This is a genomic window from Xanthomonas bonasiae, assembly GCF_014836395.1.
GTDB lineage: Bacteria > Pseudomonadota > Gammaproteobacteria > Xanthomonadales > Xanthomonadaceae > Xanthomonas_A > Xanthomonas_A bonasiae.
Window position 1 is genome coordinate 341,626 of the sequence record NZ_JACSQX010000004.1, and the last position, 56,578, is coordinate 398,203.

At 68.9% G+C, this 56,578-nt stretch carries 49 protein-coding genes and 8 tRNA genes (1 of these 57 cut by a window edge); 20 read left to right on the forward strand and 37 right to left on the reverse strand.

Annotated features, from left to right (window positions below; genetic code table 11):
* From H9658_RS08425 to H9658_RS08470, 10 genes are all read right to left on the reverse strand, one after another.
* Positions 1–71, reverse strand: a tRNA-Asp gene (locus tag H9658_RS08425).
* Positions 72–188: 117 nt separating this feature from the next.
* Positions 189–265 (reverse strand) — tRNA-Asp (locus H9658_RS08430).
* Positions 266–292: 27 nt separating this feature from the next.
* A tRNA-Val gene (locus H9658_RS08435) sits at positions 293–367 on the reverse strand.
* Between the two features lie 11 nt (positions 368–378).
* Entirely contained in the window at positions 379–696 is a 318-nt protein-coding gene (locus tag H9658_RS08440) for an HU family DNA-binding protein (protein WP_228320647.1), read from the reverse strand.
* A gap of 183 nt (positions 697–879) precedes the next feature.
* Positions 880–3,354 carry an endopeptidase La gene (gene lon / locus H9658_RS08445; RefSeq protein WP_179570634.1) on the reverse strand — a complete coding sequence of 825 codons (2,475 nt, stop codon included), beginning with the start codon at positions 3,352–3,354 and terminating at the stop codon, positions 880–882.
* A gap of 175 nt (positions 3,355–3,529) precedes the next feature.
* A complete protein-coding gene (gene clpX / locus H9658_RS08450; protein ID WP_003468538.1) occupies positions 3,530–4,816 on the reverse strand; it encodes an ATP-dependent Clp protease ATP-binding subunit ClpX in 1,287 nt (428 codons plus the stop codon).
* A 128-nt stretch (positions 4,817–4,944) separates the two neighbouring features.
* A complete protein-coding gene (gene clpP, locus H9658_RS08455; protein ID WP_179570633.1) occupies positions 4,945–5,571 on the reverse strand; it encodes an ATP-dependent Clp endopeptidase proteolytic subunit ClpP in 627 nt (208 codons plus the stop codon).
* 136 nt (positions 5,572–5,707) lie between these two features.
* Entirely contained in the window at positions 5,708–7,003 is a 1,296-nt protein-coding gene (tig, locus tag H9658_RS08460; protein ID WP_191825036.1) for a trigger factor, read from the reverse strand.
* Between the two features lie 214 nt (positions 7,004–7,217).
* Positions 7,218–7,302: transfer RNA gene (locus H9658_RS08465), tRNA-Leu, on the reverse strand.
* 268 nt (positions 7,303–7,570) lie between these two features.
* Positions 7,571–8,233 carry a winged helix-turn-helix domain-containing protein gene (locus tag H9658_RS08470; protein WP_225209828.1) on the reverse strand — a complete coding sequence of 221 codons (663 nt, stop codon included), beginning with the start codon at positions 8,231–8,233 and terminating at the stop codon, positions 7,571–7,573.
* Here H9658_RS08470 and H9658_RS08475 point away from each other — a divergent pair.
* Both H9658_RS08475 and H9658_RS08480 read left to right on the forward strand, forming a co-directional pair.
* Positions 8,232–8,789, forward strand: a complete 558-nt coding sequence (locus tag H9658_RS08475) for a hypothetical protein (RefSeq protein WP_191825037.1) — start codon at positions 8,232–8,234, stop codon at positions 8,787–8,789. The genes H9658_RS08470 and H9658_RS08475 overlap by 2 nt on opposite strands.
* Positions 8,790–8,963: 174 nt before the next feature.
* The gene (locus tag H9658_RS08480; protein ID WP_225209850.1) at positions 8,964–9,593 is read left to right on the forward strand and encodes a S41 family peptidase; all 630 of its coding nucleotides are present in this window, start codon (positions 8,964–8,966) and stop codon (positions 9,591–9,593) included.
* Between the two features lie 99 nt (positions 9,594–9,692).
* On the opposite strand, the gene H9658_RS08485 is transcribed toward H9658_RS08480, so the two are convergent.
* The 4 genes from H9658_RS08485 to H9658_RS08500 all read right to left on the reverse strand — a co-directional run bounded on the left by H9658_RS08485 (position 9,693) and on the right by H9658_RS08500 (position 10,156).
* Positions 9,693–9,768: transfer RNA gene (locus H9658_RS08485), tRNA-Lys, on the reverse strand.
* A gap of 76 nt (positions 9,769–9,844) precedes the next feature.
* Positions 9,845–9,921 (reverse strand) — tRNA-His (locus H9658_RS08490).
* A gap of 36 nt (positions 9,922–9,957) precedes the next feature.
* Positions 9,958–10,034, reverse strand: a tRNA-Arg gene (locus H9658_RS08495).
* A 45-nt stretch (positions 10,035–10,079) separates the two neighbouring features.
* Positions 10,080–10,156 (reverse strand) — tRNA-Pro (locus H9658_RS08500).
* Between the two features lie 154 nt (positions 10,157–10,310).
* Between H9658_RS08500 and H9658_RS08505 the strand changes: the two genes are divergently transcribed.
* Complete coding sequence (locus H9658_RS08505; RefSeq protein ID WP_225209829.1) at positions 10,311–11,087, forward strand: Bax inhibitor-1/YccA family protein; 777 nt, start codon at positions 10,311–10,313, stop codon at positions 11,085–11,087.
* A 126-nt stretch (positions 11,088–11,213) separates the two neighbouring features.
* On the opposite strand, the gene H9658_RS08510 is transcribed toward H9658_RS08505, so the two are convergent.
* From H9658_RS08510 to grxC, 3 genes are all read right to left on the reverse strand, one after another.
* Positions 11,214–12,221, reverse strand: coding sequence for an isocitrate dehydrogenase (locus tag H9658_RS08510; protein ID WP_179570629.1), 1,008 nt, complete (start codon positions 12,219–12,221; stop codon positions 11,214–11,216).
* Between the two features lie 174 nt (positions 12,222–12,395).
* Entirely contained in the window at positions 12,396–12,809 is a 414-nt protein-coding gene (locus H9658_RS08515) for a carboxymuconolactone decarboxylase family protein (RefSeq protein WP_191825039.1), read from the reverse strand.
* On the reverse strand, positions 12,806–13,117 hold the full coding sequence (gene grxC / locus H9658_RS08520) for a glutaredoxin 3 (protein ID WP_179570627.1): 312 nt from the start codon (positions 13,115–13,117) through the stop codon (positions 12,806–12,808). Before grxC ends, H9658_RS08515 begins: the two co-directional genes overlap by 4 nt.
* 155 nt (positions 13,118–13,272) lie before the next feature.
* Here grxC and H9658_RS08525 point away from each other — a divergent pair, with 155 nt between their 5' ends.
* The 8 genes from H9658_RS08525 to lpxH all read left to right on the forward strand — a co-directional run bounded on the left by H9658_RS08525 (position 13,273) and on the right by lpxH (position 23,460).
* Positions 13,273–14,916, forward strand: coding sequence for a M48 family metalloprotease (locus H9658_RS08525; protein WP_179570626.1), 1,644 nt, complete (start codon positions 13,273–13,275; stop codon positions 14,914–14,916).
* Positions 14,917–14,998: 82 nt separating this feature from the next.
* Positions 14,999–15,688 carry a phosphate regulon transcriptional regulator PhoB gene (phoB, locus tag H9658_RS08530; RefSeq protein ID WP_003468516.1) on the forward strand — a complete coding sequence of 230 codons (690 nt, stop codon included), beginning with the start codon at positions 14,999–15,001 and terminating at the stop codon, positions 15,686–15,688.
* A gap of 67 nt (positions 15,689–15,755) precedes the next feature.
* Complete coding sequence (gene phoR, locus H9658_RS08535) at positions 15,756–17,081, forward strand: phosphate regulon sensor histidine kinase PhoR (protein WP_179570625.1); 1,326 nt, start codon at positions 15,756–15,758, stop codon at positions 17,079–17,081.
* Positions 17,082–17,092: 11 nt separating this feature from the next.
* A complete protein-coding gene (ppk1, locus tag H9658_RS08540) occupies positions 17,093–19,189 on the forward strand; it encodes a polyphosphate kinase 1 (protein ID WP_191825040.1) in 2,097 nt (698 codons plus the stop codon).
* A gap of 59 nt (positions 19,190–19,248) precedes the next feature.
* Positions 19,249–20,772 carry an exopolyphosphatase gene (ppx, locus tag H9658_RS08545; protein WP_179570623.1) on the forward strand — a complete coding sequence of 508 codons (1,524 nt, stop codon included), beginning with the start codon at positions 19,249–19,251 and terminating at the stop codon, positions 20,770–20,772.
* A 208-nt stretch (positions 20,773–20,980) separates the two neighbouring features.
* Positions 20,981–22,114 carry a glycosyltransferase family 4 protein gene (locus H9658_RS08550; protein ID WP_191825041.1) on the forward strand — a complete coding sequence of 378 codons (1,134 nt, stop codon included), beginning with the start codon at positions 20,981–20,983 and terminating at the stop codon, positions 22,112–22,114.
* A complete protein-coding gene (locus H9658_RS08555) occupies positions 22,098–22,622 on the forward strand; it encodes a phosphatase PAP2 family protein (RefSeq protein ID WP_191825042.1) in 525 nt (174 codons plus the stop codon). The genes H9658_RS08550 and H9658_RS08555 overlap by 17 nt, the downstream gene beginning before the upstream one ends.
* 100 nt (positions 22,623–22,722) lie before the next feature.
* Entirely contained in the window at positions 22,723–23,460 is a 738-nt protein-coding gene (gene lpxH, locus H9658_RS08560; protein WP_179570620.1) for a UDP-2,3-diacylglucosamine diphosphatase, read from the forward strand.
* A 40-nt stretch (positions 23,461–23,500) separates the two neighbouring features.
* On the opposite strand, the gene H9658_RS08565 is transcribed toward lpxH, so the two are convergent.
* The 9 genes from H9658_RS08565 to H9658_RS08605 all read right to left on the reverse strand — a co-directional run bounded on the left by H9658_RS08565 (position 23,501) and on the right by H9658_RS08605 (position 34,666).
* Positions 23,501–24,016: a hypothetical protein gene (locus H9658_RS08565; protein WP_191825043.1), complete on the reverse strand. Its 516-nt coding sequence runs from the start codon at positions 24,014–24,016 to the stop codon at positions 23,501–23,503.
* Positions 24,017–24,190: 174 nt separating this feature from the next.
* Positions 24,191–25,435 carry a zinc-dependent metalloprotease gene (locus H9658_RS08570; protein ID WP_179570618.1) on the reverse strand — a complete coding sequence of 415 codons (1,245 nt, stop codon included), beginning with the start codon at positions 25,433–25,435 and terminating at the stop codon, positions 24,191–24,193.
* A 311-nt stretch (positions 25,436–25,746) separates the two neighbouring features.
* A complete protein-coding gene (locus H9658_RS08575; RefSeq protein WP_179570617.1) occupies positions 25,747–26,568 on the reverse strand; it encodes a ferritin-like domain-containing protein in 822 nt (273 codons plus the stop codon).
* A 22-nt stretch (positions 26,569–26,590) separates the two neighbouring features.
* A complete protein-coding gene (purF, locus tag H9658_RS08580) occupies positions 26,591–28,057 on the reverse strand; it encodes an amidophosphoribosyltransferase (protein ID WP_179570616.1) in 1,467 nt (488 codons plus the stop codon).
* A 28-nt stretch (positions 28,058–28,085) separates the two neighbouring features.
* Positions 28,086–28,853 (reverse strand): CvpA family protein, encoded by a 768-nt coding sequence (locus H9658_RS08585; protein WP_191825044.1) that lies wholly within the window; start codon positions 28,851–28,853, stop codon positions 28,086–28,088.
* A 97-nt stretch (positions 28,854–28,950) separates the two neighbouring features.
* Positions 28,951–29,994: an SPOR domain-containing protein gene (locus H9658_RS08590; protein WP_191825045.1), complete on the reverse strand. Its 1,044-nt coding sequence runs from the start codon at positions 29,992–29,994 to the stop codon at positions 28,951–28,953.
* A gap of 68 nt (positions 29,995–30,062) precedes the next feature.
* The gene (gene folC, locus H9658_RS08595) at positions 30,063–31,322 is read right to left on the reverse strand and encodes a bifunctional tetrahydrofolate synthase/dihydrofolate synthase (protein ID WP_191825046.1); all 1,260 of its coding nucleotides are present in this window, start codon (positions 31,320–31,322) and stop codon (positions 30,063–30,065) included.
* 366 nt (positions 31,323–31,688) lie between these two features.
* Positions 31,689–32,333, reverse strand: a complete 645-nt coding sequence (locus tag H9658_RS08600; protein WP_191825047.1) for a histidine phosphatase family protein — start codon at positions 32,331–32,333, stop codon at positions 31,689–31,691.
* Positions 32,334–32,512: 179 nt separating this feature from the next.
* Positions 32,513–34,666, reverse strand: a complete 2,154-nt coding sequence (locus tag H9658_RS08605) for a S46 family peptidase (RefSeq protein WP_191825048.1) — start codon at positions 34,664–34,666, stop codon at positions 32,513–32,515.
* A 163-nt stretch (positions 34,667–34,829) separates the two neighbouring features.
* Here H9658_RS08605 and tdh point away from each other — a divergent pair, with 163 nt between their 5' ends.
* Positions 34,830–35,861, forward strand: a complete 1,032-nt coding sequence (gene tdh / locus H9658_RS08610) for an L-threonine 3-dehydrogenase (protein WP_179570610.1) — start codon at positions 34,830–34,832, stop codon at positions 35,859–35,861.
* Between the two features lie 124 nt (positions 35,862–35,985).
* On the opposite strand, the gene H9658_RS08615 is transcribed toward tdh, so the two are convergent.
* From H9658_RS08615 to H9658_RS08635, 5 genes are all read right to left on the reverse strand, one after another.
* Positions 35,986–36,693: a TorF family putative porin gene (locus H9658_RS08615; protein WP_191825049.1), complete on the reverse strand. Its 708-nt coding sequence runs from the start codon at positions 36,691–36,693 to the stop codon at positions 35,986–35,988.
* Between the two features lie 385 nt (positions 36,694–37,078).
* The gene (locus H9658_RS08620) at positions 37,079–38,125 is read right to left on the reverse strand and encodes a sulfate/molybdate ABC transporter ATP-binding protein (protein WP_179570608.1); all 1,047 of its coding nucleotides are present in this window, start codon (positions 38,123–38,125) and stop codon (positions 37,079–37,081) included.
* A gap of 7 nt (positions 38,126–38,132) precedes the next feature.
* The gene (cysW, locus tag H9658_RS08625) at positions 38,133–39,095 is read right to left on the reverse strand and encodes a sulfate ABC transporter permease subunit CysW (protein WP_225209830.1); all 963 of its coding nucleotides are present in this window, start codon (positions 39,093–39,095) and stop codon (positions 38,133–38,135) included.
* A gap of 1 nt (position 39,096) precedes the next feature.
* The gene (cysT, locus tag H9658_RS08630) at positions 39,097–39,957 is read right to left on the reverse strand and encodes a sulfate ABC transporter permease subunit CysT (protein ID WP_179570607.1); all 861 of its coding nucleotides are present in this window, start codon (positions 39,955–39,957) and stop codon (positions 39,097–39,099) included.
* A 4-nt stretch (positions 39,958–39,961) separates the two neighbouring features.
* Positions 39,962–40,984, reverse strand: coding sequence for a sulfate ABC transporter substrate-binding protein (locus tag H9658_RS08635; protein WP_225209831.1), 1,023 nt, complete (start codon positions 40,982–40,984; stop codon positions 39,962–39,964).
* 198 nt (positions 40,985–41,182) lie between these two features.
* Here H9658_RS08635 and kbl point away from each other — a divergent pair, with 198 nt between their 5' ends.
* Together kbl and H9658_RS08645 are read left to right on the forward strand one after the other, a co-directional pair.
* On the forward strand, positions 41,183–42,385 hold the full coding sequence (kbl, locus tag H9658_RS08640) for a glycine C-acetyltransferase (RefSeq protein WP_179570606.1): 1,203 nt from the start codon (positions 41,183–41,185) through the stop codon (positions 42,383–42,385).
* 2 nt (positions 42,386–42,387) lie between these two features.
* Positions 42,388–42,780 (forward strand): HNH endonuclease, encoded by a 393-nt coding sequence (locus H9658_RS08645; RefSeq protein ID WP_191825050.1) that lies wholly within the window; start codon positions 42,388–42,390, stop codon positions 42,778–42,780.
* Here the strand turns inward: H9658_RS08645 and H9658_RS08650 are convergent.
* From H9658_RS08650 to H9658_RS08665, 4 genes are all read right to left on the reverse strand, one after another.
* The gene (locus tag H9658_RS08650; protein ID WP_191825096.1) at positions 42,731–43,522 is read right to left on the reverse strand and encodes a pseudouridine synthase; all 792 of its coding nucleotides are present in this window, start codon (positions 43,520–43,522) and stop codon (positions 42,731–42,733) included. The genes H9658_RS08645 and H9658_RS08650 overlap by 50 nt on opposite strands.
* Before the next feature lie 91 nt (positions 43,523–43,613).
* Entirely contained in the window at positions 43,614–44,120 is a 507-nt protein-coding gene (locus H9658_RS08655) for a hypothetical protein (protein ID WP_179570604.1), read from the reverse strand.
* Positions 44,121–44,412: 292 nt separating this feature from the next.
* Positions 44,413–45,507 carry an OmpA family protein gene (locus H9658_RS08660; RefSeq protein WP_145701647.1) on the reverse strand — a complete coding sequence of 365 codons (1,095 nt, stop codon included), beginning with the start codon at positions 45,505–45,507 and terminating at the stop codon, positions 44,413–44,415.
* A 275-nt stretch (positions 45,508–45,782) separates the two neighbouring features.
* Positions 45,783–46,694: a LysR family transcriptional regulator gene (locus H9658_RS08665; protein ID WP_179570602.1), complete on the reverse strand. Its 912-nt coding sequence runs from the start codon at positions 46,692–46,694 to the stop codon at positions 45,783–45,785.
* 95 nt (positions 46,695–46,789) lie between these two features.
* Here H9658_RS08665 and H9658_RS08670 point away from each other — a divergent pair, with 95 nt between their 5' ends.
* From H9658_RS08670 to H9658_RS08685, 4 genes are read left to right on the forward strand one after another with little or no spacing between them, the layout of a single operon-like run.
* The gene (locus H9658_RS08670; protein ID WP_191825051.1) at positions 46,790–48,025 is read left to right on the forward strand and encodes an MFS transporter; all 1,236 of its coding nucleotides are present in this window, start codon (positions 46,790–46,792) and stop codon (positions 48,023–48,025) included.
* Entirely contained in the window at positions 48,022–49,296 is a 1,275-nt protein-coding gene (locus H9658_RS08675; RefSeq protein ID WP_191825052.1) for an SGNH/GDSL hydrolase family protein, read from the forward strand. Before H9658_RS08670 ends, H9658_RS08675 begins: the two co-directional genes overlap by 4 nt.
* Positions 49,297–49,336: 40 nt before the next feature.
* Positions 49,337–50,371, forward strand: coding sequence for an aldo/keto reductase (locus tag H9658_RS08680; protein WP_191825053.1), 1,035 nt, complete (start codon positions 49,337–49,339; stop codon positions 50,369–50,371).
* Between the two features lie 50 nt (positions 50,372–50,421).
* Positions 50,422–51,447: a zinc-binding alcohol dehydrogenase family protein gene (locus H9658_RS08685; protein ID WP_191825054.1), complete on the forward strand. Its 1,026-nt coding sequence runs from the start codon at positions 50,422–50,424 to the stop codon at positions 51,445–51,447.
* A gap of 187 nt (positions 51,448–51,634) precedes the next feature.
* Here H9658_RS08685 and H9658_RS08690 read toward each other — a convergent pair whose 3' ends face one another.
* Positions 51,635–52,687 (reverse strand): PA5033 family protein, encoded by a 1,053-nt coding sequence (locus H9658_RS08690; protein ID WP_191825055.1) that lies wholly within the window; start codon positions 52,685–52,687, stop codon positions 51,635–51,637.
* Between the two features lie 262 nt (positions 52,688–52,949).
* Between H9658_RS08690 and H9658_RS08695 the strand changes: the two genes are divergently transcribed.
* The gene (locus H9658_RS08695) at positions 52,950–54,998 is read left to right on the forward strand and encodes an NADPH-dependent 2,4-dienoyl-CoA reductase (protein ID WP_191825056.1); all 2,049 of its coding nucleotides are present in this window, start codon (positions 52,950–52,952) and stop codon (positions 54,996–54,998) included.
* A 6-nt stretch (positions 54,999–55,004) separates the two neighbouring features.
* Here H9658_RS08695 and H9658_RS08700 read toward each other — a convergent pair whose 3' ends face one another.
* A complete protein-coding gene (locus H9658_RS08700) occupies positions 55,005–55,409 on the reverse strand; it encodes a Rap1a/Tai family immunity protein (protein ID WP_191825057.1) in 405 nt (134 codons plus the stop codon).
* A 103-nt stretch (positions 55,410–55,512) separates the two neighbouring features.
* On the opposite strand from H9658_RS08700, the gene H9658_RS08705 reads away from it, so the two are divergent.
* Positions 55,513–56,578: the 5' portion of an MFS transporter gene (locus tag H9658_RS08705; protein ID WP_191825058.1), read on the forward strand. Its footprint extends 242 nt past the window's final position; the window shows 1,066 of its 1,308 coding nt (coding positions 1–1,066); it begins with the start codon at positions 55,513–55,515; the stop codon falls past the right edge of the window.

Here is a 56,578-nt window from a genome sequence, read left to right on the forward strand (position 1 = left end):
AGTGGACGGGACTCGAACCCGCGACCTCCGGCGTGACAGGCCAGCATTCTAACCGACTGAACTACCACTCCGCTTTTTGAACGGAGGCAGGCACGAGGCCCGCAATCTCTGCGGCATCTGCGCAGCGCAGGGCGCGGCGGATGCTTCGAGAAACGAAACCCCCGATTTCTCAGGGGCTTCGGTGCAACTGGCGGAGTGGACGGGACTCGAACCCGCGACCTCCGGCGTGACAGGCCAGCATTCTAACCGACTGAACTACCACTCCGCTTTTGAAACTTGTCGCTCGGTGCTCTGGTGGGTGCTGAGGGTTTCGAACCCCCGACCCTCTCCGTGTAAAGGAGACGCTCTACCGCTGAGCTAAGCACCCTAGCGAGTCGATTAGTTTACGGCATCCTTCAGCGCTTTGCCAGCCTTGAAGGTCGGATTCTTCGACGCGGCGATCTTGATCGAGTCGCCGGTCTTCGGGTTGCGGCCGGTGCGCTCGGCACGGTCGCGCACCTGGAAGGTGCCGAAGCCAACGAGGGTCACGCTGTCGCCCTTCTTGAGCGCCTTGGTGACTTCGGACACGAAGGCGTCGACGGCGCGACCGGCTTCGGCCTTGGAGATATCCGCAGCGGCGGCGATAGCGTCGTTCAGTTCGGCTTTATTCATTTCTTGATGACTCCATGTGCGGCAGAAAACCGCGGAATTGAGGATCGGGTGTCGGCGTGGCCTGCCTCGTCTGCGACGAGGCCCCGATTGATTTTTTCACTACCAAGCACGCGCGTTCGCAGTGCTCGCAAGTCGTGCATTTATACCAGCGGCCTCCCACCCGCGCAAGCCGAAAAGCCAGCAACGGCGCGGGTTTGAGCCACTTGGGCGGGCGCGGTTCAGCGCCCTTCAGTGCTTGACGCGGGCGTTCGAGGATGCTTTCGGCTTGGGCTTGCGCCGCACCGGCTCGCCCTCGGCGGCGGCCGCGACCTTCGGCTTCAGCGGCGTCTCCAGCGCCAGGTCGAGCACTTCGTCGATCCACTTGACCGGCACGATCTTCAGGTCGCGGGTGACGTTCTCCGGAATGTCGGCCAGGTCCTTGCGGTTCTCCTCCGGGATGATCACCGTGTGGATGCCGCCGCGCAGCGCCGCCAGCAGCTTCTCCTTGAGTCCGCCGATCGCCGAGACGCGGCCGCGCAAGGTGATCTCGCCGGTCATCGCCACATCGGCCTTGACCGGCACCTTGGTCAGCATCGACACCAGCGAGGTCACCATCGCGATGCCGGCGCTGGGGCCGTCCTTCGGCGTGGCGCCATCGGGCACGTGCAGATGCACGTCGTGCTTCTGCAGGAAGTCGACCTCGATGCCGAGCCGCTCGGCGCGCGAACGCACCACCGACAGCGCCGCCGAGGCGGATTCCTTCATCACGTCGCCGAGCTGGCCGGTCAGGATCACCGCGCCCTTGCCCGGGACCAGGGTCGATTCGATCTGCAGCAGGTCGCCGCCGACTTCGGTCCAGGCCAGGCCGGTGACCAGGCCGACTTCGTTCTGCTCCTCGGCGCGGCCGAAATCGAAGCGGCGCACGCCCAGGTACTTGTCCAGGTTCTTGGAGCCGACGCTGACCCGCGCCTTGTCCTTGCGCACCGCCGCGCCCTTCTTCGCCGGCGCCTTCTTGGCCACCGCCGGCTGCGGACCGGCCAGCGCGATTTCCTTGACCACCTTGCGGCAGATCTTGGCGACTTCGCGCTCGAGGTTGCGCACGCCGGATTCGCGCGTGTAGTAGCGCACGATGTCGCGGATCGCGTCGGCGGCGATCTCCAGCTCATCGCCCTTCAGGCCGTTGGCCTTCAGCTGCTTGGGCACCAGGTAGCGCATGGCGATGGCGAGCTTCTCGTCCTCGGTGTAGCCGGGGATGCGGATCACCTCCATGCGGTCGAGCAGCGGGCCGGGGATGTTCAGCGAGTTGGAGGTCGCCACGAACATCACTTCGGACAGGTCCAGGTCCACTTCCAGGTAGTGGTCGTTGAAGGCGTTGTTCTGCTCGGGATCGAGCACTTCCAGCAACGCCGAGGACGGATCGCCGCGGAAGTCCATCGACATCTTGTCGATCTCGTCGAGCACGAACAGCGGATTCTTGCTGCTGACCTTGTTGAGGTTCTGCACGATGCGGCCCGGCATCGAGCCGACGTAGGTGCGCCGATGCCCACGGATCTCCGCCTCGTCGCGCACGCCGCCCAGCGACATGCGCACGAACTTGCGGTTGGTCGCCTTGGCGATGGACTGGCCGAGCGAGGTCTTGCCGACGCCGGGCGGACCGACCAGGCACAGGATCGGGCCCTTCATCTGCTTCACCCGCGACTGCACCGCCAGATATTCCAGGATGCGGTCCTTGACCTTCTCCAGGCCGTAGTGGTCGGCGTCCAGCGTTTCCTGCGCGACCTTCAGGTCCTTGCGCACCTTGCTGCGCTTCTTCCACGGCACGCCCAGCAGCCAGTCGAGATAGTTGCGCACGACCGCGGCCTCGGCCGACATCGGCGACATCTGCTTGAGCTTGTTGAGCTCGGCCTTGGCCTTGGTTTCCACCGGCTTGGGCATGCCCGCCTCGGCGATCTTGCGCGCCAGTTCTTCCAGCTCGCCGGGCGCGTCGTCCAGATCGCCCAGTTCCTTCTGGATCGCCTTCATCTGCTCGTTGAGGTAGTACTCGCGCTGGCTCTTCTCCATCTGCGACTTGACCCGGCCGCGGATGCGCTTCTCCAGCTGCTGCACGTCGATCTCGCCGTCGACCAGACCGACCAGCATCTCCAGCCGCTCGCCCACTTCCAGGGTTTCCAGCAGGCGCTGCTTGTCGGCCAGGCGCACGCCGATGTGCGCGGCGATGGTGTCGGCCAGGCGGCCCGGCTCGTCGATGCCCGACAGCGTCTGCAGCAGCTCCGGCGGCAGCTTGCGGTTGGTCTTGACGTACTGCTCGAACAGCGACATCAGCGAACGCGCGATCGCCTCGACCTCGCGCTCCTCGCGCGACTCGGCGGCATCGATCTCGCTGCCTTCGCCCTGCAGCGCGCCGTCGCGCTCGACCACCTTGTCGACGCTGACCCGCGACAGCCCCTCGACCAGCACCTTGATGGTGCCGTCGGGCAGCTTCAGCAATTGCAGCACCTGCGCCAGGGTGCCGACGTTGTACAGGTCGGCCGCCACCGGATCGTCGGTCTCGGCGGACTTCTGCGCGACCAGCAGGATGCGCTTGTCGGCCTCCATCGCGTGCTCGAGCGCGCGCATCGATTTGTCGCGGCCGACGAACAGCGGGATGACCATGTGCGGGAAGACCACGACGTCGCGCAACGGCAGGACCGGCAGGTCGAGGACTTCGGATTTGGACTGGGCCATGAGGGTTCCGATGTGGGGTGCGGGAATGCGGAAAGGCGGGCATAAAAATGCCGATGGCCCCGTTATGGGGCCATCGGCTGGATGATGCAAGGGCAGCGAAAAAGACCCTTTTCTTTCAAGCGTTTAGCCAGTCGCGACGGCCGCGGCAGGACAGCGCCGCGGCTTCACCCGGCACTCACTCGGCCGAGGCCACCTTCGGCGCCGGCGGCGGGGTCTGGTAGATCAGGTACGGCTCGGACTTGTGCTCGATCACCGACTCGTCCACCACCACCTTGCTGACGTTTTCCTGCGACGGCAGCTCGTACATCGTATCCAGCAGCACCGACTCGACGATGGTGCGCAGGCCGCGCGCACCGGTCTTGCGCTTGAGCGCCTTCTTGGCGATGGCCAGCAGCGCGTCGGGCCGGAATTCCAGCTCCACGCCTTCCATCTCGAACAGCTTCTTGAACTGCTTGGTGATCGCGTTCTTCGGCTCGGTCAGGATCCGGATCAGCGCCGGCTCGTCCAGTTCCTCGAGCGTGGCGACCACCGGCAGGCGGCCGACGAACTCGGGGATCAGGCCGAACTTGATCAGGTCTTCCGGCTCCACTTCGGCCAGGATCTTGCCGACTTCGCGCTTGCGCTCGGAACTCTTCACCTTGGCGCCGAAACCGATGCCGCCGACGTCGTTGGAGCGCTGCTGGATCACCTTGTCCAGGCCGGCGAACGCGCCGCCGCAGATGAACAGGATGTTCTTGGTGTCCACCTGCAGGAATTCCTGCTGCGGATGCTTGCGCCCGCCCTGCGGCGGCACCGACGCCACGGTGCCTTCGATCAGCTTCAGCAGCGCCTGCTGCACGCCTTCGCCGGACACGTCGCGGGTGATCGACGGGTTCTCGCTCTTGCGCGAGATCTTGTCGATTTCGTCGATGTAGACGATGCCCTGCTGCGCCTTGTCGACGTCGTAGTCGCACTTCTGCAGCAGCTTCTGGATGATGTTCTCCACGTCCTCGCCGACATAGCCGGCTTCGGTCAGCGTGGTCGCATCGGCGATCGTGAACGGCACGTTGAGCAGGCGCGCCAGCGTTTCGGCCAGCAGCGTCTTGCCCGAACCGGTCGGACCGACCAGCAGGATGTTGGACTTCGCCAGCTCGACTTCGTCGTTCTTCTGCCGGCTCTCGATGCGCTTGTAGTGGTTGTACACGGCCACGGCGAGCGTGCGCTTGGCGCGCAGCTGCCCGATCACGTACTGGTCCAGCACCTCGAGAATTTCCTTGGGCTTGGGCAGGCTGCTGCGTGCGGACTGCGCCTTCTCCTCGAGCTCCTCGCGGATGATGTCGTTGCACAGCTCGACGCATTCGTCGCAGATGAACACGCTCGGCCCGGCGATCAGCTTACGGACCTCGTGTTGACTCTTGCCGCAGAACGAGCAGTACAGAATCTTGTTGCTGTCGCCGGAACGGCCTTGCCGGTCTTCGCTCATTGCTTCGCTTACCCAGTTACCCCACCCGATGAACGGGGGTTCGATTTCGAGAATAACACAGGGCCGGGAGGACGCTAGCCCGACCCCGGCCCTGCGGAATACGCTGCGTTTTGCAGTACATGCAAGCCTTATGCCGGCTGGATCGACTCTTCCGGACGGCGCTCCAGCACCTGGTCGACCAGCCCGTAGGTCTGCGCGTCGACGGCGCTCTTGAAGTTGTCGCGCTCGGTATCGCGGGCGATGGTTTCCAGCGACTGGCCGGTGTGCTTGGCCAGGATTTCGTTCAGCCGCGAGCGCAGGGTCAGGATCTCGCGCGCGTGGATGTCGATATCGGTGGCCTGGCCCTGGAAGCCGCCCAGCGGCTGGTGGATCATCACCCGCGAGTTCGGCAGCGCATAGCGCTTGCCGGCCGCGCCCGACGCCAGCAGCAGCGCGCCCATCGAGGCGGCCTGGCCGACGCAGATGGTGCTCACGTCCGGCTTGATGTACTGCATGGTGTCGTAGATCGCCATGCCGGCGGTGACCACGCCGCCCGGCGAGTTGATGTAGATGCTGATGTCCTTTTCCGGGTTGTCCGCTTCCAGGAACAGCATCTGCGCCACGATCACGTTGGCCATGTGGTCGTCGATCGGACCGACCAGGAAGATCAGCCGCTCCTTCAGCAGGCGCGAATAGATGTCGTAGGCACGCTCGCCGCGACTGGTCTGCTCGACCACCATCGGAACCAGATTCAAGGCCTTGGTCACATTGTCCACGCGGGAACTCCTGCTCTGTGTCGTCCCTGCACGGGGATGTGCAGGGCTTCGCATCTTGTCGCGCCCCCACGGCTGCGAGGGCTTGGATTGCGTCTCCAACCCGCATGCAATATGCGGGCCGCCGCGAAGCGGCGCCTTACTGGCGGATCGCTTCCTGGAACGTCATCGCCTGCTCGGTGTGCTTGGCGCGCTCGGCGATCCAGTCGATCACCTGCTCTTCCATCACACGGCTCTGCAGTCCCCCCATCAATTGGGGATCGTTGCGGTACATCTCAATGACCTGTTCCGGCTCTTCGTAGGTCGAGGCGATCAGGCGCAGGGTTTCCGAGACCCGCTTGGGGTCCAGGCGCAGCTCGTTGCGGCGGGCGACCTCGCCGACCAGCAGGCCGACCAGCACGCGCTTGCGCGCCGCGTCCACGAAGCCCTGGTGAGCGTCGTCCGGCACCTGGCCCGGGTCGCGGCCGGAGCGGCGCATCTGTTCCACCTGCTGCGCCAGCATCGAACGCGCCTCGTTCTCGACCAGCCGCGGCGGCATTTCCACCGACGCGTAGGCGGCGATCAGCTGCTCGCCGACCTCGCGGCGCAGCCGGTTCATCAGCGCGCCCTTGAGCTCGCGCTCCAGGTTGATGCGGATGTCCTTGCGGAACTGCTCGGCATCGCCGCTCTTCACGCCGAAGCTCTTGATGAACTCCTTGTCCACCTCCGGCAGCACCGGCGCGGCGACTTCGACCGCCTTCACGTGCACCTGGACCTGCTTGCCGGCGAATTGCGGCACGCGCCAGTCGGCCGGGAAATCGACCGTCAGGGTCTTTTCCTCGTCCTTGGACAGGCCGACCAGGCCCTGCTCGATCGCCGGGAACATGACGCCCGAGCCGATCACGCTGCTGCCCTTCTCCACGCCCTCGGCGGGCAGGCGCTCGTCGCCGGCCTGCGACCAGGTTTCCAGGGTGACCAGGTCGCCGTCCTGCGCCGGACGCCCGGCGGGCTGCCAGGTGCGGCGCTGCAGGCGCAGGTTCTCGATCATCTGCTCGATGTCGGCGTCGGTGACCTCGGCGGTATGGCGGATCACTTCCAGCTTGGCCACGTCGATGTCGCCGAACTCCGGCACCACTTCGAAGGTGGCCACGAACTGCAGTTCGTTGTCGCCGGCGCGGTCGATGCGCGGGTTGCCGGCCAGGCGCAGTTCGTGCTCGCGCACCGCCGAGTCGAAGGTCTCGCGCAGCAGACCGTCCAGCGCCTCGGCGCGGATCTGCGGCCCGAAGCGCTGCTCGATCACCTTCGGCGGGATCTTGCCGGGACGGAAGCCCTTGATCCGCGCGGTGCGCGCGACTTCGCGCAGGCGGCCGCCGATATGGGTCTCCAGGCGCTCCTCCGGCAGGGTGAAGGTCAGACGCCGTTCCAAGGTACCGGTGGTTTCGATCGAAGCTTGCATGTGGACTCCTGCCACCGGGAGCCCACGGCTCTCGGCACGATGTAGAAAAATACGGGTTGACGCGGGCACGGGACGGCCGCCGCAGCCGGATAGTTTCGCCTATTCCCGCGGTGCCTGCCAGCGCACCCGGTCGGCCGGCGCCGCTGCAGGCCTGGCGCGGCGGGGGTGCGGACGGGGGGCAGGGGCGCGGCGGGCCGCGCAAGCGGCGCCGGGATGGTGCGAAAGAGGGGACTCGAACCCCTACGCCTTGCGGCACTGGTACCTAAAACCAGGGCGTCTACCAATTCCGCCACTTTCGCGCTGCGGCGCCGGAAGCGCTCGCCTGCGCATTGTTGCAGGCCTGCCGGCAAAGAAAAAGGCATCCGTCGGAGCCGATGCCGCTCCGCTCGATCCACCGCCGAGGAGCCGACGCTTGCGCGCAACGATCGAAAACCGATGCCGCCCGGACGGGCGATCAATGACTTATGAAGCAAATTCGCGGGTCGGAGCCGCCAATGACCCGCCATGCGCAGAGCGCCACCCCGGGTTCGGCCATCCCCCTGCTGACGACGCAAAGCGCAGCCTGTTTCAGCCCCGGCCGCCCTTGGGCGCTCTGCGCCGCCCCCGCACCGCCGCTGGCGCCAGCACGAACGCCAGCGACATCGGCCGATCGCGCGACGGATCGCGCGGGCGGCTCAGCAGGTCGCATAGCCGCTCCAGCAGCGCATTGGCCTCGGCCAGTTCCGCCTGGTTGAGCCAGCCCTTGTTGCGCGCCGCCCACAGTTGCCGGCCGGGGCCGTCGACCTCGACATTGCGCTGTTTCAAGGCGGCCAGGAAATCGCGCTCGGCGACCTGCGCCAGCCCCTTGGCGTAGGCGGCCAGGGCCGCGGACGCCTCGTCGCTGGCCAGGTCGTAGGACAGACGCAGCGGCACGCCTGCAGCGCCCGCCAAGCGGAAGACCCGCTCCCCTGCGGCGCCCTCGCCTTCCTGCACGAGGCCGCCCTCCGCGAGCAACTGCAGATGGTAGTAGAGCCCATCCGCCGGCCGCCCCAACTGCTCGGACAACTCGGCGACGGTCGCCATTCCCCCCAACGAGGCCAGCGTGTCCACGAGCTCCTGGCGCACCGGGGACGCCAACAGACGGATATGCGCCGGATCCCGGATCGCGGTGGCGTCGAACAGCTGCTTGGCGTTTTTTGTCATGTTGAAATTATATGGTATTTTTTCAAAACATTTCCGGGGGATCTTCATGCGAAGGCCGCAACCGTTCCATGCATTCCTTTTCTTCCTTGCCGTGGCGTCGGCACTGGCGCCAACGGCCAAGGCGGCCGAACGCTACAGCACGCAGCAGATCCATGCCGACCTCGACGCGCTGCAGGCGGGGATCGCAGCGACCCACCCGGATCCGTCGCATTCGGTCGATCCGGCCCAGCTCCAGCTTGCCATCGCTGCCTTGCGGCAGCGGGCCTCGACCGGGCTGGACCGCGATGCGGTCTGGCGGGACTTCTCCACGCTCAACCCGCTGCTTGCCGATGGCCATTTTTTCGTCGGCTACGCCGACTGGCGCGCAGAGACGGAACAGCACCTGCGCGGCGGCGGCGCCCTGTTTCCCTTCGAGGTCACGGTCGATGCGCAAGCGCGGGTGCGGATCCTCTCCGAACTGGGCGGCACCGCGACGGCGCTTTCCGGCAGCCCGGTCGCGACCATCAATGGCGTTCCCGCAGGCGCTGTCGTCCGCGCACTGCTCGCGCACGTGCACGGCGACAGCGCGCGCTTCCGCGCCGACCTGTTGTCGCGGCGCTGGTAGTTCTTCTACTGGAAGGTGTATGGCGCGCCCGCGACGTTCGAACTGACGTTCGCCGGGTCGCCGCAGGCGCGGCTGCGCCGACCTGCAAGCCACGCGCGTCCTGCGATCATGGTCGGCGAGGACGATTTCGACCGGCAGTTCGCGTTCGGACTGCGCCCGGACGCCTCCGCGGTCATGACCATCCGTACCTTCTCCTGGCCCGAACCGGCCGCATTCGTGGCGTTCGCGCATCGCGCGTTCCAGCAGATGCAGGCGAGCGGCACGCGCACGCTCGTCATCGACGTGCGGCAGAACGGCGGCGGCGACGATGCGCTGTGGCTGCAGGGGCTGCTGCCCTACCTCGCCGACCGCCCCTATCGCTGGGCATCGCGCTACACCAAGAAACCGCTTCGCGACGACCCCGCGAAACGCGAACGGGCGGGCGAGGTGCTGAGCGGAACCGTGGAGACGTGGAGCGCTCCGCGCACCGACGATCCCCTGCACTTCGACGGCAAGGTCTACGTCCTGATCGGCCCCGGCACTTATTCCTCGGCGGTGCTGTTCGCCAACGCGATGCAGGATTTCCATGCCGGGACGCTGATCGGAGAAGGCGCCAGCGTCAGGAGCACGCAGACCGGCGGCGTGCAGAAAATCGCGCTGCCGCAGACCGGACTGGTCCTGTGGGCGCCGCGCCTGCTGCTGGTGCGGCCATCGGGCGCAGCCACGCCGCGATGGCTGACGCCGGACATCCGCATCGACGACGATCCGCTGCACCCCGACGCGATGGTGGACGCGGCGCTGGCGATCGCTGCCGCGCAACGCTGACCGCGTCGCGCGGCAGCGGCGCCATGGCCGGCATGCGCTCGCGCACGATCGGCGCATAAAAAAACAGCCACTTGGCTTGCGCTAAGTGGCTGCTTGATTTGGTGGGCCGTCAAGGATTCGAACCTTGGACCTATTGATTAAGAGTCAACTGCTCTACCAACTGAGCTAACGGCCCTGAAACTGAGTCGCGCATCTTATGCGCTTTTTTGCTTCGTTGCAACACCCCGCGAAGCGGCGGGTCACGCGATCAATGGGGTGGCTGAGGGGACTCGAACCCCCGACATCTGGAATCACAATCCAGTACTCTAACCAGCTGAGCTACAGCCACCATTGAACTCTTGCAACACCCTGTCCGGCGCCGGAGTGGCGCGCCCGACAGGAATCGAACCTGTAACCGCCGGCTTAGAAGGCCGGTGCTCTATCCGGTTGAGCTACGGGCGCCCGGGCCGGATTGTCGCATTCCTCTCCGCCGTTTGGACATCGGATTGGTCGGGGTAGAGGGATTCGAACCCCCGACATCCTGCTCCCAAAGCAGGCGCGCTACCAGACTGCGCTATACCCCGGCGGAACATCCCTCGCGGCCGAGGCCGGAAAGGTCGGCTATTGTGGGAAGCTCGCGGCCCGGTGTCAACGGCACATCGCGTGACCGACTCCTGCGCTATGCTCGCCACTTGCGGCCGATACGGGCCAATCGTCTTCATTACAGGGAGAAACAGCATGATCCGCAGCGGCAACCCCGCCTTGAAGGAATCCACCTTCCTCGACCTCGGCAGCGGCGCCGTCGTTTCGCGCGACGGCGAGGCGATGACCCTGAACGGCACCATCCACAAGACCGGCGCCTTGCTGCTGCTGACCGTGCTGACCGCGGTGTTCGCCTGGAGCCAGTCGATCTCGATCGATGGCGCCGGCAACGAAGTGATCGCACCGGGCATCATCGGCTACGTGCTGGGCGGCGCCATCGGCGGCTTCATCCTGGCGTTGATCACCACGTTCAAGAAGACCTGGGCGCCGATCACCGCACCGCTGTACGCGCTGGTGGAAGGCTTCTTCCTGGGTTCGATCTCGGCACTGTACGAGCACCGCTTCAACGGCATCGTGCTGCAGGCGGTGCTGCTGACCTTCGGCACCCTGTTCGCGCTGCTGTTCGCCTACCGCAGCGGGCTGATCAAGGCCACCGAGAACTTCAAGCTGGGCGTGGTGGCGGCCACTGGCGGCATCGCGCTGGTGTACCTGGCGACCATCGTGCTCGGCCTGTTCAACATCCAGATCCCCTACATCCACGCGTCCGGCACGGTCGGCATCCTGTTCAGCCTGTTCGTGGTGGTGGTGGCGGCGCTGAACCTGGTGCTGGATTTCGACTTCATCGAGAGCGGCGTGGAACAGGGCGCGCCCAAGTACATGGAGTGGTACGGCGCGTTCGGGCTGATGGTCACCCTGGTGTGGCTGTACATCGAGTTCCTGCGGTTGCTGTCGAAGTTGCAGTCGCGGAATTGATTGGAAGCCGGGATTGGGGATTCGGGAGTGGGGATTCGTTGAAGCCCATCCTCTGAGCCGCCAGCTTCAGGACAAGAAAAAGGGCGCCGCAAGGCGCCCTTTTTCGTTGCCGCGGTCGTCGCCGGCTCAGAGGCGGCTGGCGATGGCCTTGGCGAAGCCCATGGTGTTGCCGCTGCCGCCCAGGTCCGGGGTCAGCCCGTCCTTGGCTTCCAGCGTGGCGACGATGGCGCTGCGCAGGCGTTCGGCGTTCTGCGGCTGGCCGACATGGTCCAGCAACTGCGCCGCGCCCAGCAGCAACGCGCACGGGTTGGCCTTGCCCTGCCCGGCGATGTCCGGGGCCGAGCCGTGCACGGCCTCGAAGATCGCCGCGTCGACGCCGATGTTGGCGCCCGGCGCCAGACCCAGGCCGCCGACCAGGCCGGCGCACAGGTCCGACAGGATGTCGCCGAACAGGTTGGTGGTGACGATGACGTCGAACTGCTCCGGACGCATCACCAGCTGCATGCAGGCGTTGTCGACGATCATTTCCTGGAACTCGATCTCCGGGTAGTTCGCCGCCACTTCGCGCGCCACCTTCAGGAACAGGCCCGAGGTGGACTTGATGATGTTGGCCTTGTGCACCGCGGTGACCTTCTTGCGGCCGGTCGCCCGCGCCAGGTCGAAGGCATAGCGGACGATGCGCTCGGAGCCCTTGCGGGTCACCTTGGCCATCGACACCGCGGTCTCGCCGTCGGCCGACACTTCCTGGCCTTCGCTCAGGTAGGCGCCTTCGGTGTTCTCGCGCACGGTGATCAGGTCCACGCCGGCGCCGAAGCGCGACTTGGTGTTCGGGAACGACTTGGCCGGACGCACGTTGGCGTACAGGTCGAACTGGCGGCGCATGGCCACGTTGATCGAGCTGAAGCCTTCGCCGACCGGCGTGGTCAGCGGGCTCTTCAGCGCGATCTTGTTCTTGCGGATCGAGTCCAGGGTGGCGGCCGGCAACAGGTCGCCGTGCTTCTCCAGGGCGACCAGGCCGGCGTCGGCGTATTCGTAGGTGAGGCCGGCGTTCAGCGCGTCGAGCACGAACAGCGTGGCGTCCATGATCTCGGGGCCGATGCCATCGCCACGAATGACCGTGATTGTCTGCGTCATAGGATTGGGGTTTCCGTACAGAGGGGGAACGCGCCGACCGGAAGCCCGGGCTGCAGGCGCAAGGAGGTTTCACCGGTAATTATGCCCGAAGCCGGTGAAGGCTCCCAAACCGCGCAGGCGCAAAACGCAGCGCGCCGCCCGCAGGCGGCGCGTACCGGGCGGATCCGGCGCCACTCAGCCGTGCGCGTGCTCCGCCGGCGCGGCGGCGGCGCCCTCCTCCAGCTTGTCGAGGAAATCCACTGCCCGGCGCAGGTGCGGAATCACGATCGAGCCACCGACCACCAGACCCACCGAGAAGGTCTCGAAGAACTCGTCGCGCTGCACGCCGGCCTCCTTGCACTGGGCCACGTGGTAGCTGATGCAGTCGTCGCAGCGCAGCACCAGCGAGGCGACCAGGCCGAGCAGTTCCTTGGTCTTCACGTCCAGCGCGCCGGCCTGGTAGGTCTGGGTATCGAGCGCGAAGAAGCGCCGCACCACCTGGTTCGGCTCGGCCAGGATGCGCTGGTTCATGCGCTGGCGAAACTCGGTGAACGCGCGCACCCGGTCCTGGCCATCACCGCCCTCGCCGCCCGCCTGCGCTGCACTCATGCCTGCGCCTCGGGCGCCTGGCCATCGAGCAGCGGCTGCAGCTTGCCGGCGCGGTGCAGCGCCATCATGTCGTCGTAGCCGCCGACATGGGTGTCGCCGACGAAGATCTGCGGCACGCTGGTGCGGCGCGCCAGGGCCACCATCTTCTCGCGCTCGGCCGGGTCCAGGTCGATGCGCACCTCGGTCCAGCTGCGGCCCTTGCTCTTCAGGAAGTTCTTGGCCGCCACGCAGTACGGGCAGATCGCGGTGGAATACAGGGTGATCGGCGGGCCGCCGGCCTGGCCGTCATCGGTAGCTTGGGTGTCCACGGGAAACTCCGGGCAAGAAATGGGGTCCAAGCCACTATGGTAGCGGCCAGGTGGATTTTCGAGTCCGCTGCCGCAACACTGCAGATCACCCCGGTTCAACCACCCTGGATTCACCCGCCGCCGCCGCGGCACCCCGCCCTGCCCTGGAGCCTCACTTGCGCCCGCTGCCGCTTGCCTTCGCGATCACCCTGGCTACCGCCGCCGCCATCGCGCCGGCGCAGGAGAACAAGCTGCCGGACATCGGCTCCTCGGCCGGCGAACTGCTGACCCCGGCGCGCCAGGCCGAGTACGGCAAGATGATGCTGGCCGAGCTGCGCAACTACGACTACGTGCTCGAAGATCCGCTGATCGACGACTGGCTGCAGACCATGGGCACCCGGCTCGGCGCCAACAGCGACCAGCCGCAGCAGAAGTACACGTTCTTCATGCTGCGCGACCGCCAGATCAACGCCTTCGCCACCCTGGGCGGCTATGTCGCGGTCAACGCCGGGCTGGTGCTGACCGCCGAGCGCGAGGACGAGGTCGCCGCGGTGCTGTCGCACGAGATCGCGCATATCACCCAGCAGCACGTGCTGCGCGGGGTGGAGCGGGCGCAACGCGACCAGGTGCCGATCCTGCTCGGCATGCTCGCCGCGGTGGTCGCCGCGCAGCAGGCCGGCGGCCGCTCCAGCGGCGACGCCACCCAGGCGGCGATCGCCAGCGGCCTGGGGCTGATGCAGCAGCGCCAGATCGACTACACCCGTTCCAACGAATCGGAAGCCGACCGCCTGGGCATCCGCACCCTGGCGCGCAGCGGTTACGACGTGGACGCGATGGCCGGCTTCTTCGAGCGCATGTCGCTGGCGATGCGCGGCAACCAGGGCGGCTACAGCACCCCCGACTACCTGATGACCCACCCGGTCACCACCACCCGCATCAGCGAGGCGCGGCAGCGCGCCGAACAGATGAAGAAGAACACGGTGACCCTGACCACCAGCGTGCCCGGCGGCACCCTGCAGGAGCGGGTCGATCCCAACGACGTGTCGCTGAGCCAGCCGCTGGGCGCGCCCAGCAACCCGTTGCTGCCCGGGCGCCTGCAGCTGCCGTTCGAGACCTATTCGCGCGGCGCCAGCGGCCAGTTCGAGTGGGCCCGCGAACGCCTGCGCGTGCTCAGCGCCAATACCCCGGCCGATGCGGTGCGCGAATACGAGGGCCTGCGCCAGGGCAGCAAGCAGGGCCTCAGCGACGCCCAGCGCTACGGCCTGGCGCTGGCCCGGCTGCGCGGCGGCGGCAGCCCGCAGGACGGCATGCAGACCCTGGAAGACCTGCTGAAGGCGCACCCGGACAGCTGGTGGCTGAGCCTGGCGGTGGCCGAGGCCGAATCGCGCAACGGCCGCAGCCAGCAGGCCAACCAGCGCTTCGACGCCCTGCTCAAGCGCCTGCCGAGCAACCGCGCGGTGGCGTTGACCTATGCCACGGCGCTGAACGAGCAAGGCGGCCGTGCCGCCGGGCAGCGCGCGCAGGCGGTGCTGCGCCCGCTGCTGGCCGCGGCCGCCGACGACCCGGTGTTCCAGCGCACTTTCGCCCGCGCCTGCGAACTGGCCGGCGACGGCAACCGCGCCGGCGAAGCCTACGCCGAGGCCGCCTACCTGAACGGACGCCCCGAGCAGGCGCTGATCCAGCTCAACAATCTGAAGAAGCGCGACGACCTCGACTACGTGGCGCGCGCACGCATCGATGCGCGGATTGCCGCGATCACGCCCACGGTGCTGGAACTGCGCCGCCAGGGCGTCCAGGATCCGGACGTGAAACAGCGCTGAAACGCAGTGTGGCGGCGGTCATCGAATAGTAATAAAACCGTAGTCTACTGGCGACCTCTCCTCCCAGTCCCACGGTGCCGTCGTGCAGAAACGCATCCTGATCGTCGACGACGAACCCGCCATCCGCGACATGGTGGCGTTCGCCCTGCGCAAGGGCGACTTCGAACCGGTCCACGCCGGCGACGCGCGGGAAGCGCAGACCTCCATCGCCGACCGCGTCCCCGACCTGATCCTGCTGGACTGGATGCTGCCCGGCACCAGCGGCCTGGAACTGGCCCGGCGCTGGCGCAAGGATGCGATGACCCGCGAGGTGCCGATCATCATGCTCACCGCGCGCGGCGAGGAAAACGACCGCGTCGGCGGCCTGGAAGCCGGCGTCGACGACTACGTGGTCAAGCCGTTCTCCGCCCGCGAGCTGCTGGCGCGGATCCGCGCGGTGATGCGGCGGACCCGCGACGACGACGAGGACGGCAGCGTCTCGGTCGGCAGTCTGCGCATCGATGGCGCCGCGCACCGGGTGTTCGCCGGCGATGCGCCGGTGCCGATCGGCCCCACCGAATACCGCCTGCTGCACTTCTTCATGACCCACCCCGAGCGCGTCTACAGCCGCGCGCAACTGCTCGACCACGTGTGGGGCGGCAGCGTCTACGTCGAGGAGCGCACCATCGACGTGCACATCCGCCGGCTGCGCAAGACCCTGGAGCCGTTCGCGGTGGAGAACATGGTGCAGACGGTGCGCGGCTCCGGCTACCGCTTCTCCTCGTCCATCTGACTGTCGCCGTCGCCTGCTATAAACGGCGGACGACGAATACGATCCATCGCGACAGAGCGCGCTCCCGATGCCCCGCCACATGCGTTACGCCTGGCTCAAGACCCTCGGCACCCTCGCCGCACTGCTGTTGCTGGCGGTGCTGGTCGGCTGGGTCGGCGGCCATGTGTGGATGGCCCTGACCCTGACCTCGCTGACGGTGATGGGCTGGCACTACTGGCGCCTGCGCCGCGTGTTGCGCCGGCTGACCGCGCGCCAGCGCTGGGAACCGCCGGCCGGCACCGGCGTGTGGAACGAACTGGACCGGCTGCTGTACCGCAGCCAGGCGGAAATGCGCACGCGCAAGCGGCGCCTGCTGGACATGCTGCGCGCCTACCGCGCCGCCGCCGCCGCGCTGCCCGACGCGGTGGTGGTGGTGGACCGCAACAGCCAGCGCATCCAGTGGTTCAACGAAGCCGCCGGCACCCTGCTCGGCCTGCGCCATCCCGGCGACCTCAACGTGCCGGTGGTGGAACGCCTGCAGCCGATGCCGCTGGCGCACTGGCTGGCCGGCGGCCGCAACGCCGAGCCGATGCTCGACACGCCCTCGCCGATCGACGACCGGCTGCGCCTGAACCTGCGCCTGATCCCCTACTCCGACGACTACTGGCTGCTGGTCGCGCGCGACGTCAGCAAGCTGCTGCAGCTGGAGCAGGTGCGCCGCGACTTCGTCGCCAACGTCTCGCACGAACTGCGCACGCCGCTGACCGTGGTGCACGGCTACCTGGACATGCTCGACCCGGAGGATTTCCCCGATTCCGGGCCGATGATCGCCGAGATGCGCAAGCAGTCGCAGCGCATGACCCAACTGGTCGAAGACCTGCTGACCCTGTCGCGGCTGGAATCGCAGGAACACGCCAACGAAGAGAGCATCGCGATGGCGCCGATGCTGGCCACGCTGCGCCGCGAGGCCGAAGCGCATAGCCAGGGCCGGCACCGCATCGAGGTGCACGACGAGGCCGACCTGGACCTGGTCGGATCCAACAAGGAATTGCACAGCGCGTTCTCCAACCTGGTCACCAACGCAGTGCGCTACACCCCTGCCGGCGGCTCGGTCAGCATCACCTTCGCCCGCGAAGGCGACGGCGCGGTGCTGTCGGTGCGCGACAGCGGCTACGGCATCCCGTCGCACCACCTGCCGCGCATCACCGAGCGCTTCTACCGCGTGTCCAGCAGCCGTTCGCGCGAAAGCGGCGGCACCGGGCTGGGGCTGTCGATCGTCAAGCATGTGCTGGGCCTGCACCAGGCGCGGCTGGACATCGAAAGCGAAGTCGGCAAGGGCAGCACGTTTTCCTGCCACTTCGGCGCCGGGCGCGTGCATCCGCGGCACGACCATGCCACCCTGACCTCCGCCTAACGAGTACCGCCATGCCACGCGCCGCCGCTTTGCCGCCCACGCCACCACCGGACGTTCCCAGCGACCCGCTGCGCGACCCGTCGCTGTATCTCAACCGCGAACTGTCGCAACTGGATTTCAATTTCCGCGTGCTGGCGCAGGCGCAGGATCCGAGCGTGCCGCTGCTGGAGCGGCTGCGTTTCCTGTGCATCTCCTGCACCAACCTCGACGAGTTCTTCGAGATCCGCGCCGCCACCGTGCGCCACGCGCTGGAATTCGGCTTGCCGCCAGCACCCGACGGGCTGAGTTCGAGCGCGGTCCTCAACACCATCCACGACCGTGCCGCGCAGCTGGTCGACCATCAGTACCGCTGCTGGAACGAAGTGCTGCGGCCGGCGCTGAAGGACGCCGGCATCGGCGTGCTCGGCCGCAACAGCTGGAATGCGCGGCAGAAGCGCTGGCTGCGCGCCTATTTCCGCAACGAGATCATGCCGGTGCTGTCGCCGCTGGGCCTGGACCCGGCGCATCCGTTCCCGAAGATCCTCAACAAGTCGCTGAACATCGTGGTGGTGCTGAAGGGCACCGACGCGTTCGGCCGCGTCGGCCACCTGGCGATCGTGCGCGCGCCGCGCTCGCTGCCGCGCATCATCCAGCTGCCGGAAAGCCTGTCCGAAGGCGGACAGAGCTTCGTGTTCCTGTCCTCGGTGCTGTCCACCTTCGTCGACGAACTGTTCCCGGGCATGGAGGTGATGGGCTCCTACCAGTTCCGCGTGACCCGCAATTCCGAGCTGGTGGTGGACGAGGAGGAAGTGGAGAACCTGGCGCTGGCGCTGCGCGACGAACTGGTCAACCGCGGCTACCGGCCGGCGGTGCGCCTGGAGATCGCCGAAGACTGCCCGAAGTCGATCGTGCGCACCCTGCTGCAGAACTTCGAGTTGCCGGAAAACGCGGTCTACCGCATCAACGGCCCGGTCAATCTGAGCCGGGTCAACCAGGTCTACGATCTGGTGCAGCGCCCGGAGTTGAAGTATCCGCCGATGAATCCGCGCACGCTGCGCGACAGCGACGGCATCTTCGCCATCGTCGCCGCCGACGACGTGCTGCTGCACCATCCGTTCGACGCGTTCACCGCGGTGCTGGACCTGATCAAGCAGGCCGCGGTGGACCCGCAGGTGCTGGCGATCAAGCAGACCCTGTACCGCACCGGCAAGGACTCGGGCATCGTCGATGCGCTGGTGCTGGCCGCGCGCAACGGCAAGGACGTGACCGTGGTGGTCGAGCTGCGCGCGCGCTTCGACGAGGAAGCCAACCTGGGCCTGGCCGATCGCCTGCAGGAAGCCGGCGTGCAGGTGGTGTACGGCGTGGTCGGCTACAAGACCCACGCCAAGATGCTGCTGATCGTGCGCCGCGAGGGCCGCAAGCTGCGCCGCTACGTGCATCTGGGCACCGGCAACTACCACAGCGGCACCGCGCGCGCCTACACCGACCTGAGCCTGATCACCGCCGACGCGGACATCTGCAACGACGTGCATCTGCTGTTCCAGCAGCTGTCCGGGCTGGCGCCGAAGATCCGCCTCAAGCGCCTGCTGCAGTCGCCGTTCACCCTGCACCCGGGCGTGCTGCACCGGATCGAGCGCGAAACCAAGCTGGCCCTGGCCGGGCGCCCGGGCCGCATCATCGCCAAGATGAACGCGCTCAACGAGCCGCAGGTGATCCGCGCGCTGTACGCGGCCTCGCAGGCCGGGGTGAAGATCGACCTGATCATCCGCGGCGCATGCACGCTGCGCCCCGGCGTGCCGGGCGTGTCGGACAACATCCGGGTGCGTTCGATCGTCGGCCGCTTCCTCGAGCACAGCCGCATCTACTGGTTCGGCAACGACGGCGCACCGGAACTGTTCTGCGCCAGCGCCGACTGGCTGGAGCGCAACCTGCTGCGGCGCGTGGAGACCTGCTTCCCGATCCTGGATCCGGATCTGGTCAAGCGCATCCATCGCGAGGTGTTGCAGAACTATCTGGCCGACAATCTCAATGCGTGGGAACTGGACGCCAGCGGCGCCTATCGCAAGCTGGCGCCGGGCCAGGACCAGCCGCCGCATTCGGCGCAGCTGACCCTGCTCGACGGGCTCTGAGCCACGCCACCTGCGCGCCGATGGACGGCACCTGCCGTGCATCGGCTACCATTCCGCCCATGCCTTCCATCTCCCCGTACACGCCGTTGCGCGATGGCGACCTGCTGGCCGCCATCGACCTGGGTTCCAACAGTTTCCACATGGTCGTGGCGCGGTATCAGCTCGGGCAGCTGCGGGTGGTGGACCGCCTGCGCGAGACCGTGCGCATGGCCGATGGACTGGACAACAAGGGCGGGCTGTCGGCCGAAGCGCGGCAGCGCGCGCTGGAATGCCTGGCGCGCTTCGGCCAGCGCATCCGCGACGTGCCGTCGCTGCACGTGCGCGCGCTGGCCACCAACACCGTGCGCCAGCTGCGCTCGCCGCAGGCGTTCCTGATCCCCGGCGAAACCGCGCTCGGCCATCCGATCGAAGTGGTCAGCGGCCGCGAGGAAGCGCGCCTGATCTACCTGGGCGTGGCGCATGCGCAGCCGCCCAAGCCGGACCAGCGCCGGCTGGTGATCGACATCGGCGGCGGCTCCACCGAATTCATCATCGGCCGCGGTTTCCAGACCCTGGAGCGCGAAAGCCTGCAGGCCGGCTGCATCGCCAGCACGCGGCGCTTCTTCCCCGGCGGCAAGCTGTCGAAGAAGAAATGGAAGGACGCGCTGACCGAGATCGGCGCCGAGTTCCAGCAGTTCGCCGGGCTGTACCGCACGCTGGGCTGGGACGAGGCGCTGGGTTCGTCGGGCACGCACAAGGCGATCGGCGAGATCTGCGCGGCGATGAAGCTGACCAAGGGCGCGATCACCGCCGAGGCGCTGCCGCTGCTGCGCGAACGCCTGCTGCTGGCCAAGCGCATCGAGGACATCGACCTGCCCGGCCTGTCCGCCGACCGCCGGCCGATCATCGCCGGCGGCGTGCTGGTGCTGGAAGCCGCGTTCCAGGCCCTGGGCCTGCAGCGCCTGATGGTCAGCAAGGCGGCCATGCGCGAAGGCATCCTGTACGACATGCTCGGCCGCGGCGGTGAGAACGATCCGCGCGAGACCGCGATCGCCGCGCTCACCCAGCGCTACGGCATCGACGAGGCGCAGGCCGCGCGCGTGGAAGCCACCGCGATGGCGCTGTTCGCGCAGGTCGCCACCGATTGGGCGCTGGATGCCGACGACGAACGCATGCTCGGTTGGGCCGCACGCCTGCACGAGTTGGGCCAGGCCATCGCGCACAGCCAGTACCACGTGCACGGCGCCTACGTGCTCGAGCACTCCGACATCGCCGGCTTCTCGCGGCAGGAGCAGCAGGTGCTGGCGACGCTGGTGCGCACCCATCGCCGCAACGTGCCCAAGACCGCATTCGACGCCCTGCCCGACCGCCTGCTGCTCAGCGCCAAGCGCAAGGCCGCGCTGCTGCGGCTGGCGGTGCTGCTGCATCGCGCCCACGAATCCGAGCCGATCCCGTCGCTGGACCTGAAGGCCAGCGGCGACGACCTGCACCTGATCCTGTCGCAGCCGTGGATCGAATCGCGGCCGCTGCAGCGCGCCGACCTGATCGGCGAGGTCGAGGGCATGGCGGGGTTGGGGATCAATTTCCGGCCGTTTGTGGCCTGAAAGCCGGGATTGGGGAATCGGGAATCGGGAATCGGGAATCGTAAAAGCTGGGCTGCTGGAGCGCTTTTTGCGAGCCGCATCGCCCTTATCGGGGGCCGCTGGTGAAAGCGCGGCTAAACGCCCTGGGCCGGCGTCATCATTCCTACATGCGGCGGACATGTTCGCTTCACCGCCTCGCGCGAAGCTTTGGCAAACTGGAGCCTGAAGCATGCGCTACGCGATCGTCACCGAGACGTACCCCCCTGAGGTCAACGGCGTCGCGCTGACCGTGCAGGGGCTGGAACTGGGATTGCGTGCGCTCGGCCATCAGGTCGACGTGGTGCGCCCGCGCCAGGTCGGCGACCGGCACGACGACGATGCGCTGCTGGTGCGCGGCGCGGCGCTGCCGCGCTACCCCGGCCTGAAGTTCGGCCTGCCCGCGCCGCGGCGCCTGTCCCGGCTGTGGCAGGCCACGCCGCCGGACGCGGTCTACATCGCCACCGAAGGCCCGCTCGGCTGGTCGGCGCTGCGCACCGCACGGCGCCTGGGCATCCCGATCGCCACCGGCCTGCACACCCGCTTCGACGAATACCTGCCCCAGTACGGCGCCGCCTGGCTGCAGTCGACCGCGCTGCGCTGGATGCGGCGCTTCCACAACCAGGCCGACGCCACCCTGGTGCCGACCCGCGAGCTGCTCGGCTTCCTCGCCGGGCAAGGCTTCGAGCGCGCACGCCTGCTGGCGCGCGCGGTGGACAACCGCCAGTTCGAACCGCAGCGCCGCGACGCGGAACTGCGCCGCGAGTGGGGCCTGGAGGCGGACGGTTGCGCGGCGCTGTACGTCGGCCGCATCGCTTCGGAAAAGAACCTGCCGCTGGCGGTGCGCGCGTTCCGCCAACTGCAGCGGGTGCGGCCGGAGGCGCGCTTCGTCTGGGTCGGCGACGGCCCGATGCGCGAGCGCCTGGCGCAGGAAAACCCCGACTTCATCTTCTGCGGCGTGCAGCGCGGCGACGCGCTGGCGCGGCACTTCGCCAGCGGCGACCTGTTCCTGTTCCCCAGCCGCAGCGAGACCTTCGGCAACGTGACCCTGGAAGCGATGGCCAGCGGCGTGGCCACGGTCGCCTTCGACTACGGCGCGGCGCGCGAATACCTGCGCGACGGCGTCAACGGCGCGGCGGTGGCCGACGACGACGGCTTCGTCGCCGCGGCGGTACGCCTGGCCGGCGACGACGCCCTGCGCCGGCAACTGGGCGAGGCCGCCTGCGCGGCGATGCAGCAGCTGCGCCCGGAACAGGTCGTGGCCGATTTCGAGGCGCTTCTCGGCGAACTGGCTTACAGCAGGAGGACCCATGTCGACGCGGCTTGAGATTCTGCGCGGGCACGAAACCCGCTGGTGCCGGCAAGCCAACCACTGGTGCCGGCGGCGCTCGGTGCGGCGCTTCTTCGCGCTGATCAGCCGCCTCGGCGACGGCGTGTTCTGGTATGCGCTGATGACCTTGCTGGTGGTCTGCGACGGCATGGGCGGCGTGTTCGCCTCCGCGCACATGGCCGCCACCGGCGTGGTCGCGCTGAGCCTGTACAAGGGCCTGAAGCGCTGGACCCGGCGCCCGCGCCCGTACGCGGCCGACCTGCGCATCCGCGCCTGGGTGGCGCCGCTGGACGAGTTCAGCTTCCCGTCCGGGCACACCCTGCATGCGGTGTCGTTCGGCATCGTCGCCCTGGCCTACTACCCGTGGCTGGCGCCGCTGCTGATCCCCTTCATCGCCTGCGTGGCGCTGTCGCGGGTGGTGCTGGGCCTGCACTATCCCAGCGACGTGCTCGCCGCCACCGCGATCGGCGCGCTGCTGGCCGGGGTGTCGCTGTGGGTGGTTTGAGGCTGGGAATGGAGAACCGGAAATAGGGAATGGGAAGAGCCGGCGCCTTTTCCATTCCCGATTCCCCATTCTCCATTTCCGGCTCCATTACAATGCGGCAATGACCACGCTGTTCATTTCCGACCTGCATCTGGATCCGGCCCGGCCGGCGATCACCGCGCTGTTTCTGGACTTCCTGCGCGGCGAAGCGCGCGGTGCCGAGGCGCTGTACATCCTCGGCGACCTGTTCGAGGCCTGGATCGGCGACGACACGCCGTCGGAAACGGCCGACGCGGTGGCGCTGGAGCTGCGCGCGCTGAGCGACGCCGGGGTGCCGGTGTTCTTCATGCACGGCAACCGCGATTTCCTGCTCGGCGCCGACTATGCGCGCCGCGCCGGCATGCGCCTGCTGCCGGATCCGTGCGTGATCGATCTGTACGCCGAGCCGACGCTGCTGCTGCACGGCGACCTGCTGTGCACCGACGACACCGCCTACCAGGCGTTCCGCGCGCAGACCCGCGACCCGGCGTTCCAGCAGCAGTTCCTGGCGCAGCCGCTGGCCGCGCGCATCGCCTATGCGCAGCAGGCACGCGCCGCCAGCCAGGCGCGGCAGGCGGAAATGAAGCAAGGCGACCGCGCCCAGTTCGAAACCGTCACCGACGTGGCGCCGGACGAGGTCGTGGCCAGCTTCGCGCGCTACGGCGTGGCGCGGATGATCCATGGCCATACCCACCGCCCCGCCGTGCACGCGCTGGACGCCAACGGCCGCAGCTGCACCCGCATCGTGCTCGGCGACTGGTACGAACAGGGCTCGGTGCTGCGCGTGGATGCGCAGGGCTGCCGGCTGCAGCAGCTGTAATCGGCAGCGGCAGGAAACGCGCGCGCGGAACCCGCGACGGTTACAGCATGCCGCCGGCGTTGTCGCGCGCACGTTGCGCATAGCCGACGAAATCGCCCTCGGCCACGTCGTACCACAGGATCGCGCCGGAGCGTTCGACCCGGTAGCGGTCCCTGACCGGTGCGGTCTGCGGATCGCCCGGACAGCCGTCGCCGTGCTTCTCGCGCACCGCGAAATCGATCGCGGCGGAGGCGCTGGCGGCGGGTTCGGTGGTCGCCGACGGCGAGGCAGCGGCGTCGGCGGCTGCGGGTTCGGCGTCGGTCTCGGCGGCGTATTGCAGGCACTGCGCATCGGCATAGACATGGTCGGCCGCCAGACGCGTCTCCAGCATGTCCAACGCGCGGGTTTCGTCGAACGCCGCCGCAGGCGCATCGCCCGTGGCGGGTGCGGTCGCGGGGGCCGCAGCGGTCGCCGGCGCCTGCGGCGGTGCGGCCGGTGGATCCGCCGCCGGGCCGCAGCCCATGCTCAACATCGCCAGCGCCAAGGCCGCCGGCAGGCCAATGCTCTTCAACACCATCGCCGATTCCAGGAGTAATGAGCGGTGCGCGCCCGGCGCTGCCGGACACGTCGTCGCTCAGCATAGCCGAAGCCGGACGCCACGGCGTCCGGCCGGCCTGCAGGATCGGCAAGCGGAACGCCCCGGCGCAGGCCTGGCGCGGCCTGCACCGGAGCGCCCCTTGAACGCGCTACATCAGCGGAACGCGGCGACCGCCGCCTTGGTATTGACCAGCACGCGCTGGTTGTCCGCAGTGCTGGCATTGCCCATCGGCACGCCGCCGTAGGAAATGTTCGGATTGGACCAGTAGTTCAGCCGCGGGCAGCTGACCGGGCAGTTGTAGGCCATGATCGTGCGCCAGCTGTTGCCGTAGCGATAGCCATGGCCGTAGGCGTACGGCGAGGTGCTCGAATCGGTGGCGACGTCGTGGCGCGCGCTCTGCAGATGGCCGATTTCGTGCGCGAAGCTGTAGTAGCCGGTGGCGCAATCCCAGTACACCGCGGCGAACGCGGTGGCGGCGGTCGAACCGATCCCCGAGGCCAGGCCGCAGTAGCTGCTGTTGTCGATGATCAGCACGCCGACGTCGGCGGCCACGCTGTTGCGCGTGGTGTGGATGCTGTCCATGTAGCCGTCGCTGGTGCCGCGGAAGCGGCTCAGGTCGGTGGTGAAGTCGCCGGACTCGGTGTAACTGGTGGTCTGGTAGCCGGCCAATTGCATGGTGATGCCGACGTTGCTGTTGGTGTAGCCCTGGTTGGACTCGGCGACCGCCAGCTGCACCAGCGACTGCATGTTGCCGCCGTAGCTGGTCACCGCCTGGTTGGTGGCCACCACCAGCACGCGGATGGTCGCCGGCGAGCCGGACGAAGCCGCGGCGGCGGTGACGCGGTCGTCGACCACGGCCTGCGGCATCTGGATGGTCGGCAGCAGCGCGTACTCGGCCGGATGCTCGGCCGGCATGCGGCTCTCGTCGACCTCGACCAGCACGTGGCCGCCGCCGGCGATCGGGCGCAGGTGGAACAGCGTGCCGTTGCTGCGGATGCTGCCGGTGACCGTGTCGCCGCTGCGCACCAGGATCGCCGAGTTCAGCGGATCCAGGCCGGAGCGCGCGCGCGCCTTGGCCGCGGCGGCGTTGCCGAGGTTGCCGTACCAGATGCTGTTGCCGCCTTCCAGCTGTTCGGTCCTGGTCTGCGTGGCGGTGACGCGCTGGCCAAGCAGATCCAGCTCCAGCTGCGCCTGCGTGGCGTCCACCGCGGCGGCGTCCACGCGCACGCTCTGCACCGCGCCGGTGGACGGATTGGCCAGCACCCGGCTCAATGCGGGCTCGCCGGGGATGGCCTTGGAAATGTACTGGCTGCTCTGGAACAGGGGTTTTCCGGCCGCGGAAGCGGAACCGGCGACACACAGGGCAAGCATCGCGGTAAGGCAGCACATCGACTTCATGTCGTACTCCCAGGGGTGGTGAGAAGAGACGGAGCGTCGTCCCTCGCGCAGAAGGCGTCGGGCACAGCGCACGGGGGATTCCGATTAGCCGCTCAGCCAACGTTCAGCGCAAGCAACAAAGTCGATCGCGTATCCACTCAGAGATGGCCATTCCAGTTAGCGCCGTGATCGGCATCCATGCGCTGCCCTCACAGCACGCGGCCATCGCCATGGAGAGGACAGCGGCGCACGCCAAACGGCGATCGTTCGGGAACCGTCGCGCCGGCCTGCCGGGTAACGCCGGCCGCTTCGCCGCGCGGCAGCGCGCCGCCTCAGCCGGCCTGGCGTTGCAAGGCGAGCAGTTCGTCCTCGTCGAAACCGGCCAGCAGCCGCGCCGGCAGGTTGAACGGGCCGTGCAGGTAGCCGCCGGCGTATTCGCGCAGCAGCTCGGCGAACCGCGCGCGCGGCTCGATGCCGGCGCGCGCGCAATACCAGCGGTACCAGCGCGAGCCGGCGGCGACATGCGCCACTTCCTCGCGCAGGATCAGTTCCAGGATCTCGACCGTGGCGGCGTCGCCGAGCGCGCGCAGCTTCACGATCATGCCCGGGGTCACGTCCAGCCCGCGCGCCTCCAGCACGCGCGGCACCAGGGCCATGCGCGCCAGGCCGTCGTGCGCGGTCTTCTCGCACATCTCCCACAGCCCGTTGTGCGCGGCGAAATCGCCGTAGTCGTGGCCCAGCGCACGCAGCCGGTCGCGCAGCAGCGCGAAATGGCGCGATTCGTCGGCGGCCACCGCCACCCAGTCGGCGTAGAACGCGTCGGGCAAGCCGCGGAAGCGGTACACCGCGTCCCAGGCCAGGTCGATCGCGTTGAGCTCGATGTGCGCGATCGCATGGATGAAGGCGGCGCGGCCCTCGGCGCTGCCCAATCCGCGCCGCGGCAGGTCGCGCGGATGCACCAGCAACGGCCGCGGCGGACGCCCCGGCATGCGGATCGGTTCGGGCTCGGCGGCATCCGCCGGCACGCGCAGCGCGCCGGCAGCGAACGCGGCGGCGTAGCGCTGGGTCAGTGCGACCTTGTCCTCGGGCGCGCTGGCGGCCAGGCACAGCCGCGCCGCTTGCAGCAGATCCCCGCCGGCGTGCGCGTCGTGCATCGGTGCGCCACGCAACACCGCGTCAGGCGCGGCGCTTCTTCTTCGCTTCGTCCGAACGCAGCTGCATGATGCGCTCGAAGTAGCCCGGCTCGATGCCGGTGGTGTACTCGCCGTTGAAGCACGAGGAATCGAAGGTCTTCAGTTCCGGGTTGCCCTCGCGCACCGCGGTCTCCAGGTCTTCCAGGTCCTGGTAGATCAGCCAGTCGCAGCCGAGGAATTCCTGGATCTCCTGCTCGCTGCGGCCATGAGCGATCAGCTCGTCGGCGGCCGGCATGTCGATGCCGTAGATGTTCGGGTAGCGCACCGGCGGCGCGGCGCTGGCCAGGTACACCTTGCGCGCGCCGGCCTCGCGCGCCATCTGCACGATCTGCCGGCTGGTGGTGCCGCGCACGATCGAATCGTCGACCAGCAGCACCACGCGATTGCGGAATTCCAGGTGAATCGGATTGAGCTTGCGGCGCACCGACTTCACCCGCTCGACCTGCCCCGGCATGATGAAGGTGCGGCCGACGTAGCGGTTCTTGACGAAGCCCTCGCGGTACTTCACCCCGAGCACGTTGGACATCTCCAGCGCGGCGTCGCGCGAGGTGTCCGGGATCGGGATGATGGTGTCGATGTCGTGGTCCGGGCGCAGCCGCAGGATCTTCTCGCCCAGCTTCATGCCCATGCGCATGCGCGCCTTGTGCACCGAGACGTTGTCGATCATCGAGTCCGGGCGCGCGAAGTACACGTACTCGAAGATGCACGGGGTGTGGTCGGTCGGCGAGGCGCAGACCTCGGAGAACAGCTCGCCGCGGCCGGTGATCACCAGCGCCTCGCCCGGGCGCACGTCGCGCAGGCGGGTGAAGCCGAGAATGTCCAGCGCCGAGGATTCGGAAGCGACGATGTATTCGTCGCCTTCCACGCCCTCGCGCTTGCCCAGCACCAGCGGACGGATGCCGTGCGGGTCGCGGAACGCCACCAGGCCCAGGCCCAGCACCACGCTGACCACCGCATAGCCGCCCTTGCAGCGGCGGTGCACGCCGGCCACCGCGCGGATCGCCGCTTCCGGAGTCAGCATGCGCTGCGCGTCCAGCTCGTAGGCGAACACGTTCAGCAGCACTTCGCTGTCCGAATCGGTGTTGATGTTGCGCCGGTCGGCCTCGAACACCTGCTGGCGCAGCGCCTCGGTGTTGATCAGGTTGCCGTTGTGCGCCAGCGCGATGCCGTAGGGCGAATTGACGTAGAACGGCTGCGCCTCGTCCATGCCTTCCGAGCCGGCGGTGGGATAGCGGCAATGGGCGATGCCCACCCGGCCTTCCAGCACCGCCATGCGCTTCTCGTCGAAGACGTCGCGGACCAGGCCATTGGCCTTCTGCACGCGCAGGCGGGTGCCATCGGCGGTGGCGATGCCTGCGGCATCCTGCCCGCGGTGCTGCAGCACGGCCAGGCCGTCATACAGTTGCGCTGCGACATTCTGATTGCCGACGATTCCGACGATGCCACACATTTGAACGCTCTCCGCGGCGACTGCGCCGCTATTGGGAAGGTGGCCGTGCCTGGCCGTTGGATTCGACCCGTGCCGGGTCGTTTGCTGCCGGACGCGCCTGCGCCGGATCGATGTTCGCAGGCAGGACCTGGGTCGGGTCGCCGCCGGGCTGCGCGGATTGGGCACCCGGACGCCCCAGGGCCTTGGACATCACGTCCTGCAGGCCACTGGCCGACAGGGCGTTGCCCAGGGCGGCATTATCGCCTGCCAGGGGCAACTTGCCCAAATCCATCTGCTGCATGTTCATCTGTTGCAGGTTCATCTGCGACATGTCCAGTTGCGGCATCTGCGGCATGCGCCAGTCCGGCAGCTGCGCGCGCATCCAGTGCACGCCGGGGCTGAGCACCGGCAACACCACCGACTGGCGCCAGGCCTGCTCGCGGGTCAGCGGGGTGAAGCTCATCAGCAGCACCAGCACCGCGGCGAAGAACCCGCCGCGCAGCGTGCCCAGGCCGAAGCCGAGCGCGCGGTCGGTGCCGGACAGCGCGGTGGCGCGGACCGCGCTGCGGATCACCATGCCGGTGATGCCCACCACCGCCATCGTCACCACGAAGGTCAGCGCGTAGCCGCCCAGATAGTAGGTCATGCTCGGATGCGCGCCGTCGGCCAGCCAGCGGCCGGCGTTGCCGCCGAACTGGAAGGTGGCCCAGCCGGACAGCAGCCACGACAACGTGCCGACCACGATGCCGACGAAGCCGCGCAGCGCGCCGAGCAGCGCCGAGACCAGGATCACCGACAGCAACACCATATCGATCATGCGCGCCTCCTGCGGCCGGGCCGCACCATGGCGGCGGCAGCGCGCCGCGGTTCCCTTCCCTGGTACATGCTTGCGACTCCACGGGCCGAAGCCCGGTTCAAGGGTGTGGACGTACCATACCGCTGATGCCGACCTTGGAGGCGACCTGCGCGCGCAGCTGTTCGGCATCGGCGCGATTGGCGACCGGGCCGACCCGCACCCGGTTCAAGGCGCCCTTGTCGGTGCGCACCTGTTCGACGAAGGCGCTGAATCCGGCGGCGCGAACCTTGTCGCGCAACGCGTTGGCATCCTCGGCCTTGGCGAAGGCGCCCAGTTGCACGGCGAAGCCGGTGCCGGACGCGGCCGGCACGCTCGGCACGCTCGGAGCGGGCTTGGCCGCCGCGACCGGCGCCGGCGTCGCGGCCGGCTTGGCCGGCTCGGGCTTGGGCTGCTCAGGCTTGGGCGCCGCGGCGACCGGCGGCTTGGCCGCGGCCACCGGCTTGGCCGGCTCCGGCGGCAGGGTTTCGGTCTTGGCCGGCGCCGCGGTCGCTGCCGGCGTCGCCGCGGCGGCCACCGAGGATGCGCTCGGCGCGTCCAGGGTCACCACCTGCGCATTGACGTCGTTGCGCACCTTCACCGCCTGCAGGCGTACCGACTCGGCCTGGGCTCGGTCGGCATACGGGCCGATCCGCACGCGCCAGGCCTGGCGCCCGCCGATCGTGGCCGCTTCGCGGAAGCCCGGCAGCTGCGCCTGCTTGAGCCGCGCGATCACCGCATCGGCGTCGGCCTGGGTGGAATAGGCGCCGAAATTGACCGCGTAGTTGCCGGCGGCCACGGTCGGCGGCAACGGCTGCGCGGCGCTGCCGGCCGCGGCCGGCGTGGCCAGGTCGGCGGCGTCGGGGTTGTCCTGCACCGGCGCCGGTGCCGCGGCCGGCGCGCTGGCCATGCCCACGGCACCGCCGCTGGGCGCGTCGCCCGGCGTCACCAGCGGCAACTCGCGGGTCTGGAACTGGCCGTCGGCCGGAGCGTCCGGGGCCTTCAGCGGAACATTGGCGACGCCGCTGTCGGGCGCGGGGCCCTTGACCAGCATCGGCAGGAAGATCACGGCGAGCGCCACCAGGACAAGGGCGCCAATCAGTCGCTGTTTCAGGACGGTATCCACGGAAAGCTAGAGGGGGCGGCATGGCGGAGTGCCGCAGCGATTATAAGGTCGGCCGGCTGCCGGCGCGGTCAGCCGGCTGAATGCAGCCAGTGCAAGGCGTCGGCCGCCGTATGGAACGAGCCGAACACCAGCACCCGGTCGCCCGGCCGCGCCTGCGCCAGGGACTGCTGCAGCGCCTGCGCCACGCTGTCGGCGACCACGCCTGCGGCCGCGTCGGTACCGGCCAGGCGCGCCTGCAACTGCGCGCCGCTCTGGCCGCGCGCGCCGGCCAGCCCGGCCAGATGCCAGGCAGCGACCTGCCCGGCCAGCGCCTGCACCACGCCGGCCGCGTCCTTGTCGGCCAGGGCGGCGAACACCGCGCGGGTGGCGCCGGCACAGGGCTGCGCCTGCAGCGCCGCGGCCAGTTCGCGCGCCGCCTGCGGGTTGTGGCCGACATCGACCAGCACCTCGACGCCGTCGCGCACGAACGGCTGCAGCCGTCCGCGCAACTGCGCCGCGGCGATGCCCTCGGCGTAGGCGGTGCGCGGCAAGGCCCTGCGCAGCGCGCGCAAGGCGGCAATGGCGGTGGCGGCATTGGCGCGCTGCACCGGCGCGCGCAGCTGCGGCGACGGCAACTCCAGCTCGGTGCCGACGTCGCGCCAGCGCCACTGGTCGGCATCGATCGGCTCATGGAAGAAATCGCTGCCGGCGCGGATCGCGTTGGCGCCGATCGCATAGGCGCGGCGCAGCACGCTCGACGGCGGATCGATCTCGCCCAGCACCAGCGGTTTCCACGGCCGCGCGATGCCGGCCTTCTCCGCGCCGATCGCCTCGCGGTCCGCGCCCAACCAGTCGGTATGGTCGATATCGACGGTGGTGATCACCGCCACGTCGGCATCGACCAGGTTGACCGCATCCAGGCGCCCGCCCAGGCCCACTTCCAGCACCGCCAGGTCCAGCTCGGCCTGCTGGAACAGCCACAGCGCGGCCAAGGTGCCGTATTCGAAATAGGTCAGCGGGGTGTCGCCGCGCGCGGCGTCCACCGCCTCGAAGCCGGCCACCAGCTGCGCGTCGCTGGCCTCTTGCCCGCCGATGCGTACGCGCTCGTTGTAGCGCAGCAGGTGCGGCGAGGTGTAGCTGCCGACGGCCCAGCCGCCGGCACGCGCGATCGCCTCGACGAAGGCCACGGTCGAGCCCTTGCCGTTGGTGCCGCCGACGGTGACGACCTTCTTCGCCGGCCGGTCCAGGCGCATGCGCGCGGCCACCGCGCGCACGCGCTCCAGGCCCATCGCGATGTCCTGCGGGTGTTGCTGCTCGATGTAGGCGAGCCATTCGGGGAGGGTTTTCATCTGTGTATTTTCAGCCTTTCGACGAGGCGCGTTCGATCACCCGCCCACCTCTTGGAAGCAACAGCTTTCGCGCTGACGCGCGAGTCACTTTTCTTTGCTTGTGCAAAGAAAAGTAACCAAAAGAAAGCACACCCGGGCGACGCGCCCTCCGCGCTTCGCGCTCCGGGTGCGCACGTGGCATGGGCATTTTTCGAAGGCACATCCATGTGCCTACGAAAAACGGCGCGCATCGTGCGCGCCGCCCCTTCGGGGTATTCGCCCATGCCACGTGCCGCGTCTCACGGGACCCGAAAAGCGAAGCAAAAGCAAAAGCGTGCACTCGGTCAGGAATCGGAGCCGCCACTCCAAATTTGCGGATTTCGCCGCCTACAGCGCCCGATGCTTGGCCTCGCCGAAGAACGGCGTGTGGTGCGCGCAATCGTTCAGCCGCACCACTTCCAGGTGCTCGACGTCCGGGCCTTCCAGCAGGTTCAGCGTGGTCGGCGCCTGGCGGAAGCTCCACAGCTTGGCGATCGGCAGGCCCAGCACCCGGCACAGGATCACCCGGTTGACCGCATCGTGCGCCACCACCAGCAAGGTGTCGTACTCGCCCAGGCCCTCGGCGGCGCGGGTCAGGCCGCGCCAGGAACGGTCCAGCACCTGGCGCAGCGATTCGCCGCCCGGCATCAGCACCGTGTCCGGCTCCTCGCGCCAGGCGCGCAGGCGTGCCGGATCCTTGTCGTTGATCTCGCTGGCGAGCAGGCCTTCCCATTCGCCGTGCGCGATCTCCTGCAGGTCCGGATCGGTCAGCAGCATCGCCTCGCGCTGCGCGCCCAGCGCGTAGCGGGCGGTGCTCTGCGCGCGCGACAGCGGCGAGGCCACCGCGCGGGTCAGCGGCACGTCGCGCAGGCGCGCGCCGAGCGCCTGTGCCTGCGCCTCGCCGACCGGCGACAACGCGATGTCGATCTGGCCCTGGTAGCGGCCTTCGGCGTTCCACGGGGTTTCGCCGTGACGAGCGAGCAGGATGCGCATGCGCTGGAATTCCGTTGGGGGAGAGGTTGCCGTCTCGCGAGCGAAAACGGAGCGGCATGATACCTGCTCCGCCGCCGGAAACCCCCGAAACGCATCCCGCTCCGCGGCCGCCACGCCGGGCGTTTAACGCCCGGCAGGCCGCGCAATGGCGGCACAGGCCGCCGCCACGCCAGGCGCGGTTACTGCGCCAGGTTCAGTTCCTTCAGCAGCCGCGGCGCCGGCGCCACTTCCTGCATGATCCAGTGCAGGTAGCGCGAATCCACCGCGATCATCCGGGTCATGGCCGGGTCGAACACCCAGTTGGAACTCACCGACTCCCAGTTGCCGTCGAACGCCAGCCCGACCAACTTGCCCTGCGCATCGAGCACCGGCGAGCCGGAGTTGCCGCCGGTGATGTCCAGATCGGACAGGAAATCGACCGGCACCGAACCCAGCCGCTTGTCCTCCAGCCCGCCGTAGCGCTTGGCCTTGGCCGCGTCGAGCAGGGCCTTGGGCGAATCGAACGGATCGGCGCCGGTGTCCTTGGCCAGCACGCCTTCCAGCGTGGTGAACGGGGTGTAGGCCACGCCATCCTTGGGCGTGTATCCCTTGACGTTGCCGAAGGTGATGCGCAGCGAGGAGTTGGCATCGGGATAGACCGACTCGCCCTGGCTCTTCTTGTAGTCGGCCAAGGCCTGCAGGTAACGCGGACGCGCCAGCAGTTCCTCGCCTTCGCGGCGCTTCTCCTCGTGCTCGATCTGCAGCAGCGCCGGCATCAGCGCCACCGCATAGCGCAGCGCCGGGTCGTCGCTGGATTCGAACGCGGCACGGTCGGCGCGCAACCACTTCAGGCGCTCCTCGGTGCTGCCCAGCTTGGTGCCGGCCAGCCGCGCGGCGGCGGCCTGCGCATCGGCGCCGGCCAGCCACTGGTCCAGCGCCGGCAACCGCTGCGCCTTCGGCAGCTTCAGGTACTGGTCGAACCAGTAGCGCTGCAGTTGGCCGTCCATCGACGCGACGTAGCGGCGTTCCATCTGCTTCTGCGCGCCCTCGATCTCCGGCAGGTCGCGTTCCTGGTAGCCGGGTTCGCGCTCGGCATCGGGCTTGGCCCGCTCGATCGACAGGCGGTACAGCGACAGCGCGCTGCCGAGCACGCCGGTGCGGCGCATCTGGCGCAGGATCAGGTCGCGGTCGCGGGTGGCCTTGGCCTGCTCGTCCAGCGCCAGCAGCTGCGCATGCGCCTGCAGCGCGGCGCGGCCGTCGCGGCCCTGGCGCTTGAGCCAGGCCAGCACCGCGCGTTCCTCGGCCTGCTTCTGCGCGGCCGCGTCGATGCGCTTGAAGCCTTCCAGCTGCCCTTCGTAGTTCTTGGCGACGTTGTTCCAGCTGGCCATCGTCGCCGCGTACTTCACCTGGATGTCCGGATCCTGCTTGCCGGCCTGCTCGACCAGCGCGATCAGGTCGCGGTACTGGCGGCCGGCGGTGGGATAGGCCCAGTTGGCGGTGGCGTCGAATTCGGAGGCCAGCGCGTAGCGGTTGGTGCGGCCCGGATAGCCGGCCACCATCACGAAATCGCCGGCGCCCAGCGGCTGGTCGGCGAACTTCAGGAAATGCCTGGGCTGGTACGGCACGTTGTCCTTGGCGTAGGCCGCGGGCTTGCCGTCCTTGCCGACATAGGCGCGGTAGAACGAGAAATCGCCGGTGTGGCGCGGCCACATCCAGTTGTCGACGTCGCCGCCGAACTTGCCGATGCCCGACGGCGGCGCGTACGCCAGGCGCACGTCGCGGATCTCCAGGGTGCGGAACAGCCGGTAGGTATTGCCGCCGGAAAAGCTGTACAGCTCGCAGCGGTAGCCGGCCTCGGCTTCGCAGGCCGCGACCTGCGCCTTGTCGAACGCCTCCAGCGCCTGGGTGCGCTTGAGCGCGTCGCTGCCGGCGGCGGCCATCGCGGCCTTGGCCTGCTCGGTGACGTCGCTGATGCGGTCGAGCACGTAGATGCGCGCGTTCGGCCCGGCGCTGAGCTCGGCGCCGTTGCTGGCCGCGCTGAAACCGTCGCGGATCAGGTTCTTCTGCGGCGTGGAATTGAGCTGGATCGCGCCGTAGGCGCAATGATGGTTGGTCACCACCAGGCCCTGCGGCGACACGAAGCTGGCGGTGCAGCCGCCCAGCGACACCACCGCGCCCATCGGATCGCCGGTCAGGTCGGCCAGTTGCTGCGGCGACAGTTTCAACCCGGCCTGCTGCAGTTGGCCGGCGATATCCGGCAATTGCTGCGGCACCCACATGCCTTCGCCGGCACGGGCGGCCGGGGCACAGGCCAGGGTGGCGACGACGGCGACAGCCAGCAGATTCGAGCGCATCGAATGGATTCCTTCGCGACTAAACGTTAGACAGACGTTAGATTGTAACGAATGCAACCGCCGCCACGACCGTGACCAATGGCACCCCGGCACGCGCCGCAACATGGCCGCGTTCGTGGCCGGCTTATACTTCGCGCCCTCTCAACCCGAGTCTTGCACCGCCATGGCGCAAACAATGAAGGCGCTGGTCAAGCGCGACGCAGCCAAGGGCATCTGGCTGGAACAGGTGCCGGTGCCGGTGCCCGGCCCCAACGAAGTGCTGATCAAGCTGGAGAAGACCGCGATCTGCGGTACCGACCTGCACATCTATCTGTGGGACGAATGGAGCCAGCGCACGATCAAGCCCGGCCTGACCATCGGCCACGAGTTCGTCGGCCGCATCGCCGAACTCGGCTCGGCGGTCAGCGGCTACCAGGTCGGCCAGCGCGTCTCGGCCGAAGGCCACATCGTCTGCGGCCATTGCCGCAACTGCCGTGGCGGGCGCCCGCACCTGTGCCCGAACACGGTCGGCATCGGCGTCAACGTCAACGGCGCCTTCGCCGAATACATGGTGATGCCGGCCTCCAACCTGTGGCCGATCCCGGATCAGATCCCGTCCGAACTGGCCGCGTTCTTCGATCCGTACGGCAACGCCGCGCACTGCGCGCTGGAGTTCGACGTGATCGGCGAGGACGTGCTGATCACCGGCGCCGGCCCGATCGGCATCATCGCCGCCGGCATCTGCAAGCACATCGGCGCGCGCAACGTGGTGGTCACCGACGTCAACGACTTCCGCCTCAAGCTCGCCGCCGACATGGGCGCCACGCGCGTGGTCAACGTCGCCAACACCTCGCTGAAGGAGGTGATGGCCGACCTGCACATGGAAGGCTTCGACGTCGGCCTGGAGATGAGCGGCAACCCGCGCGCGTTCAACGACATGCTCGACTGCATGTACCACGGCGGCAAGATCGCGATGCTCGGCATCATGCCGCGCGGCGCCGGCTGCGACTGGGACAAGATCATCTTCAAGGGCCTGACCGTGCAGGGCATCTACGGCCGCAAGATGTACGAGACCTGGTACAAGATGACCCAGCTGGTGCTGTCCGGTTTCCCGCTCGGCAAGGTGCTGACCCACCAACTGACCATCGACGAGTTCCAGAAGGGCTTCGACCTGATGGAAGAAGGCAAGGCCGGCAAGGTGGTGTTGAGCTGGTGAGGTCCGGCGCGGCGGCGGCGATGCCGCGCTGCGCCGCCAGGACGTGCGTCGTCGGCCTGGCGATCGCACAAAGAAGAAGGGCGCCGCAAGGCGCCCTTCTTCGTTCGCGACGGTGTTGCGCGGATCAGAACGCGATCGTTCCAGAGACCGCGAAGCGGTGGTCGGCCAGCTTCTCGGTGAAGTTCTGGTTGCCCTTGTCGTCGGTGTCGTAGTAGCCCACGCTCAACGCCAGCGGACCGACCATCTTGCCGACGCTGACGCTGTAGTCGGTGTAGTCCTGGTACTGCGCCAGCGCGCTGGCATAGGTGGTGCGGCCGACGTGCGCGCCGATGCTGAAGTCGTTCGGCAGGCTCCAGTTCCCGTCCAGCGCGTAGTAGAAGCTGTCCTCGTCCAGGTTGTAGACGTCGTCGGTATACGCCACGGTCAAGGAGTAGGTCTTGAGGAACTTGGTCTTGGTGATCAGTTCGTTGTAGTTCGACTTGCCGGAGCCCGGATAACCGTAGCGGTTGACCATCACGTCGAAGTTCCAGTTCTCGGAGAAATCGACGTTGTAGCCGATGAAGCCGTCCACTTCCCAATCCGGGTCGCCGGCGCCGAAATCGACGTTGGAACCCCAGGTGCCGACATACAGGCCGAACGGCGAGGTGTAGGTGAGGCCGGCCTGGAACGCGGGGCCTTCGTTGGTCTGCGAGACGCCGCGGAACACGTAGTCGCTGACCACGCCATAGGAGCCGGTAATCGGCGAGGCAGCGGCCTCGTCCTGGGCCAACGCACTCAGCGGGGAGGCGGCCAGCGCCACGGCCAGGGCGACACCAAGCTTGATCTTGTTCACCGGTAATTCTCCTGCGGGTTGACGAGGGGGTGGTTCCAGCGCGTACTGCCATGCTGGCTTCACACTTTTTTAACCGGTTTTTTCTTGCAGTGCAACACTTTCAAGACAAACCAAGTCATCGCAGGCCTTGCGGCTGCGTCCTTCGGGTCAAACCTTGTCTACGCCATGCGCCCGCGGTCTGCGCCGCGCCAGCGGACCGGCCCGCCTCTCATTCTGATTGCCGGCCGGGAACACTGTGGGAGCGACTTCAGTCGCGACGGGCTTCCCAGGTAACGGGCGTCGCGACTGAAGTCGCTCCCACAGAAGTCGCTTCCGCACATGCCGTCGAGTGCAAAGACGACGAGCGAAACGCGCGAGCGCCGTTGCGCGCCGTATCCCGAATCCGTTAGCCGCGCTGCTGCGCGAACAGGCCGAAGCGGCGTGCGCTCAGCTGCAGCACCTGGCCGGGCGCATAGCGCGTCGCGCCCTCGCCCGCCGGCAGTTCCACTTCCACTTCGTCCTGGCCATGCGCCAGCTGCGCGCGCAGGCGCAGGCGCGAGCCGCTGCGCTGCGAGGACAGCACCGTCGCCGCCCAGCCGCTGTCGCTGGGCGCCAGGTCTTCCGGGCGCACGTACAGGTCGACCGGGCCGCTGGACAGCGGCGTGTCCGGTGCCGGCAGCGCCAGGCCGGCGACCTGCAGCTGGCCGTCGTGCAACTGTGCCGGCAGCCGGTTGACCGCGCCGACGAAGCCGTACACGAACGGCGACACCGGGCGGTCGTAGACGTCGGCCGGGCTGCCGAGCTGTTCGATGCGCCCGCGGTTGAGGATCGCCACGCGGTCGGCCAGTTCCAGCGCTTCTTCCTGGTCGTGGGTGACGAACACCGTGGTCAGCCCGGTGCGGTCGTGCAGTTCGCGCAGCCAGCGCCGCAGGTCGCGCCGCACCTGCGCGTCGAGCGCGCCGAACGGTTCGTCCAGCAGCAGCACGCGCGGCTCGATCGCCAGCGCGCGCGCCAGCGCCACGCGCTGGCGCTGGCCGCCGGACAGCTGGGTCGGGTAACGCGACTCCAGCCCGTCCAGTTGCACCAGCGCGAGCAGTTCGGTCACCCGCGCCCGGATCGCCGATTCGGCCAGGCGCTCGGCGCCGCGGCGCACGCGCAGGCCGAAGGCGATGTTGTCGCGCACGGTCATGTGCCGGAACAGCGCGTAGTGCTGGAACACGAAGCCGACCCGGCGCGACTGCACCGGCAGACCGGTCGCGTCCTCGCCGTCGATCAGCACGCGCCCGGCGTCGGCATGCTCCAGCCCGGCGATCACCCGCAGCAAGGTGGTCTTGCCCGAGCCGGACGGCCCCAGCAATGCCAGCAACTCGCCCTGGCGGATGTCCAGGCTGACGTCGTCGAGCGCGACGAACTCGTCGAAACGCTTGCCCAGGTGCTGTACGCGGATGGTCATCGCAACCTCAGTGTCGGTGATTGGCGGCCAGCGATTCGCCGTGGCGCCATTCCAGGTAGGACTTCAGCGCCAGGGTCAGCAGCGCGGTCAGCGCCAGCAGGCTGGCGCAGGCGAACGCGGCGCTGTAGGCGTACTCGTTGTAGAGGATCTCCACGTGCAGCGGCAGCGTGTTGGTGCGCCCGCGGATATGCCCGGACACCACCGACACCGCTCCGAACTCGCCCATCGCCCGCGCACTGCACAGCAGCACGCCGTACAGCAGACCCCAGCGGATGTTGGGCATGGTCACCCGCCAGAACATCTGCCAGCCGTTGGCGCCCAGGCTCAACGCCGCCAGTTCCTCGTCGCTGCCCTGCTGCTCCATCAGCGGCATCAGCTCGCGGGCGATGAACGGGAAGGTGACGAAGGTGGTCGCCAGCACGATGCCGGGCAGCGCGAACACGATCCGCGGCAGCTGCAGCAGCACCTCGCCGAACACCGGCAGGTGCAGCCGCCAGCCTTCGTCGATCAGCGGCCAGGCCCAGCCGCTGCGGCCGAAGATCAGGATGAAGACCAGGCCGGCGACCACCGGCGACACCGAGAACGGCAGGTCGATCAGGCTCACCAGCAGGCGCTTGCCGGGGAAGGAGTGCTTGCTCACCGCCCACGCCGCGGCCACGCCGAACACCAGGTTCAACGGCACCACGATCGCGGTCACCAGCAGGGTCAGGCGGATCGCCGCGAGCGCATCGGGATCGGAGATCGCCCGCCAGAACACGCCGATACCGCCGCGCAGCGCCTCGACGAATACCAGCAGCAGCGGCAGGAACAGGAACGACAGCAGGAAGCCCAGCGCCCCGAGGATCAGCAGCACCTGCACCCACCACGGCTCGGTGGTGACCGAAGCGACGCGACGGCGGGCAGCAGGCGGCGATGCGCTCAACGCAGTCTCCGAGAACGGGATGGTCAAGCTGGACACGGTATCGTTCATCTCAATGCGCCGCCAGACCGCGCCGCGCGAAGCGCGCCTGCACGCCGTTGACCACCAGCAGCATCAGCAACGACAGCAGCAGCATCGCCGCGGCGATCGCGGTCGCGCCGGCGTAGTCGAATTCCTCCAGGCGGATGGTGATCAGCAGCGGCGCGATCTCGGTCGCGTTGGGCAGGTTGCCGGCGATGAAGATCACCGAGCCGTACTCGCCGATGCCGCGCGCGAAGGCCAGCGCGAATCCGGTCAGCACCGCCGGCCACAGCGCCGGCAGCACCACGCGGCGGATGGTCTGCCAGCGGCCGGCGCCGAGCGTGGCCGCGGCCTCTTCCACGTCGCGCTCGGCCTCGGCCAGCACCGGCTGCACGATCCGCACCACGAACGGCAGCCCCACGAACACCAGCGCCACCACGATGCCGAGCTGGGTGTAGGCGATCTTCAGCCCCAACGGTTCCAGCCAGCGGCCGACCCAGCCGTTGCCGCCGTACAGCGCGGTCAGCGCGATGCCGGCCACCGCGGTCGGCAGCGCGAACGGCAGGTCGATCATCGCGTCGAACAGGCGCTTGCCGGGGAAGCGGTAGCGCACGAACACCCAAGCCACCCAGGTGCCCATCACCGCATTGAACGCGGCGGCGACGAAGGCGGTGCCGAAGCTGACCCGCAGCGCCGACAGCACCCGCGGCTCGCTCCACACCTGCCATACGCCGTGCCAGCCCAGGCCGCTGGTCTTGAGCACCACGCCCAGCAGCGGGATCAGCACCACCAGTCCCAGCCAGGTCAGGGTGATGCCCAGGCTCAGGCCGAGCCCGGGAATCACCCTGCGCCGCGACGGAGCGCGCGTGGCCGCGGCGGCATTCACTCCCATCGCGTCACTTGCTCGCCTGGATCTGGTCGAACAGCCCGCCATCGTTGAAGTGCTCGGCCTGAGCCTTGGCCCAGGAGCCGAACGCCTGGTCGATGGTCACCAGCTGCACCTTCGGCAGGCGCGCGATGTCGGCGCGGTCGGCGTATTCGGGATGGCGCGGGCGGTAGTAGTGCTTGGCCGCGATCTTCTGCCCTTCCGGCGAATACAGATACTTCAGGTATTCCTCGGCGACGTCGCGGGTACCGTGCTTGTCCACGTTCTTGTCGACCACCGCCACCGACGGCTCGGCCAGGATCGACAGCTTCGGCACCACGATCTCGAACTTGTCCTTGCCCAGTTCCTCCTGCGCCAGGAACGCCTCGTTCTCCCAGGCCAGCAGCACGTCGCCGATGCCGCGCTGGACGAAGGTGGTGGTGGCGCCGCGCGCGCCGGTGTCCAGCACCGGCACGTTGCGGAACAGCGCGCGCATGTAGCCGAGGATGCGCTCGCGGTCGCCCTTGAAGATGTGGTCGGCGTAGGCCCAGGCGGCCAGGTAGTTCCAGCGCGCGCCGCCGGAGGTCTTCGGATTCGGGGTGATCACCGACACGCCGGTGCGCAGCAGGTCCGGCCAGTCCTTGATCTTCTTCGGGTTGCCCTTGCGCACCAGGAACACGATGGTGGAGGTGTACGGCGCGCTGTTGTCGGGCAGGCGCTTGGCCCAGCCCGGATCGATCAGCTTGCCCTTGTCGGCGATCGCGTCCACGTCGTAGGCCAGCGCCAGCGTCACCACATCGGCCTCGACCCCGTCGATGACCGAGCGCGCCTGCTTGCCGGAACCGCCATGCGAGGTTTCCACCGTCACCTTGTCGCCGCTGTGGGTCTGCTCCCAGTGCTTGGCGAAGGCGGCGTTGTAGTCGCGGTACAGCTCGCGCGTGGGATCGTAGGACACGTTGAGCAGCTGCACGTCGCGCGCGGCGGCGGTGCCGGCGAACGCGCACAGCGCGAGCGCGAGCAGCGGGCTGAATCGGCGCGGCAGGAGGCTGGGCATGGACGGATCTCCGGAAGAGGGTCAGGGGGCACGGGCGGTCCGGCCATGCGACCACGGCCAGTGCGCCATGCTGCGCAGCCGCATTGGTCCGGTGAAATGACTTCGCCGTCGATGCTTATGCCATTTTTGCATGACGCCCGCCGACCTTCGCACACGCCGCGTTAAAATCTCCACCTCTCCCGCCTGCGCGTGCCCGTCATGACCGATTCCCGCCTCACCCAGCACTACGCCGACGAACTGGACGCGATCCGCGCGCAGGGCCTGTTCAAGTCCGAACGCATCATCGTCGGCCCGCAGTCGGCCGAGATCGTGCTGGCCGACGGCCGCCGCGTGCTGAACTTCTGCGCCAACAACTACCTGGGCCTGGCCGACCATCCGGCGCTGATCGCCGCGGCCAAGGACGCGCTGGACACCCACGGCTTCGGCATGGCCTCGGTGCGCTTCATCTGCGGCACCCAGGACCTGCACAAGCAACTGGAAGCGCGTATCGCCGAGTTCTTCGGCACCGAGGACACCATCCTCTACGCCGCCTGCTTCGACGCCAACGGCGGCCTGTTCGAGCCGCTGCTCGGCGAGGCCGATGCGATCATTTCCGACGCGCTCAACCATGCCTCGATCATCGACGGCGTGCGCCTGTGCAAGGCCAAGCGCTTCCGCTACGCCAACTGCGACATGGCCGACCTGGAAGCGCAGCTGCAGGCCGCCGATGCGGCCGGCTGCAAGACCAAGCTGATCACCAGCGACGGCGTGTTCTCGATGGACGGCTTCATCGCCCCGCTGGACGAGATCACCGCGCTGGCGAAGCAGTACGGCGCGCTGGTGCATATCGACGAGTGCCACGCCACCGGCTTCCTCGGCGCGACCGGCCGCGGCTCGGCCGAGGTCAAGGGCGTGATGGACCGGATCGACATCTTCACCGGCACCCTGGGCAAGGCCATGGGCGGCGCGCTGGGCGGCTTCACCACCGGCCGGCGCGAGGTGATCGAACTGCTGCGCCAGCGCTCGCGCCCCTACCTGTTCTCCAATTCGCTGCCGCCACACGTGGTCGCCGCCGGGATCAAGGCCTTCGCGATGCTGGACGCGGCCGCCGACCTGCGCGCGCAACTGGTCGAGAACACCCGCCACTTCCGCGAGCGCATGGCCGCGGCCGGATTCGACATCAAGCCCGGCACCCACCCGATCTGCCCGGTGATGCTGTACGACGCGCCGCTGGCGCAGCGCTTCGCCGAACGGCTGCTGGAGGAAGGCATCTATGCGATCGGCTTCTTCTTCCCGGTGGTGCCCAAGGGGCAGGCGCGGATCCGCACCCAGATCAGCGCCGCGCATACCCGCGCGCAGCTGGACCGGGCGATCGACGCCTTCGTCCGCATCGGCCGCGAGTTGAACGTCATCCCCGCCTGAGCATGCGCACGGTCCTGCGCCAACGGCTGTTGCTGGCGGCGCGGACCGATGCACACGCGCAAGCGCTGGAGGACGGCTGGGAGACGCGCTGCCTGCATTGCCGCCGGCGCCTGCGCCTGCGCGCCGACGGCGAACCGCTCGGCCACAGCACGCTGGAGCACGTGGTGCCGCAGGCCTGGTTCGGCCGCCGCGCGGCAGCGCCGCTGTGCGCCCTGGTCGGCGGCGACCCGAACGATGCGCGCAATCTGGCGCTGGCCTGCGCCAGCTGCAACCACACCAAGGGCCGCCATCACGATGCGCGCGGCCCGCAGGATGCGCGCGCCTACGCGGTGGTCGCCGCCCTGCTCAGCGCACGGCTGGCGCGCTGGCGTCCGCTGCCGGCGCCAGCGCCCTGACCTCGGCGGCACTGAGTTCGCGCCAGGCGCCCTTGCCCAGTTCGCCCAGCGCCAGCCCGCCGATCGCCACCCGCACCAGGCGCAGCACGCCCAGATCGAGTTCGGCGAGTAGGCGCCGGATCTGCCGGTTGCGGCCCTCGTCCAGTACCACTTCGAGCCAGGCGTGCTTGTCGCCTTGCCGCAGCAGCCGCACCTGCTTGGCGCGCAGCGGCTCGCCGTCGGCGACCACGCCGGCGCACATGCGCGCCAGCAATGCCGCATCGGGCAGCGCATCGACCTGCACGTGATAGGTCTTGTCCGGGCCGCTGGCCGGATCGGCGACCCGTGCCGCCCACTGCGGATCATTGCAGAACAGCAACAAGCCCTCGCTGGCCTTGTCCAGGCGCCCGACCGGCGCCAGCCAGGGCAGCCCGGCACCGTCGAAACAGCGGTAGACGGTATCGCGGCCGCGCTCGTCCTGCGCGGTGGTGACCAGGCCGCGCGGCTTGTTGAGCATCAGGTACAGGCGCTGCGTGGCAGCCAGCGGCAGGCCATCGAGCGCCAGGCGGTGGCGGCCGCGCAGGATCGGGAATTCGGGATCGGTGACGGTGCGGCCGTCGACCGCGACGCGGCCGGCGGCGATCCAGCGCGCGGCTTCGGTGCGCGAGCACAGGCCGAGCTTGGACAGCGTGCGCGCCAGGCCGTGGCGGGCTTCGCCGGCCGCAGCCGCGCGCGGCGACCGCGGGGCGCTGGCCGCCGGCACCGACGTGCGCGATGCGGGGCGGCGGGAACGCGAAGGAGATTTCACCGCTCGCGCTTAGTACGCAGGCGCGGTCGGCGACCGCGCGCCGCGCTTACTGCTTGTCGACCGGCGCGGCCGCGTCGGGCGCCGGTGCGGCGGCGGGCACCGCGGCTGGCGCCGGACGCGCCTTGACCACGCGCACGCCGCGCGCCTTCATCCAGGCGTCGAACTCTTCGGCGGTCATGCGCTTGCCGTTCTGGCTCATGTCGAAGCGCCACGGGGTGTTGTCGAACGCGGTGGTCGGCTTGTAGGCGGCCGGATCGTTCGGCTTCACCGCACCGCCGGCCGGCATCGCGTTGGCCAGGCTCTGGCAGCCCTCGGCGCGCAGCCGCAGCAGCACCCGGTCCAGCGACTGGTCGCTGCTGTAGGACTGCGCCAGCACGCCGCTGGGCATGCCCAGCTGCAGGTTGCGCGTGTACAGCTCCGAGGCGATCGGCGCACCGACCGTGGCCGGCAGCGGCAGCGGCTTGGGCAGCACGTCGCCGGAACAATCCGGTGCGGCGTGAGCGGCAGGAATCAAGGCAAGACCAAGCAGGCCGGCCGTAACGATACGCAGCATCGGTTTTTTTCCATTCAGGCGAGACGACGCCGCGAGTGTAGGCAGGGCCAGGCGCAGTTTCAACCGATACCGGCACTGCATGCGCTAAATAATTGGGAAGGCTGAAAAAGTTCAGCTTGGCAGAGAGCTTTTTGCCGCCTTTGTAAGAGCGGCTTCAGCCGCGACATTGGCGTTGCCGGAGAGGAACTGTCGCGGCTGAAGCCGCTCCTACAGAAGCGCGCGAGGTTTTCCGGGCGCACAAAAACAAAGCCCGGCGCGAGGCCGGGCTTTGCCTGAAGCATGAAGCGTCCGATTAGTTCTGGACGTTCAGCTCGGTACGACGGTTCTTCGCACGGCCTTCCGGGTTGTCCGAACCATCCGGGTTGGTGTTCGGCGCAATCGGGCGGCTCTCGCCGTAACCGATCGGACCGACCAGACGCGAAGCGTCCACGCCGTTCTTGGTCAGGTAGTCATACACGGTGGTCGCACGACGCTCGGACAGCTTCTGGTTGTAAGCGTCGGTACCCTTCGAGTCGGTGTGACCGGCGACCTCGACCTTCAGGTCGGGGTAACGCTTCAGGATCTCGGTGGCTTCGCTCAGGATCGCGATCGCGTCCGGACGCAGGGTCGACTTGTTGAAGTCGAAGTTGACGCCCTTCAGGTCGATCGAGACCGGCACCGGGCAACCGTCCGGACCGATGGTCTGGCCAGGCTGGGAGGTCGGGCACTTGTCGTCGCAGTTGTTGACGCCGTCACCGTCGTCGTCCAGGTCCGCGCAGCTCGGGGCAGCGGTCGGAGCCGGAGCGGCAACCGGAGCCGACGGCGGCGGGCCGAGCGGGATCACGACGCCGACCGAAGCCAGCACGTCGCCGAACCAGTTCTCGGACGGAGCGGCAACGCTCTGGTCGTCGAAGTCAGCGCGGTAGGCCACTTCGGCACGCACGGCAACGCGCTTGTCGAAGGTGGTCTGCAGACCGACGCCGGCCTTGGCGGCAAAGTTGCCGTCCTTGCGCTGGCCCGGGGACACGGCGCCGCCGGTGTCGAACTCTTCTTCCGAACGCTGGTAGCCCAGACCGAACAGCAGGTACGGGTTCCAGCCACGGCCTTCCTGGATGAAGTGGCGACGCAGGTCGAACGAGATGCCGTACTGGCTCCAGTTCAGGTCCTGGTTGGCGTCGAAGTTCGGGTTCTGATAGTTCAGTTCACCGTCGATCGACCAGTTCGGGCTGACGAACTTGCCCAGACCCAGGGTGACGAACGGGGCGTCGTTGGTCAGACGGTCGTTGTCCTGGAAGTTGAAACCGGCCGAACCGGTCAGGTACCAGCGGTCGTCGAATTCCTGTGCGGACGCTGCCTGGGCGACGGCCAGACCGCCCAGCAATGCGGCGGTGAGAATTTTCTTGTTCATTAATACAGCTCCTTGTTTCGGGGATATAGAAACCGATAGGGCATGGTTCAGTACAGATGTCTCGTCACATCCAGACGGCCGTTCCGCACGCCATCGCCGCGCACATTATGCTCGGCATGGTGAAGACCGCGTTAACAGGCACGTAACATGTGAAACCCACGGCCAGACCCTCGGCGCTCGTGGATACACCGTATACAGCTTCATGAAATGATGCAATGCGGTGCTTGGGGCCCTTCCGGCGCTTGTAGACAGTGTGCCGGTCTTGCACGTCCGTCTCACTCCAGGCGCTCCCAGGGCGGCGGATCGGCCAGCTGAACCTGCATGAACTCGACGAAGGCGCGCACCCGCGGCGGCACCAGCCGGCGCTGCGGCATCACCGCGTAGATGCCGGTCTCGGCGATCGTGTACTGCGGCAGGACCTGGCGCAGGCGCCCGTGCCGCAGATCCTCCGCCACATGCCAGACCGAATGCAGGGCGATCCCCTGGCCATTCAGCACCGCATCGCGCAGCACTTCGCCGAAGTTGGATTCCAGCGGCCCACCGACCTTGACCGCCACCTCGCCCTCGGCGCCGTGCAGGTGCCAGGTGTCCTGGCGGCCTTCGGCGCCGGTCAGCAGCAGGCAGGCGTGCGCGGCCAGGTCCGCCGGGGTGGCCGGTTCGCCGTGGCGGCGCAGGTAGTCGGGAGCGGCGCACAACACCCGGCGGTTGCCGGCCAGGCGCCGCGCCACCAGGCTGGAATCGCGCAGCGCGCCGATCCGGATCGCCAGGTCGAAGCCCTCGCTGACCAGATCCACCACGTTGTCGCTCAGGTGCACGCTCAGCCGGATGTGCGGATACAGGGCCATGAACTGCGGCAGCAGCGGCGACACGTACTGGCGCCCGAACGAGGCCGACATGGTCACCCGCAAGGTGCCGGCGGCGCTGCGGCCGGCTTCGCGCAGGCCGCCGGCCAAGGACTCCAGGTCCTCGACCAGCGCACGGCCCTGTTCGGCCAGCTGCAGGCCTTCGGGCGTGGGATGCAGGCGCCGTGTGGTCCGGTGCAGCAGGCGCACGCCGAGATCGCGCTCGAGCCGCTTCAGCCGCTGGCTGGCGACCGCCACCGACAGGTCCAGGCTGCGTGCGGCGGCGCTGATCGAGCCCAGGTCGAGCACGCGCAGGAACAGCGCGATGTCGCCGATCCGGTCCATTCTCTCGATTCCGTTGAAAGTCACTCAACATATTGCCAGTTTGTGCTGATAAAGCACGGTCATAGGCTGTGGTCCTCCCGCCTTCCGGAACCACCATGCCCCCCTCCCCTTCGCCCGCCACCGCGCCGCCGCCGCGGCTGCCGCTCGCCTTGTTCGCGCTGACCGCCGGCGCGTTCGGCATCGGCACCACCGAGTTCGTGATCATGGGCCTGCTGCTGCAGGTCGCGGCCGACCTGCAGGTCAGCGTGCCCGCGGCCGGGCTGCTGATTTCCGGCTATGCGCTGGGCGTGTTCGTCGGCGCGCCGCTGCTGACCGTGGCCAGCCGGCGCTGGCCGCGCAAGCGCGTGCTGGTGGCGCTGATGCTGGTGTTCACCGCCGGCAACCTGGCCTGCGCGCTGGCGCCGGACTACGCCACGCTGATGGCGGCGCGGGTGGTCACCTCGCTGGCGCACGGCACCTTCTTCGGCGTCGGCGCGGTGGTCGCCACCGGCCTGGTGGCGCCGCAGCGCAAGGCCTCGGCGATCGCCACCATGTTCACCGGACTCACCGTCGCCACCCTGCTGGGGGTGCCGGCCGGCGCCTGGCTGGGCCTGCAGTTCGGCTGGCGCGCGACGTTCTGGGCGGTGGCCGCGATCGGCCTGCTGGCCACCGTGGTGATCGCCGCGCTGGTCCCGGCCAGCGACGACGCCACGCCCGCGCCGCCGCTGCGCGCCGAACTGCACGCAGTCGGTCGCGCGCCGGTGCTGCTCGGGTTGGCGACGACGGTGCTCGGCTATGCCGGCGTGTTCACCGTCTACACCTACATCCAGCCGATCCTGACCCGGGTCACCGGTCTGGCCGACGGCGCGGTGTCGCCGCTGCTGCTGGTGTTCGGGGTGGGCATGATCGTCGGCAACGTGCTCGGCGGGCGCCTGGCCGACCGCCATCCGCGGCAGGCCTTGCCGCTGACCCTGGGCCTGCTGGCGCTGGTGCTGGCGGCGCTGGCCTTCGCGCTGCGCTCGGCGCCGGCGATGGTGCTGTTGGTCGGCCTGCTCGGGGTGGCGGCGTTCGCCACCGTGGCGCCGCTGCAGCTGTGGGTGCTGGGCAAGGCCGGCGACGCCGGACGGCATCTGGCGTCGAGCCTGAACATCGGCGCGTTCAACCTGGGCAATGCGCTGGGCGCCTGGCTCGGCGGACTGGTGATCGGCCACGGCGGCAGCCTGGCGCACTTGCCCTGGGCGGCGGCGCTGGTCACTGCGGCCGGCCTGGCGGTGGCGCTGCTGGCGCTGCGGCTGTCGCCCGCATCCGAACCTGCGCCGGCGGCGGCCTGCGCCGCGGGCGGTGCGGCATGAGCCGGCAGCTGCGCCAGGCCGCGCTGGCCACGGCCTTGCTCGGCGCTGTTGCGTTACCGGCCGGCGCCGCCGAGCGCGACTGGGTCGCGACCTGGCAGGCGAGTCCGCAGCCGCTGTGGGCCGCCGACTTCCCGTTCCCGACCCAGACCCCGTTCAACCTGTGGCGGCAGACCGTGCGCCAGGTGGCGCGGGTCAGCCTGGGCGGCGAGACGGTGCGGGTGGAACTGTCCAACGCCTACGGCCGCGCGCCGTTGCAGATCGGCGCCGCGCACCTGGCGCTGGCCGGCGACGGCGCGGCGATCGTGCCCGGCTCGGACCGCGAGTTGCGCTTCGGCGGGCAGCGCGCGGTGACCATCCCGCCCGGCGCACCGGCGCTCAGCGATCCGGTCGCACTGAACGTGCCGGACCTGGCCCGGCTCAGCGTCAGCCTGTACCTGCCGCAGCCGACCGCGCCGTCCACCTTCCACTGGGAAGGCCTGCAGAGCGCCTGGCTGGCCGCCGGCGAGCGCACCGCGGATGCGGCGCTGGACGACGCCGCGGCGCTGCCGGTGCGACTGTTCGTCAGCGGCATCCAGGTGCGCCGCGCCGACGCCGCCGGCGCGGTGGTGGCGCTGGGCGATTCGATCACCGACGGCGCCGCGTCCACCCCGGGCAGCGATCGGCGCTGGCCGGACCAGCTGGCCACGCGGCTGGCGGCGCAGCGCGTGGCGGTGCTCAACGCCGGGATCTCCGGCGGCCGCGTGCTGCGCGACCGCATGGGCAGCAATGCGCTGGCGCGGCTGGATCGCGACGTGCTGGCGCAACCCGGGGTGCGCACGCTGGTCTTGCTGATCGGCATCAACGACATCAGTTGGTATGCCACGCCGTTCGCGCCGGACGATGCGCCGGTCGCCGCGCAGGAACTGATCGCCGGCTACCGGCAACTGCTGCAGCGTGCGCAGGCGCGCGGCCTGCGCGTGATCGGCGCCACGCTGACCCCGTTCGAGGGCGCGTTGCCGGACACCCCGATCCGCGGCTACTACAGCGCGGACAAGGAGCGCGTGCGCCAGCAGGTCAATGCGTGGATACGCGATGGCAACGGTTTCGATGCGATCATCGATTTCGACGCCCTGCTCCGCGACCCCGCGCACCCCACCCGCATGCTGCCCGCGTTCGATTCCGGCGACCACCTGCACCCCGGCGATGCCGGCTATGCCGCCATGGCCGAGGCCGCCGCGCGCGTGCTCGGCGACAACGCCAACGCCTATCCCGCCGCGGCCTCGCGACGCTGATCGCACCTCCCTTCCGTTCCCCCGCAAAGGAATCCTCACCATGGAATACCGTCATCTCGGCGCCTCCGGCTTCAAGGTCCCCGTCCTCAGCTTCGGCACCGGCACCTTCGCCGGCTCGAACGATTTCTTCGCTGCCTGGGGCAATTCGGACGTGGACCAGGCGCGACGCCTGATCGACATCTGCCTGGAGGCCGGGGTCAACCTGTTCGACAGCGCCGACATCTATTCCGGCGGTGCCGCCGAATCGGTGCTGGGCGCGGCGATCAAGGGCCGCCGCGACCAGGTGCTGATCTCGACCAAGGTCACCTTCCGCTTCGACCCCAACGATCCGAACAGCGTCGGCTCCTCGCGCTTCCACCTGCTGCGCGCGGTCGATGCCGCGCTCAAGCGCCTGGACACCGACTACATCGACCTGTTCCAGTTGCACGGCTTCGATGCGAAGACGCCGGTGGAAGAAACCCTGTCCACGCTCGACGACCTGGTCCGTGCCGGCAAGATCCGCTATCTGGGCATGTCCAATTTCTCCGGCTGGCACCTGATGAAGTCGCTGGCGGTGGCCGACCGCCATGGCTGGTCGCGCTACGTCGCCAATCAGACCTACTACTCGCTGATCGGCCGCGACTACGAGGAAGAACTGATGCCGCTGGGGCTGGACCAGGGCGTCGGCGCGGTGGTGTGGAGCCCGCTGGGCTGGGGCCGGCTGACCGGCAAGCTCCGCCGCGGCCAGCCGCTGCCGGAAAGCAGCCGCCTGCACAACAGCAAGGTCACCGAGGCCGGCCCGCCGGTCGAGGACGAGCGCCTGTACCGGGTGGTCGACGCGCTCGACGCGATCGCCGCCGAGACCGGCAGGAGCGTGCCGCAGATCGCGCTGAACTGGCTGCTGCAGCGGCCCACGGTGAGCAGCGTCATCATCGGCGCGCGCAACGAGGAGCAGTTGCGGCAGAACCTGGGCGCGGTCGGCTGGAATCTCGACGCCGCACAGGTGCAACGGCTGGACGCGGCCAGCGCGGTGGTGCCGCCGTATCCGTACTGGCATCAGCGCGGCTTCGCCGAGCGCAATCCGCGACCGGTCTGAGTCGAATACGCCGCGCGCCGAAACAACCGCTCCCCACTCCTGGAGACACCATGAAAGCCGTCGCCCTGACCCGTTACCTGCCGATCGACGATCCGCAGTCGCTGTTCGATACAGACCTGCCCACCCCGCCCGCTCCCACCGGCTTCGACCTGCTGGTACGGGTCGAAGCGGTGTCGGTCAACCCGGTCGACACCAAGGTGCGCGCCCCCAAGCCGCGGGTGGAAGCGCAGCCCAAGGTGCTCGGCTACGACGCTGCCGGCGTGGTCGAGGCGGTCGGTGCCGATGTCGAGGGTTTCGAACCCGGCGACGAGGTCTACTACGCCGGCGACATCACCCGTTCCGGCAGCAATGCGCAATACCAGTTGGTCGACGCGCGCATCGTCGCGCGCAAGCCGGCGACGCTGGACTTCGCGCAGGCCGCGGCGCTGCCGCTGACCACGCTGACCGCCTGGGAACTGCTGTTCCAGCGCATGCCGTTCGACTTCGACGACGAGCGCAACCGCGGCCGCCGGCTGCTGGTGATCGGCGGCGCCGGCGGCGTCGGCTCGATCGCGATCCAGCTTGCGCGGCACGCCGGCTTCGAGGTCATCGCCACCGCCTCGCGCCAGCAGACCCGCGACTGGTGCCTGCAACTGGGCGCGCAGCACGTGATCGACCACCGCCAGCCGTTAGCGCCGCAGTTGCAGGCGCTGGGCATCGAACAGGTGGATGCGGCGCTGAACCTGGCCGACACCGATCGTTACTGGGACGCGCTCGGCGAACTGGTCGCGCCGCAGGGCCATGTCGGCCTGATCGTGGAACCCGCCGGCGCGCTGCGCATCGGCGATCCGTACAAGGCCAAGTGCATCGGCATCCACTGGGAAATGATGTTCGCGCGGGCGCGCTTCAAGACCGCCGACATGATCGAGCAGCACCGGATCCTGGCGCGCACCGCCAGCCTGATCGATGCCGGCGCGTTGCGCACCACGCTGACCGAGACGCTGGCGCCGATCGATGCGGCCAATCTGCGCGAAGCGCACCGGCGACTGGAATCGGGCAGCACCATCGGCAAGCTGGCGCTGGCCGGCTGGGGCTGAACTGCGCCGCCGCGAGCGCCGCGGCGGCGATGGCTGGCGTCGGAACGGCGTCCGCGCCAGCTTTAAAAGGATCGACGCTGGATCTGCCTGCGCAGGTCGCAGGCGGCGATCGCATCGCCGCCGGCGACCGCGCGCCGTCGCTGCCCCTGGGCGCGGCCGCGGACCGCGTCCGCGCCGGGGCCCGCGCTCATTCGACCGACACGGTGCCCGAGCGCGGGTAGACACGGTAGATGCGGTTGTTGCTGTTGGAGCGGACCCGGATCTCGTCCCCGGCCACGCCGTCGAGATTGGCATAACCGACCAGCGTCCACGAACTGCCGAAGCTGCCGGCACCGTTGATGGTCTGCAGGGTGCCGCTGGCCGGGCGCAGGATCAGCAGGTTGCCGTTGCCGCCCTGCGCCATCGCGACGTCGTTGCCGGCCACGCCGTCCAGGTCGCGCACGCCGTTGTCCAGGGTCGCGTACTGGCTGCCGATCCAGTAGCTGTTCAATGCGCCCGACTTCAGCGAGTAGATCTTCACTTCGCTGGGCAACGCGAGCAGCAGTTCGGCACCGGCGACGCCATTCATGTCGCTGGCGCAGTTGGCGATGTCGGCGCAGATCTTCCAGTTGGTGCCGTTGGTGAGCCAGGTCGTGCGCAGCCCTGTATTGCGGCCGTAGACCACCAGGTTGCTGCCGGCTTCCAGCGGAATTTCGGCGCCGGGCAGGCCGTCCATGTCGGCGACGGCGCCGGCGACGACGCGCGAGGCGGTGCCGATGTAGTGGTCGGTGATGCTGCCGTTCCTGGGATAGACGATGCGCAGCAAGGTCGGCGTGGTGATCGCGATCTCGTTGCCGGCGATGGCGTCCACGTCGGCGAATGCGCCGATGTCCCAACTGGTGGTGCCGATATAGATGGCGGCCGTGGTGCGCGCGTAGTGCTTGACGATGGTGAGCTGGTTGCCCTGCTTGAGCACCACCTCCGCGCCGGGCGATCCGTCCACGTCGATGACCGAGGCCAGCGTCCAGGGGGTGTTGCTCAGCGGATAGCGGGCGGCGGCGCTGCCGCTGACGACATTGATTTCGCTGTAGCCGTTGCAGACCGCTTCCAGACTGCCGTTGCCGTCCAGGTCGGCGGCCTGAATCAGTTCCCCGTAATAGGCGGTGGACGTGCTGCACGACTGTGCGAAGACCTGGGAGGGTGCGGCCGCGGCTGCGGCCATGCACAGCGCAAAGCCCATGTTTCGGATCGGATGGCGCATGGGAAACTCCTTTTAGGGGACAGGTTGGCGACGGTCCGGGGTCCTGCCGCATCCGGACCACCGACGATGACGAACGGCGATGGATTCCCCCCTCCGACGCAGCTGGACAAAACCCGTTTCTGGGATTGCGGTCTTGCTGCCCGGCGTCCGCGCCGCGCGCGGGTGCGCCGCTCGGTCGGCGGCCGGTCCTCGCGCGCCCTCTTGCCGTAGCGCGGGATTCGGGGCAACCTGCGCGCTTCCGTACGCCAGCGTATCCAAAGCCATGTCGCCCGCCTCCGGCCAGCCCGACCCGTCCTCCGCCGCCTATCCGCACCTGTTCGCCCCGCTCGACCTGGGCTTCACCCAGCTGCGCAACCGGGTGCTGATGGGCTCGATGCACACCGGCCTGGAGGATCGCGCGCGCGACTTCCCCAAGCTGGCCGCGTATTTCGCCGAGCGCGCCGCCGGCGGCGCCGGGCTGATCGTCACCGGCGGCTTCGCGCCGAACGTGGTCGGCTGGCTGAAGCCGTTCGGCGGCAAGCTGTCGTGGCCGTGGGAAGTGCGCCCGCACCGGCAGGTGACGCGCGCGGTGCACGACCACGGCGCCAAGATCTGCCTGCAGTTGCTGCATGCCGGGCGCTATGCCTACCACCCGCTGTCGGTGGCGCCGTCGAAGCTGAAGGCGCCGATCAATCCGTTCACGCCGCGCGCCTTGTCCGCCCGCGGGGTCGAGCGCCAGATCGGCGCCTATGCGCGCGCCGCGCGGCTGGCGCGCGAGGCCGGCTACGACGGCGTGGAAGTGATGGGCTCGGAAGGCTATCTGATCAACGAGTTCGTGGCCCCGCGCAGCAATCGCCGCGACGACGCCTGGGGCGGCGACGCGACCAGGCGCATGCGCTTCGCGGTGGAGATCGTGCGCCAGATCCGCGAGGCCTGCGGGCCGGACTTCATCATCATCTACCGGCTGTCGCTGGTGGACCTGGTCGAGGACGGCAGCGACTGGCAGGAGATCGTGGCGCAGGCGCAGGCGATCGAGGCGGCCGGCGCGACGCTGATCAACTCCGGCATCGGCTGGCACGAAGCGCGCGTGCCGACCATCGCCACCTCGGTGCCGCGCGCCGCGTTCGCCGGCGTCACCGCCAAGCTCAAGCCACACGTGCGGGTGCCTCTGATCGCCACCAACCGCATCAACATGCCCGACGTGGCCGAACGCATCCTCGCCGGCGGCGGCGCCGACATGGTGTCGCTGGCGCGGCCGCTGCTGGCCGATCCGCAATGGCCGAACAAGGCGCGGCGCGGCCAGGCGCAGGCGATCAACACCTGCATCGCCTGCAACCAGGCATGCCTGGACCACGTGTTCGAGAACAAGACCGCCAGTTGCCTGGTCAATCCGCGGGCCGCGGCCGAGACCGAACTGAACTACCTGCCCACGACGGCGCCCCGGCGCGTGGCCGTGGTCGGCGCCGGCCCGGCCGGACTGGCCTGCGCCACGGTGGCCGCCGAACGCGGCCACCGCGTCACCCTGTTCGACAGCGCCGCGGAGATCGGCGGCCAGTTCAACGTGGCCAAGCGCATTCCCGGCAAGGAAGAGTTCCACGAGACGTTGCGCTATTTCCGCCACCAGCTCGAGGCCACCGGCGTGGACGTGCGCCTGCACACCACCGCCGATGCGGCGCTGCTGGCCGATTTCGACGAGGTGGTGCTGGCCACCGGCATTCTGCCGCGTGCGGTGGATTTCCCCGGCGCCGATCATCCCAACGTGGTCAGCTATCTCGACGTGCTGCAGGGCCGGGTGCGAGCGGCGGACAAGGTCGCGATCATCGGCGCCGGCGGCATCGGGTTCGACGTCGGCGAGTTCCTGGTGCACGCCGGCGTATCGACCGCACTGGACCCGGCGCGCTGGATGGCCGAATGGGGCGTGGATCCACAGTTCGAGGCGCGCGGCGCGTTGCGCAAGCCGCAGCCGGAAGCGCCGGCGCGCAAGGTGTGGCTGCTGCAGCGCAGTGCCGGCCGTCCCGGCGCGCGCCTGGGCAAGACCACCGGCTGGATCCACCGCGCCACGCTGAAGGCCAAGGGCGTCACCATGCTCGGCGGGGTCGAGTACCTGGGCATGGACGACACCGGCCTGCGCATCCGCGTGGACGGCACCGAGCAGGTGCTGCCGGTCGGCACCGTGGTGGTCTGCGCCGGCCAGGAGCCGCGCCGCGACCTGCACGATGCGCTGCTGGCCGCCGGCCGCAAGCCGCACCTGATCGGCGGCGCCGACGTCGCCGCGGAACTGGATGCCAAGCGCGCCATCGCCCAGGGCAGCCGCCTGGCGGCGCAGTTGTAGGCGCGCTTACCTGGAGCAGGGAAACGACGCGCGCAACGCCTGGATCACCGCGATCGAGGCGCGCTGCTGCAACTGGGCCGGCGGCAGCGCGCTCAGCGCGGTGTACACGCGATCGGCCAGTTCGTGCCGCAGCACGCCGGCACCAGCGCACCATTGCACGCCTTCAGCGCCGTCGGCGACGCCGGCGATGTAGAACTTCGCCGTTTCGCTGGCCTGCTGGCGATGGCGTTCGGCCAGGTGCGGCTCCAGCCCGGCAACGGCATCCGGATCGCCCTTGAGCAGTTGCAGCAAGTGCGTCCCGGAGAGTTGATAGACACCGGCGTTCGATGTCTGCGCAGGCGCTGCCAGCACAGGCGTCGCGCCGCCAGCCGACACGCAAAGCGCGAACAGGAACGGGATGCGCAGGGACATGGACACCTCCTCGGATCGCTCGGGCCGATGCCGCCGATCCTAGCAGGCAACGATCTGCTGGCCCGGACTCGGTGCTGTCGCATCGCGACGCTATAACGCGCAGATGCATCGCACCTCGCCCGCACTGCCCTCGCTGCCGCACGCGGCGCTGGCGGCGTATGCCTGCGCGCATTTCGGCAAGAGCCTGCTGTGGTACGCCGGCGAACTGCTGCTGATCTATTCGCTGACCGAACACGCCGGACTGGAGGCAACCGCCGCCGGGCTGGTATTGGCGCTGGGCCTGCTGGTCAGCGCGGGGATCGGCCTCGGCGCCGGCTGGAGCCTGCGCCGGCAGCTGCGTGGGGTGGCAAGCATCGGGCGCCTGCAATGGCTGGGCCTGAGCGCGGCGGCGCTGGCGCTGCTGCTGGTGTTCGCCGCGCCGCTGCTGCCGGCGCCGCTGCGGCTGGGCTACGTGCTGGTGCTCAGCCTGCTGTTCCGCATCGCCTACGCGGTCTGCGACGTGGCGCAGAACACCTTGTTGAGCCTGGTACGTTGGCCGTGGCGCGGCCACGACGGCGCCAGCGCATTGCGCCTGGCCGGCAGCGGCGTCGCGGCGCTGCTGATCAGCGTGATCGTTGGCGCGATGCTGGCGCGCGGTGCCGAGGGCGCGGCCTTCGCACTGCAGGCCAGCGCCCTGTTGGCCGCGGTGGCGGCGCTGTGCGCCTGGCATCTGCGGCGCGCGCTACTGCGTGAGGGCGCATCGCTCGCGGGCGCCATCGCCGACGCACCGACGCGCACCGAGCCGGCGCCGTGCTGGCGCGCGATTCCCTGGCAGCCGCTGCTGCTGATCGTCGCGATCTCGCTGACCCTGCCCGCCTTCACCAAACTGGCGCCGTACGTGGCCGCCTACGGCCTGCTCTCGCCAGGCTGGGGCAGCGCGGTGCTGATCGCCTATGCGCTGGGGTCGGTGCTGGTGCAGCCGCTGGCCGCTCGGCTGGGCCGGCACCATCCGCCGCGGCAACGGCTGGCCTGGCTCGGCGTGGCGCTGCTGCTGAGCGCGCCACTGTTCGCGCTGGCGCTGCCGGCGCAGCCGCAGCTGAGCCTGCTGGCGGCCGCATGCATCGGCGCGATCGGCGGCAGCAGCGGCCAATTGGTCTGGGCGTGGCATGCGCAATTGACCGCCAAGCGCG

Bases quoted from the DNA above. Each gene is read 5' to 3' on its own strand.
- lon (WP_179570634.1), bottom strand. From the start codon at position 3,354: ATGGCCCAGTCCAAATCCGAAGTCCTCGACCTGCCGGTCCTGCCGTTG.
- clpX (WP_003468538.1), bottom strand. From the start codon at position 4,816: ATGAGCGAAGACCGGCAAGGCCGTTCCGGCGACAGCAACAAGATTCTG.
- tig (WP_191825036.1), bottom strand. From the start codon at position 7,003: ATGCAAGCTTCGATCGAAACCACCGGTACCTTGGAACGGCGTCTGACC.
- H9658_RS08475 (WP_191825037.1), top strand. From the start codon at position 8,232: ATGCGAAGGCCGCAACCGTTCCATGCATTCCTTTTCTTCCTTGCCGTG.
- H9658_RS08470 (WP_225209828.1), bottom strand. From the start codon at position 8,233: ATGAAGATCCCCCGGAAATGTTTTGAAAAAATACCATATAATTTCAAC.
- H9658_RS08480 (WP_225209850.1), top strand. From the start codon at position 8,964: ATGACCATCCGTACCTTCTCCTGGCCCGAACCGGCCGCATTCGTGGCG.
- H9658_RS08505 (WP_225209829.1), top strand. From the start codon at position 10,311: ATGATCCGCAGCGGCAACCCCGCCTTGAAGGAATCCACCTTCCTCGAC.
- H9658_RS08510 (WP_179570629.1), bottom strand. From the start codon at position 12,221: ATGACGCAGACAATCACGGTCATTCGTGGCGATGGCATCGGCCCCGAG.
- H9658_RS08515 (WP_191825039.1), bottom strand. From the start codon at position 12,809: ATGAGTGCAGCGCAGGCGGGCGGCGAGGGCGGTGATGGCCAGGACCGG.
- phoR (WP_179570625.1), top strand. From the start codon at position 15,756: ATGCCCCGCCACATGCGTTACGCCTGGCTCAAGACCCTCGGCACCCTC.
- ppk1 (WP_191825040.1), top strand. From the start codon at position 17,093: ATGCCACGCGCCGCCGCTTTGCCGCCCACGCCACCACCGGACGTTCCC.
- ppx (WP_179570623.1), top strand. From the start codon at position 19,249: ATGCCTTCCATCTCCCCGTACACGCCGTTGCGCGATGGCGACCTGCTG.
- H9658_RS08550 (WP_191825041.1), top strand. From the start codon at position 20,981: ATGCGCTACGCGATCGTCACCGAGACGTACCCCCCTGAGGTCAACGGC.
- H9658_RS08555 (WP_191825042.1), top strand. From the start codon at position 22,098: ATGTCGACGCGGCTTGAGATTCTGCGCGGGCACGAAACCCGCTGGTGC.
- lpxH (WP_179570620.1), top strand. From the start codon at position 22,723: ATGACCACGCTGTTCATTTCCGACCTGCATCTGGATCCGGCCCGGCCG.
- H9658_RS08565 (WP_191825043.1), bottom strand. From the start codon at position 24,016: ATGGTGTTGAAGAGCATTGGCCTGCCGGCGGCCTTGGCGCTGGCGATG.
- H9658_RS08570 (WP_179570618.1), bottom strand. From the start codon at position 25,435: ATGAAGTCGATGTGCTGCCTTACCGCGATGCTTGCCCTGTGTGTCGCC.
- H9658_RS08575 (WP_179570617.1), bottom strand. From the start codon at position 26,568: ATGCACGACGCGCACGCCGGCGGGGATCTGCTGCAAGCGGCGCGGCTG.
- purF (WP_179570616.1), bottom strand. From the start codon at position 28,057: ATGTGTGGCATCGTCGGAATCGTCGGCAATCAGAATGTCGCAGCGCAA.
- H9658_RS08585 (WP_191825044.1), bottom strand. From the start codon at position 28,853: ATGATCGATATGGTGTTGCTGTCGGTGATCCTGGTCTCGGCGCTGCTC.
- folC (WP_191825046.1), bottom strand. From the start codon at position 31,322: ATGAAAACCCTCCCCGAATGGCTCGCCTACATCGAGCAGCAACACCCG.
- H9658_RS08600 (WP_191825047.1), bottom strand. From the start codon at position 32,333: ATGCGCATCCTGCTCGCTCGTCACGGCGAAACCCCGTGGAACGCCGAA.
- H9658_RS08605 (WP_191825048.1), bottom strand. From the start codon at position 34,666: ATGCGCTCGAATCTGCTGGCTGTCGCCGTCGTCGCCACCCTGGCCTGT.
- tdh (WP_179570610.1), top strand. From the start codon at position 34,830: ATGGCGCAAACAATGAAGGCGCTGGTCAAGCGCGACGCAGCCAAGGGC.
- H9658_RS08620 (WP_179570608.1), bottom strand. From the start codon at position 38,125: ATGACCATCCGCGTACAGCACCTGGGCAAGCGTTTCGACGAGTTCGTC.
- cysW (WP_225209830.1), bottom strand. From the start codon at position 39,095: ATGAACGATACCGTGTCCAGCTTGACCATCCCGTTCTCGGAGACTGCG.
- cysT (WP_179570607.1), bottom strand. From the start codon at position 39,957: ATGGGAGTGAATGCCGCCGCGGCCACGCGCGCTCCGTCGCGGCGCAGG.
- H9658_RS08635 (WP_225209831.1), bottom strand. From the start codon at position 40,984: ATGCCCAGCCTCCTGCCGCGCCGATTCAGCCCGCTGCTCGCGCTCGCG.
- kbl (WP_179570606.1), top strand. From the start codon at position 41,183: ATGACCGATTCCCGCCTCACCCAGCACTACGCCGACGAACTGGACGCG.
- H9658_RS08645 (WP_191825050.1), top strand. From the start codon at position 42,388: ATGCGCACGGTCCTGCGCCAACGGCTGTTGCTGGCGGCGCGGACCGAT.
- H9658_RS08655 (WP_179570604.1), bottom strand. From the start codon at position 44,120: ATGCTGCGTATCGTTACGGCCGGCCTGCTTGGTCTTGCCTTGATTCCT.
- H9658_RS08660 (WP_145701647.1), bottom strand. From the start codon at position 45,507: ATGAACAAGAAAATTCTCACCGCCGCATTGCTGGGCGGTCTGGCCGTC.
- H9658_RS08665 (WP_179570602.1), bottom strand. From the start codon at position 46,694: ATGGACCGGATCGGCGACATCGCGCTGTTCCTGCGCGTGCTCGACCTG.
- H9658_RS08670 (WP_191825051.1), top strand. From the start codon at position 46,790: ATGCCCCCCTCCCCTTCGCCCGCCACCGCGCCGCCGCCGCGGCTGCCG.
- H9658_RS08675 (WP_191825052.1), top strand. From the start codon at position 48,022: ATGAGCCGGCAGCTGCGCCAGGCCGCGCTGGCCACGGCCTTGCTCGGC.
- H9658_RS08680 (WP_191825053.1), top strand. From the start codon at position 49,337: ATGGAATACCGTCATCTCGGCGCCTCCGGCTTCAAGGTCCCCGTCCTC.
- H9658_RS08685 (WP_191825054.1), top strand. From the start codon at position 50,422: ATGAAAGCCGTCGCCCTGACCCGTTACCTGCCGATCGACGATCCGCAG.
- H9658_RS08690 (WP_191825055.1), bottom strand. From the start codon at position 52,687: ATGCGCCATCCGATCCGAAACATGGGCTTTGCGCTGTGCATGGCCGCA.
- H9658_RS08695 (WP_191825056.1), top strand. From the start codon at position 52,950: ATGTCGCCCGCCTCCGGCCAGCCCGACCCGTCCTCCGCCGCCTATCCG.
- H9658_RS08700 (WP_191825057.1), bottom strand. From the start codon at position 55,409: ATGTCCCTGCGCATCCCGTTCCTGTTCGCGCTTTGCGTGTCGGCTGGC.